The sequence below is a fragment of the Glaciimonas sp. PCH181 genome (assembly GCF_003056055.1).
Classification (GTDB): Bacteria; Pseudomonadota; Gammaproteobacteria; order Burkholderiales; family Burkholderiaceae_D; genus Glaciimonas.
Genome location: NZ_PYFP01000006.1, coordinates 1 through 57,671 on the forward strand (window position 1 = coordinate 1; position 57,671 = coordinate 57,671).

General features: G+C 50.2%; 54 protein-coding genes, 3 tRNA genes and 3 rRNA genes (1 of these 60 running past the window's edge). 19 read left to right on the plus strand and 41 right to left on the minus strand.

Going from position 1 to position 57,671, the window contains the following annotated elements; all coding sequences use genetic code 11:
- The 9 genes from C7W93_RS23095 to C7W93_RS23135 all read right to left on the minus strand — a co-directional run.
- A partial coding sequence (locus C7W93_RS23095) for an IS66 family transposase zinc-finger binding domain-containing protein (RefSeq protein WP_146177605.1) occupies positions 1 to 696 on the minus strand: 696 nt, incomplete at its 3' end.
- A gap of 29 nt (positions 697 to 725) precedes the next feature.
- Positions 726 to 1,073 (minus strand): IS66 family insertion sequence element accessory protein TnpB, encoded by a 348-nt coding sequence (gene tnpB / locus C7W93_RS23100; protein WP_108438191.1) that lies wholly within the window; start codon positions 1,071 to 1,073, stop codon positions 726 to 728.
- Positions 1,070 to 1,465: a transposase gene (locus C7W93_RS23105; protein ID WP_161539841.1), complete on the minus strand. Its 396-nt coding sequence runs from the start codon at positions 1,463 to 1,465 to the stop codon at positions 1,070 to 1,072. Before C7W93_RS23105 ends, tnpB begins: the two co-directional genes overlap by 4 nt.
- A gap of 320 nt (positions 1,466 to 1,785) precedes the next feature.
- Positions 1,786 to 1,898: ribosomal RNA gene (gene rrf, locus C7W93_RS23110) — 5S ribosomal RNA — on the minus strand.
- Between the two features lie 177 nt (positions 1,899 to 2,075).
- Positions 2,076 to 4,951, minus strand: a 23S ribosomal RNA gene (locus tag C7W93_RS23115).
- A 355-nt stretch (positions 4,952 to 5,306) separates the two neighbouring features.
- Positions 5,307 to 5,382 (minus strand) — tRNA-Ala (locus C7W93_RS23120).
- A gap of 9 nt (positions 5,383 to 5,391) precedes the next feature.
- Positions 5,392 to 5,468, minus strand: a tRNA-Ile gene (locus C7W93_RS23125).
- Between the two features lie 131 nt (positions 5,469 to 5,599).
- Positions 5,600 to 7,132 (minus strand): 16S ribosomal RNA (locus C7W93_RS23130).
- Together the 16S, 23S and 5S rRNA genes with 2 tRNA genes alongside form the textbook arrangement of a ribosomal RNA operon.
- Positions 7,133 to 7,655: 523 nt before the next feature.
- On the minus strand, positions 7,656 to 8,432 hold the full coding sequence (locus C7W93_RS23135) for an enoyl-CoA hydratase (protein ID WP_108442702.1): 777 nt from the start codon (positions 8,430 to 8,432) through the stop codon (positions 7,656 to 7,658).
- 208 nt (positions 8,433 to 8,640) lie between these two features.
- Between C7W93_RS23135 and C7W93_RS23140 the strand changes: the two genes are divergently transcribed.
- Entirely contained in the window at positions 8,641 to 9,078 is a 438-nt protein-coding gene (locus C7W93_RS23140; RefSeq protein WP_108442703.1) for a universal stress protein, read from the plus strand.
- A gap of 110 nt (positions 9,079 to 9,188) precedes the next feature.
- Here C7W93_RS23140 and C7W93_RS23145 read toward each other — a convergent pair whose 3' ends face one another.
- Entirely contained in the window at positions 9,189 to 10,412 is a 1,224-nt protein-coding gene (locus tag C7W93_RS23145; protein WP_108442704.1) for a murein transglycosylase A, read from the minus strand.
- Positions 10,413 to 10,424: 12 nt separating this feature from the next.
- On the opposite strand from C7W93_RS23145, the gene C7W93_RS24860 reads away from it, so the two are divergent.
- Positions 10,425 to 10,568: a hypothetical protein gene (locus tag C7W93_RS24860; RefSeq protein ID WP_201747347.1), complete on the plus strand. Its 144-nt coding sequence runs from the start codon at positions 10,425 to 10,427 to the stop codon at positions 10,566 to 10,568.
- A gap of 38 nt (positions 10,569 to 10,606) precedes the next feature.
- On the opposite strand, the gene apaG is transcribed toward C7W93_RS24860, so the two are convergent.
- A complete protein-coding gene (gene apaG, locus C7W93_RS23150; RefSeq protein ID WP_108442705.1) occupies positions 10,607 to 10,981 on the minus strand; it encodes a Co2+/Mg2+ efflux protein ApaG in 375 nt (124 codons plus the stop codon).
- A gap of 207 nt (positions 10,982 to 11,188) precedes the next feature.
- Here apaG and rpe point away from each other — a divergent pair, with 207 nt between their 5' ends.
- The 6 genes from rpe to trpC all read left to right on the plus strand — a co-directional run bounded on the left by rpe (position 11,189) and on the right by trpC (position 16,936).
- Positions 11,189 to 11,860, plus strand: a complete 672-nt coding sequence (gene rpe / locus C7W93_RS23155) for a ribulose-phosphate 3-epimerase (protein ID WP_108442912.1) — start codon at positions 11,189 to 11,191, stop codon at positions 11,858 to 11,860.
- On the plus strand, positions 11,851 to 12,570 hold the full coding sequence (locus C7W93_RS23160; protein ID WP_370446525.1) for a phosphoglycolate phosphatase: 720 nt from the start codon (positions 11,851 to 11,853) through the stop codon (positions 12,568 to 12,570). The genes rpe and C7W93_RS23160 overlap by 10 nt, the downstream gene beginning before the upstream one ends.
- 221 nt (positions 12,571 to 12,791) lie before the next feature.
- Complete coding sequence (trpE, locus tag C7W93_RS23165) at positions 12,792 to 14,306, plus strand: anthranilate synthase component I (RefSeq protein ID WP_108442706.1); 1,515 nt, start codon at positions 12,792 to 12,794, stop codon at positions 14,304 to 14,306.
- The gene (locus tag C7W93_RS23170) at positions 14,306 to 14,869 is read left to right on the plus strand and encodes an aminodeoxychorismate/anthranilate synthase component II (protein ID WP_108442707.1); all 564 of its coding nucleotides are present in this window, start codon (positions 14,306 to 14,308) and stop codon (positions 14,867 to 14,869) included. The genes trpE and C7W93_RS23170 overlap by 1 nt, the downstream gene beginning before the upstream one ends.
- A 157-nt stretch (positions 14,870 to 15,026) precedes the next feature.
- Positions 15,027 to 16,064, plus strand: coding sequence for an anthranilate phosphoribosyltransferase (gene trpD / locus C7W93_RS23175; RefSeq protein ID WP_108442708.1), 1,038 nt, complete (start codon positions 15,027 to 15,029; stop codon positions 16,062 to 16,064).
- A gap of 68 nt (positions 16,065 to 16,132) precedes the next feature.
- Entirely contained in the window at positions 16,133 to 16,936 is an 804-nt protein-coding gene (gene trpC, locus C7W93_RS23180; RefSeq protein ID WP_108442709.1) for an indole-3-glycerol phosphate synthase TrpC, read from the plus strand.
- An 85-nt stretch (positions 16,937 to 17,021) separates the two neighbouring features.
- Here trpC and C7W93_RS23185 read toward each other — a convergent pair whose 3' ends face one another.
- From C7W93_RS23185 to petA, 8 genes are all read right to left on the minus strand, one after another.
- Positions 17,022 to 18,035 (minus strand): aldo/keto reductase, encoded by a 1,014-nt coding sequence (locus C7W93_RS23185; RefSeq protein WP_201747348.1) that lies wholly within the window; start codon positions 18,033 to 18,035, stop codon positions 17,022 to 17,024.
- Positions 17,986 to 18,453 (minus strand): MerR family transcriptional regulator, encoded by a 468-nt coding sequence (locus C7W93_RS23190; protein ID WP_108442711.1) that lies wholly within the window; start codon positions 18,451 to 18,453, stop codon positions 17,986 to 17,988. Before C7W93_RS23190 ends, C7W93_RS23185 begins: the two co-directional genes overlap by 50 nt.
- A gap of 415 nt (positions 18,454 to 18,868) precedes the next feature.
- Positions 18,869 to 18,944 (minus strand) — tRNA-Thr (locus C7W93_RS23195).
- A 25-nt stretch (positions 18,945 to 18,969) separates the two neighbouring features.
- On the minus strand, positions 18,970 to 19,476 hold the full coding sequence (locus tag C7W93_RS23200) for a ClpXP protease specificity-enhancing factor (RefSeq protein WP_108442712.1): 507 nt from the start codon (positions 19,474 to 19,476) through the stop codon (positions 18,970 to 18,972).
- Between the two features lie 212 nt (positions 19,477 to 19,688).
- Positions 19,689 to 20,300 carry a glutathione S-transferase N-terminal domain-containing protein gene (locus C7W93_RS23205; RefSeq protein ID WP_108442713.1) on the minus strand — a complete coding sequence of 204 codons (612 nt, stop codon included), beginning with the start codon at positions 20,298 to 20,300 and terminating at the stop codon, positions 19,689 to 19,691.
- Between the two features lie 85 nt (positions 20,301 to 20,385).
- Positions 20,386 to 21,150, minus strand: a complete 765-nt coding sequence (locus C7W93_RS23210) for a cytochrome c1 (RefSeq protein WP_108442714.1) — start codon at positions 21,148 to 21,150, stop codon at positions 20,386 to 20,388.
- Between the two features lie 19 nt (positions 21,151 to 21,169).
- A complete protein-coding gene (locus C7W93_RS23215) occupies positions 21,170 to 22,576 on the minus strand; it encodes a cytochrome bc complex cytochrome b subunit (RefSeq protein ID WP_201747355.1) in 1,407 nt (468 codons plus the stop codon).
- Positions 22,576 to 23,196: a ubiquinol-cytochrome c reductase iron-sulfur subunit gene (petA, locus tag C7W93_RS23220; protein ID WP_108442716.1), complete on the minus strand. Its 621-nt coding sequence runs from the start codon at positions 23,194 to 23,196 to the stop codon at positions 22,576 to 22,578. The genes C7W93_RS23215 and petA overlap by 1 nt, the downstream gene beginning before the upstream one ends.
- 299 nt (positions 23,197 to 23,495) lie before the next feature.
- Between petA and mscL the strand changes: the two genes are divergently transcribed.
- The 3 genes from mscL to C7W93_RS23235 all read left to right on the plus strand — a co-directional run bounded on the left by mscL (position 23,496) and on the right by C7W93_RS23235 (position 25,484).
- Positions 23,496 to 23,903, plus strand: coding sequence for a large conductance mechanosensitive channel protein MscL (mscL, locus tag C7W93_RS23225; RefSeq protein ID WP_108442717.1), 408 nt, complete (start codon positions 23,496 to 23,498; stop codon positions 23,901 to 23,903).
- A gap of 265 nt (positions 23,904 to 24,168) precedes the next feature.
- Positions 24,169 to 24,759, plus strand: a complete 591-nt coding sequence (locus C7W93_RS23230; protein WP_108442718.1) for an RNA polymerase sigma factor — start codon at positions 24,169 to 24,171, stop codon at positions 24,757 to 24,759.
- Positions 24,759 to 25,484, plus strand: coding sequence for an anti-sigma factor domain-containing protein (locus C7W93_RS23235; RefSeq protein WP_108442719.1), 726 nt, complete (start codon positions 24,759 to 24,761; stop codon positions 25,482 to 25,484). Before C7W93_RS23230 ends, C7W93_RS23235 begins: the two co-directional genes overlap by 1 nt.
- 184 nt (positions 25,485 to 25,668) lie before the next feature.
- Here the strand turns inward: C7W93_RS23235 and C7W93_RS23240 are convergent, their stop codons facing one another.
- From C7W93_RS23240 to ubiE, 15 genes are all read right to left on the minus strand, one after another.
- The gene (locus C7W93_RS23240; RefSeq protein ID WP_108442720.1) at positions 25,669 to 26,832 is read right to left on the minus strand and encodes a phosphatidylserine/phosphatidylglycerophosphate/cardiolipin synthase family protein; all 1,164 of its coding nucleotides are present in this window, start codon (positions 26,830 to 26,832) and stop codon (positions 25,669 to 25,671) included.
- A gap of 115 nt (positions 26,833 to 26,947) precedes the next feature.
- Positions 26,948 to 27,766 carry an endonuclease/exonuclease/phosphatase family protein gene (locus tag C7W93_RS23245; RefSeq protein WP_108442721.1) on the minus strand — a complete coding sequence of 273 codons (819 nt, stop codon included), beginning with the start codon at positions 27,764 to 27,766 and terminating at the stop codon, positions 26,948 to 26,950.
- A 52-nt stretch (positions 27,767 to 27,818) separates the two neighbouring features.
- Positions 27,819 to 28,286 carry a dihydroneopterin triphosphate diphosphatase gene (gene nudB / locus C7W93_RS23250; protein ID WP_108442722.1) on the minus strand — a complete coding sequence of 156 codons (468 nt, stop codon included), beginning with the start codon at positions 28,284 to 28,286 and terminating at the stop codon, positions 27,819 to 27,821.
- Between the two features lie 254 nt (positions 28,287 to 28,540).
- Positions 28,541 to 30,346 carry an aspartate--tRNA ligase gene (gene aspS / locus C7W93_RS23255; RefSeq protein WP_108442723.1) on the minus strand — a complete coding sequence of 602 codons (1,806 nt, stop codon included), beginning with the start codon at positions 30,344 to 30,346 and terminating at the stop codon, positions 28,541 to 28,543.
- Between the two features lie 142 nt (positions 30,347 to 30,488).
- Positions 30,489 to 31,124, minus strand: coding sequence for a DUF502 domain-containing protein (locus C7W93_RS23260; RefSeq protein ID WP_108442724.1), 636 nt, complete (start codon positions 31,122 to 31,124; stop codon positions 30,489 to 30,491).
- 75 nt (positions 31,125 to 31,199) lie between these two features.
- Entirely contained in the window at positions 31,200 to 31,592 is a 393-nt protein-coding gene (locus tag C7W93_RS23265; protein WP_108442725.1) for an FmdB family zinc ribbon protein, read from the minus strand.
- A 138-nt stretch (positions 31,593 to 31,730) separates the two neighbouring features.
- A complete protein-coding gene (locus C7W93_RS23270; protein ID WP_108442726.1) occupies positions 31,731 to 32,813 on the minus strand; it encodes a PotD/PotF family extracellular solute-binding protein in 1,083 nt (360 codons plus the stop codon).
- 75 nt (positions 32,814 to 32,888) lie between these two features.
- Entirely contained in the window at positions 32,889 to 33,689 is an 801-nt protein-coding gene (locus C7W93_RS23275; protein WP_201747349.1) for an ABC transporter permease, read from the minus strand.
- A gap of 29 nt (positions 33,690 to 33,718) precedes the next feature.
- Positions 33,719 to 34,639, minus strand: coding sequence for an ABC transporter permease (locus C7W93_RS23280; protein WP_108442727.1), 921 nt, complete (start codon positions 34,637 to 34,639; stop codon positions 33,719 to 33,721).
- Positions 34,632 to 35,717: an ABC transporter ATP-binding protein gene (locus C7W93_RS23285; protein ID WP_108442728.1), complete on the minus strand. Its 1,086-nt coding sequence runs from the start codon at positions 35,715 to 35,717 to the stop codon at positions 34,632 to 34,634. The genes C7W93_RS23280 and C7W93_RS23285 overlap by 8 nt, the downstream gene beginning before the upstream one ends.
- 132 nt (positions 35,718 to 35,849) lie before the next feature.
- Complete coding sequence (locus C7W93_RS23290) at positions 35,850 to 36,482, minus strand: methyltransferase domain-containing protein (RefSeq protein WP_108442729.1); 633 nt, start codon at positions 36,480 to 36,482, stop codon at positions 35,850 to 35,852.
- A 35-nt stretch (positions 36,483 to 36,517) separates the two neighbouring features.
- The gene (gene ubiB, locus C7W93_RS23295; protein ID WP_108442730.1) at positions 36,518 to 38,098 is read right to left on the minus strand and encodes a ubiquinone biosynthesis regulatory protein kinase UbiB; all 1,581 of its coding nucleotides are present in this window, start codon (positions 38,096 to 38,098) and stop codon (positions 36,518 to 36,520) included.
- Positions 38,099 to 38,251: 153 nt separating this feature from the next.
- On the minus strand, positions 38,252 to 38,857 hold the full coding sequence (locus tag C7W93_RS23300; protein WP_108442731.1) for an SCP2 domain-containing protein: 606 nt from the start codon (positions 38,855 to 38,857) through the stop codon (positions 38,252 to 38,254).
- Between the two features lie 263 nt (positions 38,858 to 39,120).
- Positions 39,121 to 40,059, minus strand: coding sequence for a Tim44 domain-containing protein (locus tag C7W93_RS23305; protein ID WP_108442732.1), 939 nt, complete (start codon positions 40,057 to 40,059; stop codon positions 39,121 to 39,123).
- Between the two features lie 18 nt (positions 40,060 to 40,077).
- A complete protein-coding gene (gene ubiE / locus C7W93_RS23310) occupies positions 40,078 to 40,812 on the minus strand; it encodes a bifunctional demethylmenaquinone methyltransferase/2-methoxy-6-polyprenyl-1,4-benzoquinol methylase UbiE (RefSeq protein ID WP_108442915.1) in 735 nt (244 codons plus the stop codon).
- 375 nt (positions 40,813 to 41,187) lie between these two features.
- Between ubiE and C7W93_RS23315 the strand changes: the two genes are divergently transcribed.
- Positions 41,188 to 42,366 carry an MFS transporter gene (locus tag C7W93_RS23315; protein WP_225870027.1) on the plus strand — a complete coding sequence of 393 codons (1,179 nt, stop codon included), beginning with the start codon at positions 41,188 to 41,190 and terminating at the stop codon, positions 42,364 to 42,366.
- Between the two features lie 130 nt (positions 42,367 to 42,496).
- Here C7W93_RS23315 and C7W93_RS23320 read toward each other — a convergent pair whose 3' ends face one another.
- The 4 genes from C7W93_RS23320 to C7W93_RS23335 all read right to left on the minus strand — a co-directional run bounded on the left by C7W93_RS23320 (position 42,497) and on the right by C7W93_RS23335 (position 48,129).
- A complete protein-coding gene (locus C7W93_RS23320; protein WP_108442734.1) occupies positions 42,497 to 43,048 on the minus strand; it encodes a phosphonate degradation HD-domain oxygenase in 552 nt (183 codons plus the stop codon).
- A gap of 121 nt (positions 43,049 to 43,169) precedes the next feature.
- Complete coding sequence (locus C7W93_RS23325) at positions 43,170 to 43,601, minus strand: gamma-butyrobetaine hydroxylase-like domain-containing protein (RefSeq protein WP_108442735.1); 432 nt, start codon at positions 43,599 to 43,601, stop codon at positions 43,170 to 43,172.
- A 65-nt stretch (positions 43,602 to 43,666) separates the two neighbouring features.
- Positions 43,667 to 44,110, minus strand: coding sequence for an HIT family protein (locus C7W93_RS23330; RefSeq protein ID WP_108442736.1), 444 nt, complete (start codon positions 44,108 to 44,110; stop codon positions 43,667 to 43,669).
- A 2-nt stretch (positions 44,111 to 44,112) separates the two neighbouring features.
- Entirely contained in the window at positions 44,113 to 48,129 is a 4,017-nt protein-coding gene (locus C7W93_RS23335) for a DUF3683 domain-containing protein (protein WP_108442737.1), read from the minus strand.
- 323 nt (positions 48,130 to 48,452) lie between these two features.
- On the opposite strand from C7W93_RS23335, the gene C7W93_RS24720 reads away from it, so the two are divergent.
- Entirely contained in the window at positions 48,453 to 48,608 is a 156-nt protein-coding gene (locus C7W93_RS24720; protein ID WP_161539983.1) for a hypothetical protein, read from the plus strand.
- Between the two features lie 144 nt (positions 48,609 to 48,752).
- On the opposite strand, the gene C7W93_RS23340 is transcribed toward C7W93_RS24720, so the two are convergent.
- On the minus strand, positions 48,753 to 49,244 hold the full coding sequence (locus C7W93_RS23340) for a YqaA family protein (RefSeq protein WP_108442738.1): 492 nt from the start codon (positions 49,242 to 49,244) through the stop codon (positions 48,753 to 48,755).
- Positions 49,245 to 49,441: 197 nt separating this feature from the next.
- On the opposite strand from C7W93_RS23340, the gene ilvA reads away from it, so the two are divergent.
- The 6 genes from ilvA (at position 49,442) to rapZ (ending at position 55,778) form a co-directional block, all read left to right on the plus strand.
- Positions 49,442 to 50,968, plus strand: coding sequence for a threonine ammonia-lyase, biosynthetic (gene ilvA, locus C7W93_RS23345; protein WP_108442739.1), 1,527 nt, complete (start codon positions 49,442 to 49,444; stop codon positions 50,966 to 50,968).
- A gap of 367 nt (positions 50,969 to 51,335) precedes the next feature.
- Complete coding sequence (gene queF, locus C7W93_RS23350) at positions 51,336 to 52,172, plus strand: NADPH-dependent 7-cyano-7-deazaguanine reductase QueF (RefSeq protein WP_108442740.1); 837 nt, start codon at positions 51,336 to 51,338, stop codon at positions 52,170 to 52,172.
- 153 nt (positions 52,173 to 52,325) lie between these two features.
- Positions 52,326 to 52,934, plus strand: coding sequence for a hypothetical protein (locus C7W93_RS23355; RefSeq protein WP_108442916.1), 609 nt, complete (start codon positions 52,326 to 52,328; stop codon positions 52,932 to 52,934).
- A gap of 208 nt (positions 52,935 to 53,142) precedes the next feature.
- Positions 53,143 to 53,619, plus strand: coding sequence for a PTS sugar transporter subunit IIA (locus tag C7W93_RS23360; RefSeq protein WP_108442741.1), 477 nt, complete (start codon positions 53,143 to 53,145; stop codon positions 53,617 to 53,619).
- Positions 53,620 to 53,722: 103 nt separating this feature from the next.
- Positions 53,723 to 54,673: an HPr(Ser) kinase/phosphatase gene (hprK, locus tag C7W93_RS23365; protein ID WP_108442742.1), complete on the plus strand. Its 951-nt coding sequence runs from the start codon at positions 53,723 to 53,725 to the stop codon at positions 54,671 to 54,673.
- Between the two features lie 241 nt (positions 54,674 to 54,914).
- Positions 54,915 to 55,778 carry an RNase adapter RapZ gene (gene rapZ / locus C7W93_RS23370; RefSeq protein WP_108442744.1) on the plus strand — a complete coding sequence of 288 codons (864 nt, stop codon included), beginning with the start codon at positions 54,915 to 54,917 and terminating at the stop codon, positions 55,776 to 55,778.
- Positions 55,779 to 55,832: 54 nt separating this feature from the next.
- Here rapZ and mutY read toward each other — a convergent pair whose 3' ends face one another.
- Entirely contained in the window at positions 55,833 to 57,008 is a 1,176-nt protein-coding gene (gene mutY / locus C7W93_RS23375; protein WP_108442745.1) for an A/G-specific adenine glycosylase, read from the minus strand.
- Positions 57,009 to 57,671: the final stretch of a dynamin family protein gene (locus C7W93_RS23380; RefSeq protein ID WP_201747350.1), read on the minus strand. It continues 1,278 nt past the right edge of the window; the window shows 663 of its 1,941 coding nt (coding positions 1,279-1,941); its start codon lies off the right edge, out of view; its stop codon occupies positions 57,009 to 57,011.

Below are 57,671 nucleotides of genomic sequence, written 5' to 3' on the forward strand. Positions count from 1 at the left end.
CAGGCTGCTGGCAGCACCGACCCAGTCTGCCAATAATCCCCGATCCAGTTCCACACCTTCCCGGGCATAGATGACCGATTGCCGGTAGAGCGGAAGATGATCAGCGAACTTGCTCACCAGAATATGGGCGAGTAATCCGGGCCCCGCCAGACCGCGTGCAATCGGACGGCTGGGTGCCGGCGCCTGGACGATGCAGTCGCAGCAGGTGCAAGCGAGTTTGGGACGCACATGCCGGATGACCCGAAAGCTGGCCGGGACGAATTCAAGTTGCTCGGCAACGTCACTGCCGAGATGACGCAAATCGCCACCGCAATCGGGGCAGGCGGCATGCTCTGGCGTATAGATCTTCTCGTCCCGGGGCAAATGGGGCGGTAGCGGTTTGCGTGGTATCTTCGGACGCACTGGCTTCGTTGCCGGGGCAGCGCTGGCAACGTCACTTTCTTCTGTCTGCAAATCTTCTAACCGTAATTCGAGTTGTTCAATTTGCCGGTCCAGCTTCTCGGATTTGCGGCCGAACTGCAGCCGTTTGAGTTTGGCGATGAAGAGCTTGAGGTGTTCGATTTCGATGCGATGTGAGGACAGTGCGTCCTGTAGCTGCGCCACCGTTTCCCCGTGCAACGCAATGACCGCATCACGATCGGTAATCATCGCTTTTAAAGCGCTGATATCGTCGGGAAGGTGGGGCGGCGTTGACATGCCCGTAGTTTACCGAATGACGTCGATGTTTACAAGCCTGACAGGGGCCGTTGCGTGCGCTCGGGACGTCGCCAATCGATCCCTTCCAGCAACATTGACAGTTGCGCTTGCGACAGACAAACCGCGCCTTCGCTTGCCTGCGGCCAGATGAAGCGGCCGCGTTCCAGCCGTTTGGCCAGCAGACACAGCCCGTCGCCGGTCCACCACAAGATCTTCAAAATATCGCCACGTCGGCCACGAAACACGAAGACGTGACCGCTAAACGGGTCATCGGCCAATGCCGTTTGCACCTTGGCTGCCAACCCATTAAAACCGCAACGCATATCGGTCACGCCTGCTGCGATCCAGATCCGCGTTCCTGCTGGCAAACCGATCATGCCAGCAACCGGGCCAGCACCATGGAAAGCATAGACGGATCCACCACGCCCTCGACTCGAAGTCGCGCCTTACCTATTTCCAGGACCATCACGCCGGTCGGTGTAACGGCCGTGGTGAAGACTGGCTTGGCAGGGGATGGTTGCCGAGGGTCGCCAAGAACTACTGGCAGCAATTTGACGGACTTGCCTGAGGCAATCTCATAGGCTCCTGCACGAAACAATTTACGCCAGGTAAATACCTGGTTCGCATTCACATCGTGGGCCCGCGCCACCCGCGACACCGAGGCCCCAGCCATCAAGGATTGTTCGACCACCATGCGTTTGAAATCAATCGAATGTTGCCGATAACCACTGCGCTTAGAGGGAGTAACCGACTCAATATTTGTGTCCATAATTTGAAGTTGTGGGCACAATCGATTTGTACCCTCCAACGCAATCATGCGGACATTTGAGGATTAGGTATAGACGGTTTTGAGCGCACGCTTACTTTGGGATAGTCATTTTGATGCTTGATATTTTGTTGGATGCTGATTGGCTGATGTGTGACGGCGGATTATATGAGGAATGGTTGTACCGGAAATATCGATTGGCTAAATAAATGGCTCAATACATGCAGTAGGTGTGTGTTTTTCTCCGATCCGATTTCGATTCGATTTCGATTGCCCAAAGCAAAAACCCTCCCAGATTTCTCTGGGAGGGTTTTCTAATAAAAGCCTGACGATGACCTACTTTCACACTGGTTGCAGCACTATCATCGGCGCAAAGTCGTTTCACGGTCCTGTTCGGGATGGGAAGGGGTGGTACCAACTCGCTATGGTCATCAGGCATAAACTGTAGTGTCATATGTTCCCAATCGGGCAACACACAACGCAATCTAGAAGAAGTAAAGTTTTGTTTCATGTGTTGGGGTAACGAGGGTTTCGTTACCCCAACACTGGGTATGATTGCACTTTTCAGGCAAACACATATCTCATTAGCTTATATATAACCTGCTAAGGTTATAGGGACAAGCCGCACGGGCAATTAGTACTGGTTAGCTTAACGTATTACTACGCTTCCACACCCAGCCTATCAACGTCCTGGTCTCGAACGACCCTTTAGGGGAATCTAGTTCCCGGGAAATATCATCTCAAGGCAAGTTTCCCGCTTAGATGCTTTCAGCGGTTATCTCTTCCGAACTTAGCTACCCGGCAATGCCACTGGCGTGACAACCGGTACACCAGAGGTTCGTCCACTCCGGTCCTCTCGTACTAGGAGCAGCCCCCTTCAAATTTCCAACGCCCACGGCAGATAGGGACCAAACTGTCTCACGACGTTTTAAACCCAGCTCACGTACCACTTTAAATGGCGAACAGCCATACCCTTGGGACCGGCTACAGCCCCAGGATGTGATGAGCCGACATCGAGGTGCCAAACTCCCCCGTCGATATGAACTCTTGGGAGGAATCAGCCTGTTATCCCCAGAGTACCTTTTATCCGTTGAGCGATGGCCCTTCCATACAGAACCACCGGATCACTATGTCCTACTTTCGTACCTGCTCGACTTGTCAGTCTCGCAGTTAAGCACGCTTATGCCATTGCACTACCAGCACGATGTCCGACCGTACCTAGCGTACCTTCGAACTCCTCCGTTACACTTTGGGAGGAGACCGCCCCAGTCAAACTGCCTACCATGCACTGTCCCCGATCCGGATAACGGACCAAGGTTAGAATCTCAAACAAACCAGGGTGGTATTTCAAGGTTGGCTCCACGCAAACTAGCGTTCACGCTTCAAAGCCTCCCACCTATCCTACACAGATTGGTTCAAAATTCAATGCAAAGCTACAGTAAAGGTTCATGGGGTCTTTCCGTCTAGCCGCGGGTAGATTGCATCATCACAAACATTTCAACTTCGCTGAGTCTCGGGAGGAGACAGTGTGGCCATCGTTACTCCATTCGTGCAGGTCGGAACTTACCCGACAAGGAATTTCGCTACCTTAGGACCGTTATAGTTACGGCCGCCGTTTACTGGGACTTCAATCAAGAGCTTGCACCCCATCATTTAATCTTCCAGCACCGGGCAGGAGTCACACCATATACGTCCACTTTCGTGTTTGCATAGTGCTGTGTTTTTATTAAACAGTCGCAGCCACCTTTTTATTGCAGCCCTTTCACCCTTCTGGCGCAAGCCAGTCAAGCTACCGGGGCGTACCTTATCCCGAAGTTACGGTACAAATTTGCCGAGTTCCTTCTCCCGAGTTCTCTCAAGCGCCTTAGAATACTCATCTCGCCCACCTGTGTCGGTTTGCGGTACGGTCTCGTGTGACTGAAGCTTAGAGGCTTTTCTTGGAACCACTTCCGATTGCTTCGTGAATAAATTCACTCGTCTCAACCCCTTGAATTACGCTGCCGGATTTGCCTAACAGCCTTCTCTGAGCCAAAAACCGACTATTCCAACAGTCGGACAACCTTCCGCGATCCGTCCCCCCATCGCATCACACGACGGTGCAGGAATATTAACCTGCTTCCCATCAGCTACGCATCTCTGCCTCGCCTTAGGGGCCGACTCACCCTGCTCCGATGAACGTTGAACAGGAAACCTTGGGCTTACGGCGTGGAGGCTTTTCACCCCCATTATCGCTACTCATGTCAGCATTCGCACTTCTGATACCTCCAGCATCCTTTACAAGACACCTTCGCAGGCTTACAGAACGCTCTCCTACCATATCAATAAATTGATATCCGCAGCTTCGGTGACTGGCTTAGCCCCGTTACATCTTCCGCGCAGGACGACTCGATCAGTGAGCTATTACGCTTTCTTTAAAGGATGGCTGCTTCTAAGCCAACCTCCTGACTGTTTTAGCCTTCCCACTTCGTTTGCCACTTAGCCAATCTTTGGGACCTTAGCTGGCGGTCTGGGTTGTTTCCCTCTTGACGTCGGACGTTAGCACCCGGCGTCTGTCTCCCAAGCTCGCACTCATCGGTATTCGGAGTTTGCAATGGGTTGGTAAGTCGCAATGACCCCCTAGCCATAACAGTGCTCTACCCCCGATGGTGATACTTGAGGCACTACCTAAATAGTTTTCGGAGAGAACCAGCTATTTCCAAGTTTGTTTAGCCTTTCACCCCTACCCACAGCTCATCCCCTAATTTTTCAACATTAGTGGGTTCGGACCTCCAGTGCGTGTTACCGCACCTTCATCCTGGCCATGAGTAGATCACTTGGTTTCGGGTCTACACCCAGCGACTGAACGCCCTATTCGGACTCGATTTCTCTACGCCTTCCCTATACGGTTAAGCTTGCCACTGAATGTAAGTCGCTGACCCATTATACAAAAGGTACGCAGTCACGGAACAAGTCCGCTCCTACTGTTTGTATGCACACGGTTTCAGGATCTATTTCACTCCCCTTCCGGGGTTCTTTTCGCCTTTCCCTCACGGTACTGGTTCACTATCGGTCGATTACGAGTATTTAGCCTTGGAGGATGGTCCCCCCATGTTCAGACAGGATTACACGTGTCCCGCCCTACTTGTCGCACACTTAGTTCCACACCACCGATTTCATGTAAGGGGCTATCACCCTCTATGGCCACTATTTCCAGAGTGTTCCATTATCGCTGATGCTAAATCGTGCAGGCTGTTCCCATTTCGCTCGCCACTACTTTGGGAATCTCGGTTGATTTCTTTTCCTGTAGCTACTTAGATGTTTCAGTTCGCCACGTTCGCCTTGCATACCTATGTATTCAGTATGCAATACCCTAAAAGGGTGGGTTTCCCCATTCGGAAATCTGCGGATCAAAGCGTGTTTGCTCGCTCCCCGCAGCTTATCGCAAGCTACTACGTCCTTCATCGCCTGTAATCGCCAAGGCATCCACCATGTGCACTTATTCACTTGTCCCTATAACGTTAGCCTCTAGACGCGTTCACGTCTAAAAACCGGTTATAGGATATTACTTATGAGTATTACTTTAGCGTTTGCCGTATCCAAAGTGTTTTCGCAGTTGCATACTCTCGTATGCTCTTTTGAGAACTCTTTTAATACTTTTTGATTTGATACAATCATACCCATCCACAATGCTGTCGCACTGCGGACGAATCTTTACTTCTTCTAAATTGTTAAAGAACAAACAGCCAATGATCTTAAAAAGATCAAACCTAAATCGCGCCGCATCACGCTGTCTTACCCTGCGTAATACCTGACTTAGGTTTGATATTTCACCACGCTCAACCCCCGCTCTGGGAATCAAACAATATGGTGGAGGCTAACGGGATCGAACCGATGACCCCCTGCTTGCAAAGCAGGTGCTCTCCCAGCTGAGCTAAGCCCCCATAAACTTGTGGTGGGTCTGGTTGGGCTCGAACCAACGACCCCCGCGTTATCAACACGGTGCTCTAACCAACTGAGCTACAGACCCGCTTTGGATCAGTACTTCAGTAGTCAACGATAAACCCTCTATCGCACGCGCACCGCGCTCTACCTATAACTGTTCTTCTTTTAACTAACACACCGATAAGTGTGGACGCTTAATGTCCGTACAAACTCTAGAAAGGAGGTGATCCAGCCGCACCTTCCGATACGGCTACCTTGTTACGACTTCACCCCAGTCACGAATCCCACCGTGGTAAGCGCCCTCCTTACGGTTAGGCTACCTACTTCTGGTGAAACCCGCTCCCATGGTGTGACGGGCGGTGTGTACAAGACCCGGGAACGTATTCACCGCGACATGCTGATCCGCGATTACTAGCGATTCCAACTTCATGTAGTCGAGTTGCAGACTACAATCCGGACTACGATACACTTTCTGGGATTAGCTCCCCCTCGCGGGTTGGCGGCCCTCTGTATGTACCATTGTATGACGTGTGAAGCCCTACCCATAAGGGCCATGAGGACTTGACGTCATCCCCACCTTCCTCCGGTTTGTCACCGGCAGTCTCATTAGAGTGCCCTTTCGTAGCAACTAATGACAAGGGTTGCGCTCGTTGCGGGACTTAACCCAACATCTCACGACACGAGCTGACGACAGCCATGCAGCACCTGTGTTACGGTTCTCTTTCGAGCACCACCTAATCTCTCAGGCGTTCCGTACATGTCAAGGGTAGGTAAGGTTTTTCGCGTTGCATCGAATTAATCCACATCATCCACCGCTTGTGCGGGTCCCCGTCAATTCCTTTGAGTTTTAATCTTGCGACCGTACTCCCCAGGCGGTCTACTTCACGCGTTAGCTGCGTTACCAAGTCAATTAAGACCCGACAACTAGTAGACATCGTTTAGGGCGTGGACTACCAGGGTATCTAATCCTGTTTGCTCCCCACGCTTTCGTGCATGAGCGTCAGTGTTATCCCAGGGGGCTGCCTTCGCCATCGGTATTCCTCCACATCTCTACGCATTTCACTGCTACACGTGGAATTCTACCCCCCTCTGACACACTCTAGCCGTGCAGTCACAAATGCCATTCCCAGGTTAAGCCCGGGGATTTCACACCTGTCTTACACAACCGCCTGCGCACGCTTTACGCCCAGTAATTCCGATTAACGCTTGCACCCTACGTATTACCGCGGCTGCTGGCACGTAGTTAGCCGGTGCTTATTCTTCAGGTACCGTCATTAGCCCCAGGTATTAGCCAAGACCGTTTCTTCCCTGACAAAAGAGCTTTACAACCCGAAGGCCTTCTTCACTCACGCGGCATTGCTGGATCAGGCTTGCGCCCATTGTCCAAAATTCCCCACTGCTGCCTCCCGTAGGAGTCTGGGCCGTGTCTCAGTCCCAGTGTGGCTGGTCGTCCTCTCAGACCAGCTACTGATCGAAGCCTTGGTGAGCCTTTACCTCACCAACTAGCTAATCAGATATCGGCCGCTCTTTGAGCATGAGGTTCTTACGAATCCCCCACTTTCATCCGTAGATCGTATGCGGTATTAGCTAATCTTTCGACTAGTTATCCCCCACTCAAAGGCACGTTCCGATATATTACTCACCCGTTCGCCACTCGTCAGCGGAGCAAGCTCCCTGTTACCGTTCGACTTGCATGTGTAAGGCATGCCGCCAGCGTTCAATCTGAGCCAGGATCAAACTCTTCAGTTTAATCTCTGTTTTGTGGCATTGCTGCCTAGCATCGCTGCTATCGCTCACTCAAAATACTGACAGGCTACTTCCCAAGTTTGACCTTGCGAAATATCCTATTTTCTTCTTTTGTGAACATTTAATGTTTTAAGTTATACGCAAACTACCGAAGTAATTTACGCTGCACTTTCATTAAACGCCCACACTTATCGGCTGTTAATTGTTAAAGAACTGTCCTCTGTTTTGCGTCACACCGCAGTGTTCGCAGCACCAACAAATCGTTTTGTTTGTCAGCAGCAGAGAGATGAGATTATGGGGCGCTTCAAGCTTTTCGTCAACTCTTTTTTAAACCGTTTTAACAACAATTTAAATCCGATCCAACTACTTTATGACTACTTAAAATCACCCACATTTACAACCCCGTTCCATCCCCAACTTCGCCCCCAACACCGCTTGCACCGTGTCGTTTATTGCGCGTCGTTTTCAACAGAGGCCGAACTATAGCAACACATCTACACACTGGCAAGCAGTTTTGTCATAATTTTTAAACATTTTTAAAGACAGGTGCACGCTTCTCTAAAAACGCCTGCATTCCTTCTTTTTGATCTTCGGTCGCGAAGGTACTGTGGAACATCCGGCGCTCAAATTGAATGCCTTCAGCCAAGGTAGTTTCGTAAGCGCGATTCACCGACTCTTTAATCATCATCACTGCGGGCAACGACATATTAGCGATAACGGTAGCGGCTGCCAGCGACTCGGCCATTAACTGATCCAATGGCACTATTCGCGATACCAATCCTGCACGCTCCGCCTCAACCGCATCCATCATGCGTGCAGTCAGACACATATCCATCGCCTTGGCTTTCGATATCGCGCGCGGCAGACGCTGCGTGCCGCCAGCGCCGGGAATCACGCCCAGCTTAATTTCAGGCTGACCAAATTTCGCGTTGTCTGCCGCAATGATGAAATCACACATCATTGCCAACTCACAGCCACCACCTAAAGCGAAGCCCGCGACTGCAGCGATGACGGGCTTACGGATGCGACGGATTTCTTCCCAGTTGCGGGTAATGTAATCGCCCTTAAACGCGTCCATATAAGAGTAGCCTGCCATCGCACCGATATCCGCGCCCGCGGCAAAAGCTTTTTCACTGCCGGTAATGATGATGCAACCAATCTGCTCATCAGCATCGAACGTGGTTAGCGCCTCGCCTAACTCAGTCATCAACTGATCATTTAAAGCATTCAGCGCCTTAGGACGATTCAAACGGATAAGACCGACTTTTCCTTGCGTTTCAATCAGAATAGCTTCGTATGACATAACGTTTCCTATTTAGCATTAGGTGGAATGGACAGGCTTCAATTGTAGCGCTTCAAGATAACAGATACGATGATCAGAACGACCACGATGGGTTGATGTATTTAACAGAGGGAATTAAAAAAGCAATCTTTAGTCTATATAAGGACGAGACTAAAGCATCATCTCAATTGCAAAAATAGCACCATTCCTCATACATGAAGGGCACACCATGTTCAAAACAATATTGGTACCAACCGACGGTTCAACGTTGTCAGATAAGGCAATTACGGCCGCGATTGAATTTGCTAAGTTTTGCAACGGCAAGGTGATCGGTTTGTCAGTGGCAGAACCATATCCATTCTCACCGATGGCAGAAAGCACTATGGCCGCGGACCCGGGCACTTATGAAGAGAATATGTTGGCGTTGGCGCAATTACACGTGCAAAAAGTTGCAGATGCGGCAAAGGCAGCTGGCGTGGAGTGCGAAATCCTTACCGCTCAGGCGTTTAATCCAGACGAAGAGATCATTAACGTCGCCGAAAAACACGGCTGTGACGTCATTTTTATGGCATCACACGGTCGAAGTGGGCTAAGCAGACTGTTTTTGGGGAGTAAAACGCAGAGAGTGCTGGCCCATTCCACTATTCCGGTATTGGTCTTACGATAATTAAGCCATCTCTATATCCGAATATACATAATGCGTTATTAGACGTTGGCAAAACGTCAATAACGCATTAAGAAAACTGCTCTAACTGCTCTATATAGTGTAGTGAGAAATTAACGCCCAGCGACGTTAGACAATTTTGGTAATAATACCCACATTGCACCGCGTTGCTTCATCCTTCCGGCCTTCTCGCCCGCCTCATTACCAAATCCCCAAAACAAATCGGCACGCACCGCTCCCTTAATCGCCCCACCGGTATCCTGCGCCACCATTAACTGTTGTAGATTTTTTGCACTGTTCGGATAGGTCGTCGCCAAGAATACTGGCACCCCTAACGGAATAAAATGCGGATCTACTGCAATTGAACGCTGCGGGGTCAACGGTACGCCCTGCGCACCTTTCGGTCCTTGGTTCGGGTCCAGCACTTTTTCTTCTTTAAAGAAGACGTAACTTGGATTCGAATTTAACAATTCCTGCTGACGCGATGGATTCGCTGCCAGCCATGCTTTGATCCCTTGCGCGGAAGCCTGCGCCAACGTCAACTCGCCCTTATCAATCAGATAACGTCCAATCGACTTATAAGGATAGCCATTTTGGTCGGCATACGCCACGCGTAAAATCTCGCCATTCGTCATCTGGACCCTGCCAGAACCTTGCACTTGCAGAAAAAAAGCATCGACCGGATCATCGACCCAAACAATTTCTTTACCCGTCAAACTACCCGTTTTATCCAGCTCAGCCCGATTCGGATACGGCACCACCCGGTTTCCAACTAGCCGCCCCCGCAAACGCAAGCCTTTAAGCTCCGGGTAAATGGTCGCCAAATCTATCGTCAGCAAATCATCCGGTGCCCTATATAAAGGTGTTTGATAAGCGCCACCGCGTTTGCGCGCCCCGCGTAATAGTGGTTCGTAATAGCCCGTCACCAAGCCATTGTCAGTGCCGTCTGCATTCACTACCTGATAAGGCGTAAAAAATGCTTCGAAGAAAGCTCTCACTGCGCTTTCATTGCCTGCATCAACATTCCGCGCCAGATTACATGGCTCAGTCCAGTCAGCGCGTCTGACCATCGTTGTACAAGAGGTTAAAAAAGCGGGCATCGCCTGACGCACGTCGTCGTTTTTCCAACCAGGCAGTGCCGCAAAAGAACTCGCCCGCAGCGTACCAGGCGGCGCTTGAATATTTGGCAACGGAACAGATGAACTAATCGGAGGAGGTTTTTTCTCGGGCGCCGTCGGCGTTGTCAACGACGGAGAAGTAGAGCAACCTGCAATACTGAGGACGATGAGGGCGATAGGTAAGGCTGAAACAGGTAGACTTATGCGCTTGAATGACATTGAGGATTCTTTATGTGGTTATTAATACTTGAGGCGACTGTCGCCTTCTTCTTATTTGTGTTTATTGTCTGGTGGACCATGTCGGGCCGAAAACCTGATCAGCCACCAGCACGTAAAGCATCGCCGAAAAAACAAGATGGCGACAAGAACGCGTAATAACGCATTCAATGCACTAACGAAATAAAGTGCGAAGATTAATGCAACGTCCGCGGCAACGACAAAACGAATTCAGGGATGCGCGACTCAAACTGTTCGCCATCTTCTGCAACGCAGAAAAACTCACCAAACATCGAGCCTTGCGGCGTGGCCAACGAAGTGCCGCTGGTATATTCGAAATTTTCGCCCGGTTGCAGCAATGGCTGATGGCCAATGACGCCTAATCCACGCACTTCCTGCACAGTATTGTCCGCGTCGGTGATTACCCAATGCCGCGAAATTAATTGCGCTGCCACCTGACCAGTGTTTTTTATGGTGATTGCGTAAGCAAAAACATAATGATTCCGCTCTGGCTCAGATTGCTCTTCCAGATATTGCGTTTTTACCGTAACCGTAAATTCATAAGCAGCCATGCAGATTTCCTTAGTTTCCAAAGAGTAATTGGGCGGCCTCGCTGAATAAGTCGATCGACAACTTTCAGCGCCAGCACGTTGCATCAATCGGACCATTGCACACGAATTTACCGGCAGAAGCAAGTACAACGCTGCTCATAACGCACCTGCGGGGTAAAATACCGCATCTTCTATGCAGCACCTTAATCAATGATCGCCATGCCAAACATACCAACCTATCGTATTGCCCCAAGCATTTTATCTGCCGATTTCGCCCGTCTCGGCGAAGAAGTCCGCAACGTGGTCAGTGCCGGGGCCGATATGATCCACTTTGACGTCATGGATAACCATTACGTTCCCAACCTGACCATCGGCCCGCTAGTATGCGAAGCAATTCGTCCCCACGTCCAAGTGCCTATTGACGTGCATCTGATGGTCAAACCGGTAGATCGCATCATTCCCGACTTTGCCAAGGCTGGCGCCAATATCATCACATTTCATCCTGAAGCATCAGAACATATAGATCGTTCGTTGCAATTGATCCGCGACCATGGTTGTAAAGCAGGCTTGGTATTTAATCCGGGCACGCCGCTGGATTTTCTGGATCACGTCATGGATAAACTCGACATTATCCTGATCATGTCCGTCAACCCCGGCTTCGGAGGCCAGTCCTTTATCCCTGAAGCGCTGAGAAAAATCGCTATCGTCCGTCGCCTGATTGATGACTCTGGTCGCGATATCCTGCTAGAAGTCGATGGCGGCATCAAAATTGACAACATCGCTGCTGCTGCTGCTGCTGGGGCAGATACATTCGTTGCCGGTTCGGCTATTTTTGGTAAACCTGATTACAAAGCAGTCATCGATGCAATGCGTGACGAGTTGGTAAAAGTATGTCGTTAAGCAGCGCGGTGGCAGCGACTAATGCACATACTGCAATGGCGTTAACTGGCATTGCAGCGGCGATTATTGATTTAGACGGCACCATGATTGATACGGCGCCGGATTTTCAGGTTGCGATTAATCTCATGCGGGTGGATTTCGATCTGCCGCCGCTGACTTTGCAGACCGTGATCAATTTTGTCGGAAAAGGATCAGAAAACCTGATTCGTCGCGTCTTGGCCGTCGATTATCCGGCGGCAGAGGTTGAGGTGCATTTTGATGCCGCGCTAGCATCGTATCAACGCCACTACCTTGCCATTAACGGTAATTGCGCAACGCTATATCCCGGTGTAATCGAGGGATTACAGCAAATGCAAGAGATGGGCCTGCGGCTGGCCTGCGTCACGAACAAGCCAATTGCGTTTGCGCTACCGTTGTTAGAAAAGACCGGATTGCGCGATTTCTTTGAGCTGGTTTATGGCGGCGACTCCTTTGCCAGAAAAAAACCAGACCCGATGCCTTTCCTTGAGGTTTGCCGTCAATTCGATCTGGCACCGGCGCAAATAGTCGCGATTGGCGACTCTTCAAACGATGCCCAAGCCGCCCGTGCAGCGGGTTGTCGCGTATTAACGGTGCCGTATGGTTACAACCATGGCGCGTCTATACAAGACGTCGATTCCGATGGTATAGTAGCCACGCTGCTTTCTGCAGCACAGCTTATTTCGCTATAAATTCGCGTATTCAACACAACTATTTCTGAATAATGTTTCTTGAAAAAAAAACGTAATGTCCCACTAGCCGCCCCTGAGGCCTGGCTCTGGCGACGCTGGCAATCCTGGGCTAAGTAACCCGCTGATCGCCGCTGTCTGTTTTTTGTCTTTTTAAAGCACATCGCAGACAACGTTTTTGCATTAAACCACCGCTGTTCTACAATAGCGGCCTGGAGAGAAACATGACCGAACTCGAATTCAAATCGCTGGCCGCACAAGGCTATAATCGCATTCCTCTGATCGCCGAAGCTTTAGCCGATCTTGAAACGCCGTTGACGCTCTATTTAAAATTAGCGCAGACTCAGCAGGCCGGAAAAAATACGTTCTTGCTTGAGTCCGTCGTCGGCGGCGAACGCTTTGGGCGCTATTCTTTTATCGGCCTGCCCGCGTCAACCCTGCTGCGTAGTTATGGCACGCGTATTGAAGTTGTCAAGAATGACAAGATCATTGAGACTAAAGAAGGTAATCCGCTCGACTTCATCAGCGAATTTCAGTCACGCTATAAAGTAGCAATTCGTGCCGGTATGCCACGCTTCTGCGGCGGTCTGGCTGGCTATTTTGGTTATGACACTGTCCGCCACATAGAAAAACGGCTGGCGCACAGCACCCCAAAAGATGATCTGGGCCTACCCGATATCCAATTACTGCTAACCGAAGAATTGGCGGTAATTGATAATCTCTCCGGCAAACTATATCTGATCGTCTACACCGATCCGACCCAGCCAGAAGCATTCTCCAAGGGTCGTCAGCGTCTGAAAGATTTACGCACGATGTTGCGCCGCCCAGCCGATGCGCCGGTCACATCGGCATCGGTCCGCACCGAAACCATCCGCGAATTCAAAAAAGAAGACTATCTCAAAGCCGTTGCCAAGGCTAAAGAATACGTAATGGCGGGCGATTTGATGCAGGTACAAATCGGCCAACGGATTAAAAAACCTTACGTCGATTCGCCACTGATGCTGTATCGCGCATTGCGGTCATTGAATCCGTCGCCATATATGTATTTCTATAATTTCGGCGACATGCAAATTGTTGGCTCGTCGCCAGAGATTTTGGTCCGCAACGAACAAACAGCTGCACCGACAGCTACCGCTGAGGGCAAACGCAAAGTCACCATACGTCCGCTAGCAGGAACCCGTCCGCGTGGAGCTACTCCTGAGCGCGACGAACAACTGGCGATCGAATTACTCGCCGATCCAAAAGAAATCGCTGAACACGTGATGCTGATTGATCTGGCCCGCAACGATATCGGCCGCATTGCTGAAACCGGCACCGTCAAAGTTACTGACCAGATGGTCATCGAAAAATATTCCCACGTGCAGCACATTGTTTCCAACGTCGAAGGTGTACTCAAATCCGGCTTGTCGAATCTGGATGTGCTCAAAGCTACTTTCCCCGCAGGCACGCTTTCAGGTGCGCCAAAAGTACGGGCAATGGAAGTCATCGACGAACTGGAACTGACTAAACGAGGCATTTACGGCGGCGCTTGCGGTTACCTGTCATTTGGCGGCGAAATGGATGTCGCCATCGCCATCCGCACCGGCGTCATCAAAGACGGCATGCTATACGTGCAAGCCGCAGCCGGAATCGTCGCTGATTCTGTGCCAGAAACCGAGTGGGAAGAAACCGAAAATAAGGCCCGCGCAGTATTACGCGCAGCGGAACAAGTGCAAGATGGTCTGGATGGAGAAATCTGATGCTGCTAATGATCGATAACTATGATTCCTTCACCTATAACCTGGTGCAATATTTTGGTGAACTCGGTGAAGATGTACGGACTTTCCGTAACGATGAAATCACGCTTGATGAGATCGCTGCGCTCAAACCAGAGCGCATTTGTATCTCGCCCGGTCCTTGCAGTCCTAAAGAAGCTGGGATTTGCGTTGAATTGCTGAGGAAATTGGGCGGCACGCTGCCTATTCTGGGCGTTTGTCTCGGCCATCAGGCAATTGGTGAAGCTTTCGGTGGAAAAGTCGTGCGCGCACAACAAGTCATGCATGGCAAAACCTCGCCGGTGCATCATACCGGCGTAGGTGTATTCAAAGATTTGCCTAGCCCATTCACGGTCATTCGCTACCATTCGCTAGCCATTGAGCGCGCGTCATTACCGGATTGTCTGGAAATTACAGCGTGGACCGATGACGGTGAAATCATGGGTGTGCGCCATAAGACGTTGGATATCGAGGGTGTGCAATTTCATCCTGAATCCATCCTGTCCGAACATGGTCATGCCTTGCTTAAAAACTTTTTGCAACGTTAGTCTGTTTTTGCAGCGTTGCACTATTAGCCCACGCCTTTACAGTAGTTAGTCGGACGTCCAATAAGTCCGGCTAACCTTACTGGTCTCCGTTGATTTCAGGATGCGATGGCATTGGGCTTGCCAAGCGCAATCCAACGTAAAGCTTCAAGAGGAACCCATGCCGATCACCGAACAAGAAGCGCTCTTGCGCTGTATTGAGCATCGCGAAATATTCCACGATGAGATGTTGCATTTGTTCCGCAAAATTATGCGGGGCGATATGTCGCCGGTCATGATCGCGGCGCTGACAATGGGTCTGCGCGTTAAAAAAGAAACCATTGGCGAAATTGCTGCCGCCGCGCAAGTTATGCGTGAGTTCGCCACCCCCGTCCCCACTACGAACACCGATAACCTGCTCGATATCGTCGGTACTGGAGGTGATGGTGCGCAAACTTTCAATATTTCTACTGCAACTATGTTCGTTGCCGCTGCTGGCGGCGCCCGCATCGCCAAACATGGCGGCCGCAGCGTTTCATCCTCATCGGGAAGTGCCGATGTGCTCGAGTCGTTGGGTGCTAATATCAATCTGACGCCACAGCAAGTTTCGCAATCAATCGATCAGACCGGCATCGGTTTCATGTTTGCGCCCAATCACCATGCAGCAATGAAACATGCAGCGCCGGTACGAAAAGAACTAGGCGTGCGAACCATCTTTAATATTCTGGGACCGCTGACCAATCCAGCTGGCGCACCGAATATTCTGATGGGGGTATTTCATCCGGATTTGGTGGGGATTCAGGTTCGCGTATTACAACGACTTGGCGCGCAGCGGGCGCTGGTGGTCTGGGGACGCGATAACATGGACGAAGTATCACTCGGTGCAGCAACACTAGTCGGCGAGCTGATCAACGGTGAAATTCGCGAATATGAAATACATCCGGAAGATTTCGGCATGCAAATGATCGCCAGCCGCAATTTAAAAGTCGCCAATTCGCAAGAATCAAAAGAGAAGATTTTCGAAGCGCTTGATGACGTCCCCGGCCCCGCGCGTGACATCGTCGCGCTCAACGCTGCGACCGCGCTTTACGCAGCTGGTATTACCAGCTCAATTGCCGATGGTCTGATCAAAGCTCGCGCAGTGATGGCATCCGGTGCCGCACGCCTGAAGCTGGAGCAGTTCATTAAAACCACACAAACACTCGGCGCCAGCAACTGAATAACAGGCTGCCATAAAGTATAGATATGTGGCCATACGCGCATTAGGAACACGAAAGGAACACCACTATGTCCGATATTCTGAATAAAATTCTCGACGTTAAAGCCGATGAAATCGCTGTCGCGAAAAAACAGCGAGACCTGGCCAGCTTGCGCCGCGAAGTCGAAACCGATATCGATGCCAGAAATAATTTACGTGACTTCGAAGCTGCATTGCGTGCCAAGGTTAATGCGGGGCATGCTGGAATTATTGCCGAAATCAAAAAGGCATCCCCGTCCAAAGGCGTGATTCGCGCTGACTTTCATCCTGCTGATATCGCCATCAACTACGCTACCCACGGCGCTGCATGCCTATCCGTCCTGACTGACGAAAAATTCTTTCAAGGTTCACCGGCATACATGCAGCAAGCGCGCGCCGCCTGCGCCCTTCCCGTGCTGCGCAAAGATTTCATGATCGATCCGTATCAAATTTATCAGGCACGCCACTGGGGCGCGGATGCCATTTTACTGATCGTTGCAGCGCTTGATCACGGTTTAATGGCCGAGATGGAGGCGCTTGCATTAGAGCTTGGCATGAGCGTGCTGGTCGAGGTCCATAACGCTGAAGAACTGGCCGCTGCGCTCAAGCTGAAAACAGCATTGTTAGGTGTCAATAACCGCAATCTACGTACATTTGAAACATCGTTGGATAACACACTGGCGCTGCTGCCCGGTATTTCTCCAGATAAATTAGTTGTCACTGAATCTGGCATCCAGACAATCGATGACGTGAAGCGCATGCGCGATGCCAATGTCCATGCATTTTTGGTCGGTGAAACATTTATGCGTGCGCCAGAGCCCGGCGTGGAACTGGCGCGTTTGTTTAACGCGTAAAAATACACTAAAAAAAGACCACAGATTTCTCTGTGGTCTTTTTTTTGACTAATTAAACTGACAACCGACAGTCTAATCATCTGATTTAGCCATTCAGCAATTTCATGCTGCTCTCGACATACCGCGTACCGCTTGCAGCGCCAAATGGAAAAATTGCATCAAGTTCTGCGAGATCATTTTTCGCTAGCGGCAAACTCACCGCCTTGACGTTCTCTTCCAAATAGCTACGACGTTTAGTGCCTGGAATCGGAACGATGTCGTCGCCTTGCGCTAGCACCCAGGCCAGAGCCAATTGACCCGGCGTACAACCATGGCGTGTCGCAAGTTCTTTTACCTTATCGACTAATGCCAAATTCTTGGCAAAGTTCTCTCCCTGAAAACGTGGACTATGACGACGGTAATCATCTTCTGGGAATTGTTCCGGTGTGGTGATCGCGCCGGTCAAAAATCCTCGGCCCAAAGGACTGTAAGGGACGAACCCGATACCAAGCTTGCGGCAAGTCGCCAGAACGCCCTGCTCTGGGTCACGCGTCCAAAGAGAATACTCACTTTGCAGCGCAGTGATCGGATGGATTTTATGGGCACGTTCCAGCGTTTCAGGAGACGCCTCAGATAAGCCGATGTAACGTATCTTTCCCGCCGTAACCAAATCTGCGAGAGTCCCGACCGTGTCTTCGATTGGCGTTTGTGGATCAATCCGATGTTGGTAATAAAGATCGATCGTCTCTATCCCCAGACGCTTCAGACTACCTTCAACGGCGCGCCGGATATATACCGGACTGCCATCAACGCCACGTGCATTGACATCGGTGCTGTCACGGACAAAGCCAAATTTAGTCGCGATAAAAATCTGATCGCGCTTACCTTTGATAGCTTTAGCAATTAATTCCTCGTTGAGGTACGGACCGTACATATCCGCAGTGTCGAGAAAGTTAATGCCCAATTCCAGCGCCCGATGAATGGTGGCGACGGATTCGACATCATCTCGATTTGCATAAAAATCACTCATCCCCATGCAGCCTAGGCCGATGGCGGAAACTGTCGGGCCGTTAGCGCCGAGTTTGCGTGTGCTTATGGGTTGGTTTGTGTGCGTGCTCATGACCGTATTCCTTATCAAAAGTTTTAATGGCAGGGTGCGCATTCAATGTCGTTTCAATATTGGCGTACAGCGCAATTTTCTTGTGCATGACCGCCAGATTGCTTTGCAAATCTGCGAGCGTCGTCTCCAGCGACAACGTATGCTCTTCCAGCATCGCCTTCCGTTCTGACACACTTTCCCGTTGATCTCCCAACCGTCGCAACTCCGCATAACGCAACATTTTGCGAATAGGCAAACCAGTTGATCGTAACTTCAGCAAAAAACCGATCCAAAGAATATCTTCGTCACGATACAACCTGTGTTGATTGTCTTGCCGAGGTATCGGATCAATCAAACCAATGCGTTCGTAATAGCGCAGTGTATGCACTGTCAGCCCCGTGGCGGCCGCAGCTTGTTGAATCGTCAGGGAAGTGGTCATGAGATTGAGTGTATTTGTTAGAGTGCGCTCTAAGTCAAGCGCGAATCACGATTAATGAATGCTGCGCAAGAGGCGCATTTCTTGCCAATGTAAAATCGGAAAAATATCCCTTAGAGGGTAATGACAATCGTAACTAGGTCTCTAACTCTGCATTGGACCAGCCAATATTAAACCAACGGAGACTTCAGCGAAAATAACAGCCGGACCTTTTAGTAGATTTGATTCAGGGCCGATTCGCAGATATGCAACGCGCCTTTGAGTGGGGCTGATTTAGCATTGAGATAAATTCGTCGGTAAAGCATCGCATCTTTTTTAGTTTTAGCGATACTACACCTGCACAACACGAATTGCGAAGCAAGGAGATATTTGAGGAGTAAACGAAAAAGGCCCACATGACTGTGGGCCTTTTAAATATTGGTGCTGGCTGCAGGACTTGAACCCGCCACCCCCTGATTACAAGTCAGGTGCTCTACCAGATGAGCTAAGCCAGCAAAAGTGCGAGAACAGAATTATACATTACTTAATTCTAGTTAGGGTAGGTCTTCCACCTTTTTTTGGCGGTTCTGGATCTTTTTCTGGATCAGTGTGATTAACTTTATCTTCCGAAGCCGAACCTGACGATGGTACTGACGTCAGAGTGGGTACGATCGCCATCGGAGAAACTTTAGGCGGCGCACTTTTCTCGTCGGCGGCAATGCCCTTCGTATCGGTTTTAGTCACTTCAAATGCCATGCCTTGTCCATTTTCACGCGCGTAAATTGCGATAACATTATCGACCGGCACTGAAATTTCGCGCGCAACACCACCGAACCGAGCACTAAAATTAACGGACTCATTGTCCATTTTTAAACTGCTGGTTGCTTCGAAACTGATGTTGAGAACGATCTCACCATTCTTAACGAACTGTTGCGGGACGCGCGTGTTCGCATCGACCTGGGCTGCCAGATAAGGTGTGAAGCCGTTATCGGTACACCATTCGTAAATGGCACGTAACAAGTAAGGTTTGGTAGAGGTTTCTGACATTATCGATACAAATGAAATACAAATGTGGACTTGAGATTTTGTATATGCAGAGTCTGCGACAGGTGACCTGCAATACTAAGATACTGCACATTACGGCAAGGCTAAATAAACCACCTAAACCAAATCGTGCAGCCACTAACTAGCAACTGCACGAGACAGATTCAACAGACGACTAAAGCCGTCTATTAGTTCCAACTATCGACATCTGAAAATCAACGACGCATCACTTTTTCTGACGGCGTCAGTGCTTCGATATAGGCTGGACGCGAGAAAATACGCTCGGCATATTTCATCAACGGCGCGGCAGTCTTCGATAGCTCGATGCCGTAATGATCCAAACGCCACAGCAACGGTGCAATCGCAACGTCCAGCATCGAGAATTCATCACCCAGCATATATTTGTTCTTCAAGAACAAAGGTGCCAGCGTCGTCAGGCGGTCACGAATTTCTGCGCGCGCAACTTGATGACTTTTTTCTGCGCCTTTGGTTTTTTCATTTTCCAGAACGTGGACGTGAACAAACAATTCTTTTTCAAAATTGAATAGCATCAGACGTGCACGTGCGCGCATCAGCGGATCTGCCGGCATCAATTGCGGATGTGGAAAACGCTCGTCAATGTATTCGTTGATGATATTGGATTCATACAAAATCAGATCACGCTCAACCAGAATCGGCACTTGGCCGTAAGGGTTCATGGTCGAGATATCTTCCGGCTTGTTGAATAAATCAACATCGCGAATTTCAAAATCCATACCTTTCTCAAACAAAACGAGACGGCAGCGTTGCGAAAATGGGCAGGTTGTACCTGAATAGAGAACCATCATTTTTATAGTTCCTTAAAAACAAAAGGGTGAGGCACGATACGGCTCACCCTAAAACGCATGCCCGCAAAAACGCGGGCATGAAAAATTACTTCACGTCTTTCCAGTACGACGCGTTCAAGCGCCATGCCAAAACGAAGAATAACCCAAGAAATAGCAGAACCCACACACCCAAACGCTTACGGGTATTTTGTGATGGTTCGCCCATCCACTCCAGGTAACCGACAAGATTCGCGACTGCGGTGTCATATTCCAAAGGCGTCATTGTTCCAGGAGTTACTTGTTCGAACTTAGAAAACTTATGTTCGACCTTGCCTTCTTCTTCTGGATCTTTAACGTCTTCAAACTTGGCAGTACGAACGCCTTGCAGCTCCCAAAAAACATGCGGCATGGCAACGCTTGGGAATACCATATTGTTCCAACCAGTCGGACGGGTGTCATCCTTGTAGAAGGTACGTAAATAAGTATAGAGCCAATCCGGGCCAGATCCAGCTTCAGATGCTTTAGCCCGTGCAATCACCGACAAATCCGGTGGCGCGACGCCAAACCATTCTTTAGCATCCTTCGCCGTCATCGCGACGTGCATCAAATCACCGACTTTATCACTGGTGAACAGCAAGTTGGCCTTGATCTGATCTTCGCTCAAACCGATGTCACGAAGACGGTTATAACGCATTGATGCTGCCGAATGGCAATTCAAGCAATAATTCACAAATAGCCTGGCGCCACTTTGCAAAGCAGACATGTCTTTGGTGCGATCCGGCGCTTTATCCAACGGATAACCACCTTCACTCGCAAAAGCAAGCGCTGGCAGCAGCACAAGAGTCGCAATCAAACTTTTTAGCAATTTCATGTAATGTCCTCTTTGCGGCTTAGTGCGGATGATAAGTAACGCGATCAGGCACTTTCTTGAATGTACCCATTGCGCTCCACCATGGCATCAACAAAAAGAAGCCAAAGTAAATGAAAGTACACACCTTCGAGACAACTGAACCGATAGCCGATGGTGGTTGTACACCCAAATAGCCAAGGATCACGAAAGTAATCCCAAACAGGATGTAGATGTATTTATGCCAGCTCGGACGATAGCGAATCGACTTGACCTTGGAGTGATCCAGCCAAGGCAAGCCTGCCAGAATCACCACAGAAACACCCATCATCACGACACCAAAGAACTTCGCATCAAAGACAAACATCGCGCCAATAATTACCAGACCAACCACTGTTGCAATTATTTTAACGATAGAAGCCAGGTTCGATTTCAACCATAGCAACACGACAAAAGCAGCAACACCGGCTTGCAGATAGACGATAAAGTCAGAGGTCACAGCCCGTAGAATCGAATAGTAAGGCGTGAAATACCAGACTGGTGCGATGTGCGGAGGCGTCTTGAGCGAATCAGCTGGAACAAAGTTGTTGTACTCAAGGAAATAACCACCCATTTCCGGACCAAAAAATACGACTGTACTGAAGACAATCAGGAACACGGCAACTGCCATGACATCATGCACTGAGTAGTAAGGATGGAAAGGAATACCATCCAGCGGAACGCCTTTAGCGTCCACGGTGTCTTTAATTTCAACGCCGTCAGGATTGTTCGAGCCAACTTCATGCAATGCAATGATATGCGCGACAACAAGGCCGATCAATACCAGAGGAATAGCGATGACATGGAACGAGAAGAAGCGGTTCAGTGTTGCGTCAGACACAACATAGTCACCACGAATCCACAGCGACAAATCAGGACCGATAAAAGGAATCGCGCCAAAAAGGTTGACGATAACTTGTGCGCCCCAATACGACATTTGACCCCATGGCAACAAATAACCCATGAACGCTTCGCCCATCAGGCATAAGAAAATGCCGACGCCGAATAGCCATACCAGTTCACGCGGTTTGCGGTATGAGCCGTATAACAGGCCGCGTACCATATGCAGATAAACCACAATGAAAAACGCCGATGCGCCAGTTGAGTGCATATAACGCACCAACCAACCCCAAGGCACATCACGCATGATGTATTCAACCGAAGCAAACGCCAGCGTTGCATCTGGTTTGTAATGCATCACCAGGAAAATACCGGTAACGATCTGAATCACCAGCACCAATAGTGCGAGCGAGCCGAACGCATACCAGAAGTTAAAATTCTTTGGTGCGTAGTATTCGGAAAGGTGTGCCTTCCAGGTGGAAGTCAGCGGAAAACGGGCGTCAACCCAATTTAGCGCTTTATCAGCCATCGGCGCATTGGCCGGTAGCTTCTTTTCGTGGAATGCCATGATTAAGCCTCACCTTTCTCGTCTTTACCAATCAAAATCTTGGTATCCGACAAATACATATGACGCGGAACATCGAGATTGTTTGGAGCAGGCTTGTTCTTAAATACGCGACCGGCCAGATCGAAAGTCGAGCCATGACATGGGCAGAGGAAGCCTCCCTCCCAATCATCCGGCAACGAAGCTTGCGCACCAGGTGTGAATTTTGATGATGGAGAACAACCCAGATGCGGGCAAATACCGACCAGCACCAATGTTGATTCGTGACCGACGTGACCGCGATTATTCGACTTATTTTTGCAGTAGTCGGGAAGATCCATGGTGTATGGCTTGAGCGATTCAGGATCAGCGACTTCAGAAGCGGTATGCTCCAGTCCCTTCATCTGTTCCGGTGTGCGTTTCATAATCCACACTGGCTTGCCGCGCCATTCAAAGACTTTCATTTCTCCAGGATTAATCCCGGAGATATCTACTTCCACTGGCGCCCCCGCAGCTTTTGCACGCTCCGACGGCTGGAAGGTAGACACAAAGGCCCCCGCTGTGGCCAATCCAGCCACGCCACCCGCCGCACACGTAGCGACGAGCAAACCACGTCGACCTGAATCGACCTGCTTTTCGTTACTCATACCAACCCCAATCAGTCAAAATACGAAACCTGCGTGAAACTTCTAGCAACCCTAGATTATATCGAAGCTGAACGCTGTTTTAAAGAAAATAGATACTCTGCAACTTAATTTCGCGGCAATTGTCGTTCATTTCCGCCGGGAATGGGCACAATCCGTCTTTTTTTTCGGCGTCAAACTAATGGTTCTCCCTCTACTGCCCCTCTTAGATGCCTAAAAAACTCCCCCTTAATGCGCATGTCAATCTAAGCCCGATATAAAATAGGGTTTTATTACAACAATTGACTCTGGAGAAACCCATTATGAGTATGTTGGAAGAATTCAAGGCGTTTGCGGTCAAGGGCAATGTCATTGATCTGGCCGTCGGGGTCATCATTGGCGGCGCATTCGGCAAAATTGTCGACTCTCTCGTACAGGACGTCATCATGCCGATTATTGGCAGAATTTTTGGCGGTCTGGATTTTTCGAATTACTACTTTCCGCTCAATGGACAAGCGACGACCATGACACTGGTCGAAGCGAAAAAAGCTGGCGCGGTATTGGCGTATGGTAATTTTATTACTATATTGCTCAACTTCCTGATTCTGGCCTTCATCATTTTTCAAATGGTGCGCCTGGTTAATAAGGTCAGAACAGCAACACCGCCTGCTGCCGATCCTGAGAGCACAGTCTTATTGCGTGAAATTCGCGACGCATTAAAAAATAAGTAAATTACAATTAATCAAGAAAAGTACTGCGGAAACGTCAAAGCCCGTTAAATCAACGGGCTTTTTATTGGACGCGTTCAGAGTGAAATATATAAAAATAACAATAAAAAGTTGCTCCCTCAACATGCATGCGCTAATCTAATCCCCTGCACGCATTACAACACCTACGTTAGCACCTGAGTGCTCCGTTATGGGCAGTCCGACACTGTGGGCGGCCCTCCTCCGGATATTAAGCACATGCTGAATCACCCAATATCTTGCGAAGGAAATCGAATTGTCTTCCCCAGAACTACAACCGGCACAACTAAAAATCTGGCTTGCCGCCGTTGCCAATAAAGACGCCAGCGCCTTTCGATCCTTGTACGATGCAACATCGTCGAAACTGTTTGGCTTCGCGCTGCGTATATTAGTTAAGCGAGAAGCAGCCGAAGAGGTCTTACAAGAGAGTTTTATCAACATCTGGAACAACGCAGGGAGTTATCAAGCCAGCCTCGCTGCGCCGATGACCTGGATGACGACGATCGTGCGTAACAAAGCATTCGATGTCCTGCGTCGCACCGATCATGACGTGGAGATCGATGCAGATACGTTTGACAAAGATGTTATTACGGCGATGGAGAGTACTGATCCTACGCCATTAGAAGCGCTGCAATTAGGCGCTGACTCAAAGGCACTCGCGACCTGTCTGGCAAAGCTAGAAGGCTTGCATAGGCAAGCCATAGCATTGTCTTTTTATCATGATCTGTCGCACAGCGAAGTTGCAGATCAAATGAAGCTCCCCATCGGGACCATAAAAACGTGGATCCGACGCGGATTAGAACGTTTACGGACTTGTCTCGGGAAGCTGGAGCACATTTAATGAATATTCTTCACAACCAAGCATTAGTTGATAAATTAGCAGCAGAGTATGTGCTTGGCACGTTACGCGGCGGAGCACGTCGCCGCTTTGAAAGCTACCTGCCCGACAGCGCAGCCTTGCGCCTCACCGTGGCCGAATGGCAGGATCGCTTGCATCCAATGGCGCAACTCGCCCCAGAGGCAAAGCCATCGCCTAAGGTTTGGACCACCATTGAAAAACGTCTCGATCTGCAAATTATTGCCGCTCGCAAACGCAAGGCGGCATTCTGGCTATCGCTGCGCGAAGACTTGAATTTCTGGCGTGGGCTGGGGCTGGTGTCTACTACGGCGGCATTGATTTTAGTATCGCTGCTGCTGACGCGGCAATTGGCACCGGTTCCTGTCGGTCCGACAACTTCTTACATCGCGATGTTAAGTGATGACAAAGCAGCGCCGATTGCCGTGGTGACGGCCGGACTGAATGGCCAAATGGTGGTTAAAGTTGTCGCACCGCAATTGGTCGCGGCTGACAAGAGTTTAGAGTTGTGGGCCGTACCAAAAGAAGGACCACCGCGCTCGCTGGGTCTGGTTGCTGCGAATGGCAGTGTGACCTTGCCTTTGCCAGCTAACGCCACGCCGCAGTCAATACCTTTGCTGGCGGTCACCTTAGAACCAAAGGGCGGCTCGCCAAATCCGAATGGACCGACCGGACCTGTAGTATTCAAAGGTGCCTGGGTTCAGATTTAGGATAAATATTGCACCATAGCAATAATGAAATATTGAAATGTTGAAATAAAAAAAGCGGCGCATCGAAAGGTGCGCCGCTTTTTTTAGGCCAGTCGAATCACCCTTCATAGTAAAAATGAGCGCGCCAAAATATTTGCCTTCGCTAATACAAGACCAATGACGCGCTATGGATGATTGTTGATGATCATTGACGATTGCCCATGGTAATAATGCGCATCGCAAAACGATAGACGAAAAAAGCCGAGCCATACCAAAACCGGCGCGGCCAAGTCATATTGCCAAAATCCGACAACTTCACCTCTACGCCCTCTGCAATCGCCGCCTCAATTTTTTGTCGCAACGTCGATGCAAAGACCGCATCGTGGATCACGACATTAGCTTCCTGATTCACCAACAAACTCAAACCATCGTAATTGCTAGAACCCACTGTCGCCCAGGCGCCATCCACCACAGCTACTTTGGCGTGCAGCGCGGTCTTGCGATATTCGACAATTCTGATCCCCGCTTTTAACAGCTTCGGATAATAAGAATGAGTCACGGCGTCTTGCAAACGATAATGCCCGACACCTAACAGCAATGTCACCTGCACGCCGCGCTGCGCTGCTGCCACTAATGCATAACGCAATTTGCGGCCCGGCGCAAAATAGGGATTAGCCAATAACGCACTTTCATGCGCCTTCCCCAATGCCTGCATATAGGCACGCTGAATAGTGCGCCGATTGCGCAGATTATCGCGGATCACCAAACCCGCCAATGCCGGGCCATGAGAGGGGCTGCTGACGCCCGTCCGGGTGCGCTTGAACTCATGCCAGCGCGCGCGCAATTTTAGTCCGCCCATGCGCATCCATTGGGCCTCTAACTCGGTATGCACCGCCAATACCAGCGGGCCGGTGATGCGCACCGCAAAATCCCAGCGCGGGGCGGGTAATGGCACATGCTGAGAATCATCGGAAAACATGTCGTCAATAATATTAATGCCACCGACAAACGCGATCTGGCGATCTACGACGCATAACTTGCGATGCATGCGCACCATGCCACGGCGAAACCAGGGATTAAAGACGCGATGTTTGATCGGAGTATGAAGAAATTCCTCCTCCAGCAAATTGCAGCGCGCGCGTCCGGTGCCGAGCCAATCGGTGACAACTCTGACGGCCACGCCTCTGTTCGCGGCACTTTTAAGCGCCGCCTTCACTTCCAGGGCGGTCTCATCGGCGGCAAAAATATAGGTTTCAAGATAAACCTCATCCCGCGCCGCATTGATGGCGGCAATCAGCGCAGGGAAAAACTCTGCGCCACTTTCCAAAAGATGGATGTGATTATCAGCGGTAAAACTTACCGAGCGCATGGGCGAAACAAAAGGCGGATCGTCATGAGGGGAATTTGTTAGGGACTAAGGGAGGCGCATTGTGCACGCTTTTCTCGCTTGTCAGTGTTCACTAAACGAGAATAACGGCGCGATACTATTTCAACTGCAACGTCGCCACAATCGGCGCATGATCCGACAACTTCGCCCACGCCGGACCATGCAATACCTGCGCTGATTCTACCGCAAAGCCACGCAGATAAATCCTATCGAGCCTTAACCATGGCAACGCTGCTGGAAAAGTACGCGCCGGCTTGATGCTGGCCGTCGGATGCGTTTTGGAAGTCTGCTCGCGCCCAACCCATTTGCGCAAATAATAGCCCAGACTATGCACCGCAATGCGTTCGTCGAAAATTTCGGTAACGCCTAAACGCTCACGTAATAACTCACTCAGCCGATTTCCCCAATCATTGAAATCCCCCGCAATAATCAACGGCGCGTCCGGTGGCGAAGAACTGCGTACCGCCTCAATCAGCGCTGCCGTTTGTCGGCGACGACCACCGCCAAACAAACCCAGATGTACCACGTAGCAATGCACATCGGCTTCCGGAGTATGTAGGACGCAGTGCAAAATACCGCGCGCCTCATAAGCGTGGTCAGACACATCCTGATTACTTTGAGAGGCAATAGCAAAGCGGCTTAATAGCGCATTTCCATGATGGCCATGGTCGTACACGGCATTCATGCCATACGCAGCATGATGAGAATCACCAGCAAGAAAATCCTGCTGCGACTGCTCTGGCCAATGTGCTGAATGCCGCGCCGCCATCAAATCATGGCGTCCTTGCACCTCTTGCAGAAAAAAAACATCCGCCTCCATCAGTGCCAGCGCTTGCTTTAACGCATGCACACGCGGACGGCTGCCGAAAGATGAAACGCCTTTATGAATATTGTAGGTCGCAATGCGTATTTTCATGGTTTCGGTCTGAGTGAAATAACAGCGTACCTGGGAGATGAAGCAAGAGTAACTATGCCTTCACATCATGCAAATAATGCGGAAGTTGTAATATCGCCTCTGCATTCGAAGGCGAAAAACATAGATCGGCCGCCTCTCTGTGCGGCAACCAACGATAATCTACATGCTCACGCGGCGCCAATACGATGTTGATGTCCGCGGGGACCTGCAAACTAAAAACGTATTCGGTATTTTTAGTCACCCCCGGTGCATAACGATGACGCCACATCGGATAGATGTCATAAACGTTGGAAAGTTGCCAGTCTCGCAGATGCGACAGCGGGACTTGATCATCGGCAACGATAATCCCGGTTTCTTCCGCCACTTCGCGCATCGCCGTTTGTATCAAAGGTTCGTCAGCGTAGTCTTTCGACCCCGTCACGGACTGCCAAAAATCAGGGTTATCCGCGCGCGCGATCATTAACACCTGCAAATCAACTGTATGGATAACAACGAGAACGGATTCGGGAATTTTATGCATGCAAAGGGTAGCCAATAACGATTATTTATTGATCAACAAACCTAGATACAGCGCTGAAAAACGCGGTTTTTGCGCGATGCGTCTCAGAATAGGTTCTCACGGCAGGTCTGCGTAAAAAATGCAAAAATACTGCAATCAATGACACAACGGTCAACTATAAACCGATTTTTCAGCCCCATAAAAAAAGCGCGGTTTTCCGCGCTTTTTTGCCCCCGCACGATAAACATAAGGCGTTTATCGCGCAGAAATCACTTTTACGAGACGACTTTAACTTCTGGTGCACGCAGACGAATATGCAATTCTTTCAACTGCTTTTCTTCGACTACCGATGGCGCTTGTGTCAGCAAACATTGCGCGCGCTGGGTCTTAGGGAAAGCGATCACGTCACGAATCGATTCGGCACCGGTCATCATGGTGACGATACGATCCAGACCGAACGCCAGACCACCGTGCGGCGGCGCGCCATATTGCAATGCATCCAGCAAGAAACCGAATTTCAATTGCGCTTCTTCGGCATCAATTTTCAATGCACGGAATACTTTGCTTTGTACTTCAGCGCGGTGAATACGGATCGATCCGCCACCCAATTCCCAACCATTCAAGACCATATCATAGGCTTTTGCAATGCACTTGCCCGGATCTGTTTCCAGATAGTCTTCATGCCCGTCTTTCGGTGCGGTGAACGGATGATGACAAGCACTCCAGCGTGCGCCTTCTTCATCGTATTCAAACATCGGGAAATCAACCACCCACAGCGGACGCCATGCATCGTCGAACAAACCGACTTTTTTGCCGAACTCGCTATGACCGATCTTGACGCGTAACGCACCGATCGCATCATTGACGACTTTAGCCTTGTCAGCACCGAAGAAAATCAGATCGCCATCTTCTGCGCCAGTTTGTTCAAGGATTTGCGCCAATGCTGCATCGTGCAGATTTTTAACAATCGGCGATTGCAAACCATCACGGCCCTTGGCTTTTTCGTTGACCTTGATATATGCCAGACCGCGTGCGCCGTAAATGGCGACGAACTGCGTGTAAGCATCAATTTCTGAACGCGGCATCGCACCGCCGCCTGGCACGCGCAAGCCAACTACACGGCCGTTTTCCATGTTCGCGGCACCTGCGAAAACCTTGAAATCGACATCCTTCATGACTTCGGTCAAATCGGTGAAAGCAAGCTTGACACGCATGTCCGGCTTATCCGAGCCGTACAGCGCCATCGCAGTAGCGAAATCCATTACCGGGAACGGATTCGGCAAATCGATATCGAGTGCGTTCTTGAATACCAGGCGAATCATTCCCTCGAACATGTCACGGATTTCTTGCTCGGACATAAACGATGTTTCGCAATCGATCTGGGTGAATTCGGGCTGACGATCAGCGCGCAAATCTTCATCCCGGAAACATTTGGTAATTTGATAATAGCGATCAAAGTTAGCCACCATCAACAGCTGCTTAAACAACTGCGGCGACTGCGGCAGCGCAAAGAAATGTCCGGCGTTAACGCGTGAAGGCACCAAATAATCCCGCGCACCTTCTGGAGTCGACTTAGTCAGCATCGGTGTTTCGATATCGATAAAGCCATTCGCATCCAAAAATTTACGCACTTCCATCGTTACTTTGTAGCGCAGACGCAGATTGTTTTGCATTTGCGGACGACGCAAATCCAGTACACGATGGGTCAAACGGGTGGTTTCCGACAGATTGTCGTCATCCAACTGAAACGGCGGCGTCACGGAAGGATTCAACACTTCCAACGTTTCTGCCAGCACTTCAATCTTGCCTGATTTCAGATTAGTGTTGACAGTACCGTCTGGGCGGTGACGCACCACGCCAGTGATGCGCAGGCAGAACTCATTACGCACGACTTCAGCATTTTTAAAGACATCAGCCTGCTCTGGATTACAGACCACCTGTACCAAACCTTCGCGGTCACGCAGATCGATAAAAATAACGCCGCCATGGTCGCGGCGGCGATGTACCCAACCGCACAGGCTGACGGTCTGATCAAGAAGTGCCTCAGTGGTGAGGCCGCAATAATGGGTTCGCATGGACATATTCAATTCTTCCGAAGTTCAGGTGTTAAGTTCAATATTACTCAGTCAATGCTACTGAGAGACTATAAGTGGGGCTGATCTTGCCAGCAGCAACACGTGGATATGCAGGGATGCGGGCACAAAGGCGCGATTAAAGCATCAATTAACGCGTCATTTGGCCGGCGTCGGTAACGCGCTTTCTCTCCAGATGCACCGGTGGCGACACGACGCCCATCGATATGATGTATTTCAATGCTTCATCCACGCTCATATTCAGCTCCACGGTATCCGCACGCGGCACCATCAGAAAAAATCCTGAGGTCGGATTCGGCGTTGTCGGAATGTACACACTGACGTAATCACCTTGCAAATGATTTTTTACATCGCCGCCGGGCACGCCTGTCAAAAAAGCAATCGTCCAGGAGCCTTGCCGTGGATACTCCACCAGCAGCGCCTTACGGAAAGCATTTCCCGATGACGAAAATAATGTATCCGAGACTTGTTTAACACTGGAATAGATGGAATTGACGACCGGTATCCGCGTCAACACCGCTTCCCATACCGCCACAACCTGGCGGCCGATAAAGTTATGGGTTGCCAATCCTGTAAAAAATATAATCAACAACGTCAGGATAGTGCCGAGGCCTGGAATATTAAAGCCAACCAGCGCCTTTGGCCGCCATTGCATCGGTAAGAACAATAACGACTGATCCATTGTCCCTATGATCAGATTAAGAACCCAAAGCGTAATCGCCAGAGGGACCAAAACCAATAGACCGGTAATGAAATATTTGCGCATGATTTTCTTTATCAGGTCAGGCTGAGAATGTCAGCCTGACCCAAGACAGTTGTTAGGGTGTTTGCCGCAGTGCTGTCAGGTTGCTGCGGGGGAAGATGCTTTACTCGTCGTGGTGCTGGCGGGCGTTGTTGTGGTGGTCGCGGCGCTGCCCGATGAACTGGATGCGCTCGACTCGCTATTTGACGACGCAGCGCCAGCTGCAGGTGCTGCTGCAACTGCGCCCTCAGTGCTGGTCGATGATGCACCATCCGTCGCGCCTTTTGCTGCAGGCCCACCGGTAGCTGCACCACCACGAAAATCGGTGACATACCAGCCAGTGCCTTTTAGCTGAAATCCGGCAGCGGTGACTTGCTTTTTAAAGGTCTCTTTTTGGCATGTTGGGCATACGGTCAACTGCGCGTCCGACATCTTTTGCAATACATCTTTCGCAAAACCGCAAGCGTCGCAACGGTAGGCATAAATTGGCATGGTAAAACTCCGCAAAAAGCGTATAAAACCCTGAATTATAAAGGTTTTTACGGAACTTTCACCGCAGCGATTCGGCTGCCCGAGCTGCGGGCAGCGTTTCTCAGATGAATACCCCTGCTCGGCAATCAGATACAGCGCTCAACGCGCCCGAATTTCAGTCCATAAACGGTTCAGGGCGCGACGTTGTTTGCCGTTCAGATCTTTCAGCATTTCCAGTTTGGCAACGGTCTCTTTGGCCGGGAAAATCGCCGTATTTTTAGCAATCTCAGGCTTGGTGTACTGCGCGGCTGCGGCATTAGGACTGCCAGTGCCGGTCAGATTTGTCAGTTCAGCCGCATTTTTGCCATCCAACATAAAATTCATAAACTTCAGCGCCAAATCCGGGCGAGGCGCATCCTTGTGAATCACCATGCTATCGAGCGCCAACACAGCGCCTTCTTTTGGCAACGCAGCGCGAATATGGAATTTACGCGCTGCTTTTTGCGCATCCACATCGGCCTGGAAAATATCGCTGGAATAGCCATGCACCACCCAAATATTGCCAACCGTCAATTCCTTGATATAGCTTGTGCCATTGAACGCTGCCCAATAAGGCTTGGCGCGCAAAATCACATTCTGGGCCTCTTCCCAATGCTTCTCGTCAGTATCATTAGCAGAATAACCACGATATTTCATCGCGGCGGCAAACAACTCATTCGCCGAATCCAATACTGTAACGCGCCCTTTGATCTTCGCCAGAATTGCCGGATCAAAAATAGTCGCCCAGCTATCCACCGGAATACCCAGTTCTTTCACTTTTTGATCGTTATAACCCAGCAACGTGATGGTGTAAGCATACGGCACCGAATATTGATTTCCCTTATCGAAATCGGTATTCATATACGCTGGATTCACGTTCTTCAAATTCGGCAATTGAGCCTTATCCAGCGGCTTCAATGCCTTTTGCTTAATCAGTGCATCCAACGCATTACCGGTCGGCACGATGATGTCATAACCTTTTGCGCCAGCCGCCAGTTTCGCCAGCATTTCTTCATTGTCGCCGTAGTACGTCTGGACCACTTTGCATTTGCAAAATGTCTCAAAACGCTGCACCGTTTCGGGTGCAATATAGTTATTCCAGTTGTACAAATGCAATTCATCGGCAGCCTGCGCCGAAATTGCAGCAGTCGCACAAACAATCCCGGCAACTAGCAATGCAGCGGTGGAAAACATTTTTTTCATGGCAATCCTTAAGGATAAAGGGTGGCAAACAATAAGAGCGAACGATGCAAATGCTTCACGCGCTAATCCAGAAAATTAAGAGGAGCGCAGCGCATTAGGCGCTAATTTGGAAGCGACAATAATCAGAAATAATGTCAGCGCCATCAACAACGTCGACACCGCATTCACCTCTGGTGTGACCGCGATTTTGATCATTGAGTAAATTTGCAGCGGCAAGGTCGAAGCATTCGCCCCGGCGGTAAAAAAGGTGATCACAAAATCATCGATAGATAGCGTAAATGCCATCAGCGCCCCGGCTAGCACGCCCGGCATAATCAACGGCAGCGTCACCAGACGAAAAGCCTGCATCGGCGTCGCACCACAATCGCGGGCGGCCTCGGTCAGGCTTTCATCCATCCCAGATAAGCGCGAACGCACCACAATCGCCACAAAACCGATGCAAAACGCGATATGTGCCAGCGTAATCGATACTAATCCCAACGTAATATTCAGCATCACAAAGAAAATCAGCAGCGACACGCCAATCAAAATCTCGGGAATCGCAATCGGCGTCAACACCAGCAACGGCAGCAGTTTTAGTTTGTAGCGATGCATCGCAAACCCCGCCATTGTGCCAAGGACCGTGGACACCGCGCTCGCGATCAAGGCAATCATCAAAGAATTGCCCGCGGCGCCTAACATCTCATCGTTATGAAACAGTTTGCGATACCAGTCGAACGTAAAACCGACCCACTCCGCATTCAATTGCGAATCGTTGAAGGAATACACCATCACAATAATCAGCGGCACGTACAAAAAGGCGTAGACCGCCACGGCGACTACCCATAGCGCGTAGGTACGTTTATTGACCGCCTTTAGTCGTTCTAGATTGATCATTTTGCGTTTGCTCTATTTACCGATACTGATCACTGTTGCCGCCTTGGCCTGGACACCAGCACGGCCAGGCCCGCCACGCCCAATGCCGCGACTGTCAACACAATTGACAACACGCTACCAAATGGCCAGTCGCGGGTTTCCAAAAATTGCTGCTTGATGACGTTACCGATCATTACGCCGCCGGTCCCGCCAAGAATGTCGGACACCGCAAATATCCCCAGCGCCGGAATGAACACCAGCGCCGCGCCAGCATAAACGCCGGGTAAGGACAGCGGAAAAGTGATGCGCCAGAAACGCTGCCATGCCGATGCGCCCAAATCTTGCGCCGCATCCAGCAACGCTGCATCATGCTTTTCAAGGTTTGCATAAAGCGGCAACACCATAAACGGCAAATGAACATAAACCAGGCCAACAATCACGGAAAATGCCGTAAATAACAACGTCACCGGCTGTACGCCGAACACACCCAGCACCGCATTTAGCGCACGCGTCAGGCCGGATTGCGGCCCCAGAATAATCATCCAGGCATATACGCGAATCAGAAAATTGCTCCAGAACGGCAAAATCACCAGCAATATCAGCAAATCACGATGTTTTTTTGGACTCCGTGCGATGAGCACTGCCAACGGGTACGCCATGATCAAACAGAAAAAAGTCGTGATCGACGCGTACATCAGCGACTTCAAAAAAATCGCGGTGTATATAAAATCGGACGCAAAACGGGTGTAGTTCTCAAAGGTCAGGTTAAGCTTGCCGACCTCATCGAAAATAGGCGCAAGACCACCGTAATCGCCAGCATAGCGAAACGATGCAAACACCATAATCAAACTTGGAATCGCGAAAAAAACCAGCAAGTAGACCAGCGGCGGCCCACTAATCAACCAGCGCGCCAACCTGCTGCGCGAAGATGCCGAGGAAGCCGAAGCTGCCGAATGTGCCGCCTTATTCATACAGAAAGTGTCCTGCGTCAAAGCCCCACGCCACATCAACTGTGTCGCCGACTTCAAAAAACTTGGCGCGACCAGCAGCTGAATTTGCCAGTAATGCCTCTATTTTGGCGCCGCCTTCGGTTTGAACGATATAAACGGTGACGTCGCCTGAATAGAGGAATTCTTTGACGTAACCTTTGAAATGATTCTGTGCGCTGTTCGGTGTTAACGCGGCGCTAATCTGAATTCTTTCCGGCCGTAACGCCAGCGTACCCTTACGTCCAACTTGCGCATCTGACGGCAGCGCTGCCGTCACCGGCCCCAAACCCGCCACAGTAAGTTGCATCGTTGCGCCATCGACGCTTTCAATAGCGCCGTCAAGCAAATTACACGTACCAATAAAATCAGCGACAAAACGTGTTTTGGGATAACTGTAGATGCGCGATGGCTCATCCAATTGCTCGACTTGCCCACGATTCAAGACCGCAATCCGATGCGACAATGCCAGCGCTTCATTTTGATCGTGGGTAACGTAGACAAACGTAATTCCCACTTCTTTTTGCAGATTGATCAGCTCAATTTGCATTTGCTCGCGCAATTTGGCATCCATCGCCGATAGCGGCTCGTCCAGCAACAATAGTTTGGGTCGTGACACTAACGCACGCGCCACCGCCACCCGTTGACGCTGCCCGCCTGATAACTCATGCGGGTAACGTCCGCCAAAACCGGCTAAACGCACGTCTTCCAGCGCCTCTACAACTTTTACTTTAATTTCTTCAGGGGATATTTTCGCCATCTTGAGCGGGAAAGCGATATTCGCACTCACCGTCATATGCGGGAACAACGCGTAATTCTGAAATACGGTGCAAACAGGACGACGCTCGGGAGGAATGCCGACCAAATCCACGCCATCCAGCATTATTTGCCCGGCGTTCGGCAAATCAAAGCCCGCAATCATGCGTAACAACGTCGTTTTGCCACAGCCGGATGGGCCTAGCAAAGTAAAGAACTCGCCCGCCTCAATTGACAAACTAATATTATCAACAGCAGTAAAATCACCGAAACGGCGACTAACGTTACGAATTTCGAGCAAAGCCATGTCTTTTTGACCCGGAAAGCAAAGCGCCGATTGTAGCAAAAATGGACTTATTTACAGTACGGTTTTAATGGTCTGCGATGACTTTTTTGTTGCAATCTTGCATCTCACCATCTTAGTGCGCGCTCGGCACCATCAAAGGCGTCGACGCCAGACTTGCCAGCTTTCCCGATCTAAAAAGGCGGGGATAGAATCAGTCACGGGATGATCTTCAAGCAATTCAAAATACGGCAGCAATAACTGTTCCTGCGCGGTCCGATCAATGCCGAAAGGCGGCCCTTTGGGGTTCGCATCAAAAAAGAAAAATCCGGCCAATATCGCACCGGGCGGCAACAATTCGGCCCAGCGCTGAACCACAGCAGGACGCATTGCTGGCGGTAACGCGCACAAAAACGCTCTTTCGTAGATCATCCCGAGCGGTCTGGCAGGAACAAAGGTGAAAAAATCCGCCTGCACAACATGCGACCCCAAAGGTCCTAAGACAGCCTGCGCCGCGCTAACAGCCTCCGGCGAGAAATCAATCGCAGTCACATCCCAACCCGCATTGTCCAAATAAGCAACTTCATATCCCACCCCGCAGCCGGGAATCAACGTCACGGTTGGCGCGGTGCGTTGGACGTAATCCTGCAAAGCCAGCGGCACGCCACCTTTATCCCACGGAGTGAAGTCTTGTGCAAAGCGTTCGCTCCAAAACTCTGGCAAGGATGGGTCACGCGTCGTAAACGACGGGATCGCTGCTGGCGGAGATGCCGGGATTGGGTTAGTCATGGTGAGTTAATGTCCTAAACAGGAATTAATGATGTTTAACCGGGGAATAACAAATAACCCCAACGCTGAAAAATTAACGTGAGCAATATACCGCCCGTCAATCCGCCACCAAAATACACAACTACGCCAAGCAGATGATTCGTCCTTTTTTGCTCGGCAATCACCTGCAACATGAGATCGCTTTGTTGATTCTGCGGTGCATCGACAACTTGCGACAGCACTTGGTGTATTAGCCGCGGCAGTTGCGGCAGCAATTTACTGTAGCGCGGAGCCTCAATTTTCAGATGCTGAATCAGGCCGCGCCAGCCGATCTGTTCGCTCATCCAGCGTTCCAGATAAGGCTTGGCGGTTTTCCATAAATCCAGTTCGGGATCCAGCTGACGACCCAGACCTTCAACATTCAGCAAGGTCTTTTGCAATAGAACCAATTGCGGCTGCACTTCTATATTGAAACGGCGCGAAGTCTGAAACAGTCTCAGCAATACCTGTCCAAAAGAAATATCCTTTAAAGGACGATCAAAAATCGGCTCACAACAAGCGCGCACCGCAGACTCAAGTTCATCTACACGCGTTTCTTTCGGTGCCCAGCCAGACTCAATATGCGCTTCTGCAACGCGTTTGTAATCGCGTTGAAAAAACGCCAGGAAATTTTGCGACAGATAGTCTTTGTCAAAGTCATTCAGTGTGCCAACGATTCCGAAATCTAATGCGATATAGCGACCAAACGTCGCTGGGGCAACCGATACAAGAATGTTACCCGGATGCATATCCGCGTGAAAAAAACCATCCCTGAATACTTGTGTAAAGAAAATTTCAACGCCATCGCTAGACAACTTTTTCATATCGACGCCAGCGGCACGCAAGCGCTCAATCTGAGAAATTGGAATGCCATGCATCCGCTCCATCACAATCACCGATGACGAGCAATAGTCCCAAATCATTTCCGGTACCATCAGCAATTCAGAATCGGCAAAATTACGTCGTAATTGACTGCCGTTTGCTGCCTCGCGCATCAAATCAAGTTCGTCGTGCAGGTATTTATCAAACTCGCCAACGACTTCCCGCGCCTTCAACCGCTTGCCATCAGCCCATAATTTCTCGATCAATTCAGCCGCTAAATGCATCAACGCGACATCTTCGTCGATAGATTTTTTCATGCCGGGACGAAGTACCTTTACCGCAACTTCCCGACCATCCTTCAGCGTTGCAAAATGGACTTGCGCTATCGACGCCGACGCTACAGGCTCGCGCTCAAAGCTCGCAAAGAGTTCATCCGGATGCGCTTTCAGCGATCTTTGAATTTGCGCAATCGCCAGATCGGAGCTAAACGGCGGAACGCGATCCTGCAAGCTCGCCAACTCATCGACCATATCGCCCGGCAGCAGATCGCGTCGGGTCGATAACACCTGACCAAATTTCACAAAAATCGGGCCTAGCTCTTCTAATGCTTTACGTAAACGTTCACCGCGTGGTGCCGACAAATCGCGCCAAAACAACAGCGTATTGATCACCTTTGAGATACGCGGCGTATCGAAGCCGGAGATCGCAATATCATCTAAACCGTAACGCACCGCAACGCGCACGATTTTTAGAATCCGTAAGAATTTCAAAAGCATTGGTAATCAACTTTCAACTTAGGGTGTTGCATTAAACCTCTTTCGACACCTGCTGCGCAGTACGCGCAATGATTATTCGCGTAGATTCATGTTGCGGCAATTTGTACTCCCGCGCCATGTACCCGACCAGAAACGGGTAACTTAGCGCTACGACTACGGCTTCAAAAGAGATTTTTGAGTGCGCTCGATTCGTTCGATACGCTTGATCAGACGCTCCAGATCATCGCGCAAGGTCGTCACCGCCTGCGTAAAATCGGAAACGGCATGCGGGCGTACTAACAATGGTTTTTCTTCTAGAAAATATTCGGCCAGATTTTCAGCCAATTTTTTGTGCGTATTCTGAAACGCCGACGCAGTCGTCTTGACGCCGTCAACCAGCCGAACTGCGGCAATATCACCGACTAATTTGCTTAGATCATGTTCCGCATCCCAGCGCAAACCGCGGCCAACTTGCGAAATCGCGTTCGCCAGATCAGCGTCGCCCTCAATATTCACGTAAGAAAATGCACGGTCCGGGTTTTGCGCCATCAACGGCAGATCGGATAACTTCAATCGAATTGTGACATTTGGCGCACTATCGGCTGGCGGTGCCTGCAACAAGCCGTCAATAGTGATTTGCCATTTGAAGACCAACACACCGCCATCGATACAAGCAGTTTTGCCAGCGTGTGCGGCCAGTTTGCGCAGCGCCCACGGCTCTTGGGCCAGTAGATGATTGACGGCTGCAGTGATAGGCGTGAAATGTAATGGAAGAATCATAGGTCCATGGGTCACAAAACAAAACCGCCCGTAACAATTACGGGCGGTCCAAGTTTATCAGAAGCAGTTTAAAAGGCACGGCGCATCTCTCGGCAGATAGCAGCCAGCGCTCAGTACTTAATCAAAAGATAATTAATACAACTACCTGCCTTTAACGAATACCGCATCGTTCGTTCGCATCAGAATTTTTCCCGACTTGCCATGACAGTACAACGATATGACGGTCTTGCGGTGTTTTGCGGAAAACTCTAGGAAAATTCTAGTTAATTTACCTGCTGAATCCCGGCCAAAATCCAACCGCCAGGTCCAGAAACCGGCTTTGACAGATTCCATACCTCAGTAAATGGCTCAGCCGAGGCTTCCGGTACTTCCTTGATCAGACCGCTGAATTTCACGCTGGCAAGATGATCGCTGCCAATCGTCTCGATACCCATCAATTCGCCTTCAAGTTGGACCACGTCGGTATTGCTGCCAGACGCGCCCCGCTCTTGCAATTGCATTCTTAATTCGGCGTACATTTCAGGAGTAGTGAACTCTCTGATGTCGTTGATATCCGCTTTATCCCACGCCGCTTGCAGTCGAATGAAATAGGTTTTGGCATTACGCACAAACCCCGGTACATCGAAATCCGCAGGAATTCCCCACGGCGCAACATTTTGAGCGGTAGCAGGCTGAAACTCACTCTGAAACGCGGCTGGGCGCGCTGAGTCGAGACGAGAACCGATCTCGGGCGTAAATCCCGCGTTGTTGCTAGCGCTGACATCGTTGACCGCGCTGCCCGAATAAGCGCTCGGGTAAGCGGCGGCGGGTGCTGCCCCGCTACTCCTGCGCATAATCATGCGCACCACGAAAATCACAACGAAGGCCAATAACGCAATCATCAAAAAGGAACCAGCAGCCCCGCCGAGACCGAAATGCGACATCAATGCGCCCAGACCTAAACCTAATAAAGCGCCGCCGAGGATGCCTTTCCAGGGACTCGCCGGTTTAGGTGGAATTCCTGGTGTCGCTGCGGGTGTAGCCGGACGCGCCTGATTAGCGTTCGGGCTTTGCTGGATCGGACGGCTAGGCATCGAACGTGAAATACCGGACGACTGTTTACCGAAAGAACCGCCACCGCCCAAACGTCGCGCTTCCGCGCTGGACAGCGTCAGCGACAAAGCGCTTACGATCAACATCAGTACGACAAATATTTTTTTCATACCGCCTCCAGGCAGGCCTTACAGTTTGATACCGGTGTGCAACGCGGCCACACCAGCGGTTAAATTAAAGTACTGCACGCGAGCAAGCCCGGCGTCCTGCATCATCTGTTTCAGCGTTTCCTGATCAGGATGCATCCGAATCGATTCCGCCAGATAACGGTAGCTTTCAGCATCGTTGGCAATTTTTTTGCCCAACCAAGGCAATACCGAAAACGAATACACGTCATATGGCTTTTTTAGTTGCTCGCAAACCTTGGAAAATTCCAGCACCAGCAGTTTTCCGCCCGGCTTCAATACACGACGCATTTCTGACAGCGCCACGTCCTTGTGGGTCATATTGCGCAAACCGAAAGCCACCGATACCCGATCAAAATAATTATCGGGAAACGGTAATTTTTCTGCGTCGCATAGCAACGTGGGGGTGGATAAGCCAGTATTCAAGACACGATCGCGCCCGACCCGCAACATAGACTCATTGATATCAGTCAACCAGACTTCACCAGTCGGCCCGGCGCGCTTGGCAAAGGCCTTCGCCAAATCACCAGTGCCCCCGGCAATATCGAGCACTTTAAAACCCGGCCGTATCGCAGCCTGTGCAATCGTGAAAGCTTTCCAGAGGCGGTGCATGCCAGCCGACATCAGATCATTCATCACGTCGTATTTAGCCGCGACCGAATGAAAAACCTCAGCGACTTTATGGACTTTGTCTTCTTCTGAGACCGTTTTGTAACCGAAATGGGTAGTGTTGGTCATGTTGGCAACCTTGTTAGAGCAGATAGGCATTATACAAGCCTGACCATCGATCCGGTTTTGAAGATGGTTGCCATTTTGCATTTATGGAGCGTTATTAAATAAACCGTCAAGCGCCATAAGCGCCCTTGAATATTGCAACGCATGATTAACGACGGCCAATCCTCCATGCAGAAGCGTCCGATTTGCCTATTTCATACGGAGTAACCACATGTTTCCGCAAGTTCGTCTAAAACGAATTCAAAGTACGCTAAGCTTGTCTGCTCTTGTTAAGACAACCATGCCGATGTCACTCCGAAATTTATTGGAAGCTGAAGTAATACTTGTTTGGGATCGATGATGGCTATAGACGGCGCCAGGAAAATTTCAGTGTTATTAATGGTGTTGCTTTTGTTCTTGACCCAAGCGTGTACAGATATATTCTTACCGGGCTTGCCGATGATGGCAAAAGAATTCGGCACCACCATGGAAAGAATGAACCTAATAATATCGATATATAACTACAGCCAAGCTGTCGTCGTGCTCTTCATCGGAGTTATTAGCGATTTACGCGGGCGCCGCTCGACCATCCTTACGTGCCTGGCGCTGCATATAATCGCGACAATCTGGATCGCCCTTTCCTCGTCGTTATTTTGCATAATCATATTGAGGGCGGTCCAAGCCATGGGAAGCGCAGCAGTTTACATAATATTGCGTTTGATCATCAAAGATACAATGGACAAGAAAACCCAGATTCACACTACCGGATTGCTGGTAGCAGGGTTAGTGCTCTCTCCAATATTGGCACCGGTGTTAGGTGCATGGATAATTAAACTATCAGATTGGAGAAACTGTTTCTGGGCGATCGCAAGTTTTGAAGTTCCATTATTCTGCTGGGCGCTGATGGCCATTAGGGAAACAAATAATAAACAGCTCGAATTCAGGTCCTCTTTCAGTCTCAAAAAACATTTTCTGAGTTATTACTCGGTGCTCAAAGATGGCTACTTTCTCGGCTTGGCCCTGATCCTTGGTTCCGTTTTTGCGGCTTTTTATGCATTCATCAGTATTTCCAGCTACTTGTACATTAATCAATACGGTATAAAAGAAACGAACTATCCTTACGTTTTCATCGGCATCGCCATTTCCTATCTTATAGGTAACCGTCTGATGAGTAAGCTAAATGCAAACAACTTTCCGCCGCAACGCATCATCAGTTTCGGAATCTGTGTTTCGCTTATAGGAACCGCTTTTATACTAGCTGAATTAGTTATAAAAAATACACTCGTAACCATAGCGCTGACGACACTCGGAACTTGTCTATTGCGATTAGCGACCGCGCTCATCAATCCTCCAATACAAGTTGTTGTGACCAATCACTTCAATGAAAAGGGTTCTCATGCGCTGGGCTTGCTGACCTGCATACAATATTCATTCGCCGCGATCGGCACTATGGTTGTATCGGGGCTGTCGTTTAACCCCAGCGGCAATTTTATGATCACCACTTTTGCATTCGTAGCATTGTCACTTGTCGGTTTTTTGCTCGCCTTCAAAAAAACTCTTCTCACACACTTAAACTGAGCAAAGCCGTCAATCGAAGTAAATGAGAGCGTGCAAACGGTGGGGATGGCAATATGGAAAACTTGGCGGCGCTCTTTTTCGCGGCGTTTGGTTGCCGCAATCTTGCTGGCATTTCAATAATATGAGATGGTCATGCGGGTCGACTAGCGCACTCTGTCATCAGAGCCGCGAAATAGGGTAAACCCGGCGTGACCATAGTGGCATCTTTCGCTAAGTCGTCCCAAAGCCGCAACTGGACTGCATCTGCTGCATAAGGTCTGGCAATGAATGCTGTCGCGGCTTCAGCCGAAAATATACCACCTTGTAGCGCCAGACTGCGCTTGGAGTCATCCGATAACTTGTCAAAATAATGGGTGTTGGTGGCGCATAAATAGCGCTTGGCGTCCACGTGCATACGAATCGGCTCTAGCACTGCAGGACTAAATAGACCTCGCAAATACGGTATCGCAAAATATTGATGGGTATCGTCTATGCCGCGCGCTGAAGGGGTTTCACCCTGTGGGTTCAGCAAATGTCCAAGATCATGCAGCAAGGCGGCACAGATTAATTCTGGCGCGGCACCGGCCTGCTCTGCCAGCGTTGCGGTTTGCAAAGCGTGTTCACGCTGAGTGACTGGTTCGCCGGAGTACATAGCGTCTCCTCCGGCATCAAATAAAGCGCATATTTCTGCTATAGACAACATTGGACTCAACCTCAGAAAAGGTTAGCTACAATTTACCTACTGAATACTTGCTGAGAGCGATTTAATCGCGCCGGTGTATCAGCGCGCAAAGGCAAATTTAAGGAAGCGCAAAAACTATGCATTAACCGCAACCGTGACCACCAGCGGTCTTAGCTGTCATTGACAAATCGCGCCCGGCATCACGTCCAATGCCTGCGTCATCCAGACGACGTAAATAGTCTTCCCACAGAGCGTCCTGCTCGCGACCTAATTTGTAAAGATAACTCCAGGTAAAAATGCCGCTGCCATGTCCATCGGAGAAGGTTGGCTTGACGGCGTAATTACCGACTGGATCCAGTGCAGCCAAGGTGACGTTACGCTTGCCTGTTTGCAACGTTTCCTGTCCTTCGCCATGCCCCTGCACTTCGGCTGACGGCGAATACACGCGTAATAGTTCGAACGGTAACGAGAAAGCGGCACCGTCATCAAATACGACTTCTAGCAACGCAGATTTCTGGTGCGCGGTGAACGATACTGGAATCGGAGTAGGAGCTGATTGTTTGGAGCCAAGCATGGTTTATCCGAGAAAAAAATAAGGCGAATAGGGAAAGCGAATAAAAGTGCCCATTGAAAGCAAAATCAAAAGGCAAATTCAATCGTAGAAAAAGCAGCGCGCAATGCTGGCAGCAAGGCTTGACGCTGCGCAAGCGTCACCGACGCGCCCGACTTCGCTGGCTGAATCGCGCCCCACACCGGCTGAGGAAAATGATCATCATCCAGATAGCGCGGAATAACATGCCAATGTACATGCGGCGTCATATTGCCGAAACACGCCAGATTAATTTTTTCCGGCTGCATCACTACGCGTAGCGTTTGCTCGACCTGCCACACAGCGCGCATGAGGACGTCTCGATCTTCGGCCGATAAATCGGTCACTTCTTTGACATGCGCGTGCCAGATGACCCGACAAAAACCAGGGTATTTGGCATCATCTACCAAGACTACCCTGTATTTTTCAGTGCGGCGCAGAACTTCTCCGCCCTCACTGACGCACAATTCACACAGCGCGGCGTTGGCTGCCATAGTTACACCAGAACCCGTTCGATACCGCCGTTGTTGGCGCGGCCTACGTAATCCGGTAACCAGTTTTCACCTAACAAATGCTTAGCCATTTCAACCACGATATAGTCCGCAGTGGTGCCGGAATCATCGTTGTAACGCGATAAGCCTTGCAAGCAAGATGGGCATGAAGTCAGAATTTTGACCTCACCATCGAAGCCATCAGCACGTACTTTATCAGCGCCTTTGAGCATTTCTTCTTCCTTGCGGAAGCGGACTTGCGTCGAGACATCCGGGCGGCTCACACCAAAAGTACCGGATTCGCCACAGCAACGCTCATTTTTTTCGATCTTCTGATTATCGATAGTCGTAATCAGTGCATTCACCGTTTTCAATGGATCCTGTAACTTCATCGGTGAATGGCAAGGGTCGTGGTACATGTAACGCGTGCCGTTGACGCCTTCCAATTTAAGATTTTTTTCCAGCAGATATTCGTGAATATCGATGATGCGGCAGCCCGGGAAAATCTTCTCAAACTCATAGCCTTGCAGCTGATCGTAACAAGTACCGCAAGACACCACGACAGTCTTGATATCGAGGTAATTCAGCGTATTTGCCATGCGATGGAACAGCACGCGATTGTCGGTAATAATCTTCTCGGCTTTGTCAAAATCGCCAGAACCACGTTGCGGATAACCGCAGCACAGATAACCCGGCGGTAGCACAGTTTGTACGCCGACGTGCCACAACATCGCTTGCGTCGCCAAGCCAACTTGAGAGAACAAACGCTCCGAACCGCAACCGGGGAAATAGAATACAGCTTCGGTTTCGGCGGTTGTGGTGTGTGGATCGCGGATAATCGGGATGACTTTATCATCTTCAATATCCAGCAATGCACGCGCCGTCTTTTTCGGCAAATTACCGGGCATTTTCTTGTTGATGAAGTGAATCACCTGCTCTTTAATCGGTGCTTTTCCGATTGTCGATGGCGGTGCTTTAGTCTGCTTTTTGGCAAATTTTTTCAGTACATCATTTCCCAGACGTTGCGCCTTGAAGCCCCAATCTGTCATTACCTTGCGCGTCATGTTGATCGTCGCAGGGTCTTTGGCATTCAAGAAAAACATCGCTGCCGTCGTACCAGGATTAAACGATTTTTTGTTCATTTTGCGCAGTAGATTGCGCATGTTCATCGACACTTCACCGAAGTCGATATCGACCGGGCATGGCGTCAAACATTTATGACAGACAGTGCAATGATCGGCGACGTCTTCGAACTCTTCCCAATGCTTGATCGAAATGCCGCGCCGGGTCTGCTCTTCATACAAAAACGCTTCCACTAGCAACGATGTCGCCAGAATTTTATTCCGCGGCGAATACAGCAAATTAGCGCGTGGAACGTGCGTTGCGCAAACTGGCTTACATTTACCGCAACGCAAACAATCCTTGATGCTAGTGGCAATCGCGCCGATATCGCTTTGCTGCATGATCAGCGATTCGTGCCCCATCAGGCCAAACGATGGCGTATAGGCATTGCTCAGATCTGCTTCGAGGCCCGGCAAATTCAACAACTTGCCTTTGTTGAAGCGCCCTTCCGGATCGACGCGGATTTTGTAATCGCGAAAATCTTTTATTTCATCTTCGGTCAAGAATTCCAGCTTAGTAATGCCGATACCATGCTCGCCCGAGATCACACCGTCCAGCGAGCGCGCTAGCTTCATGATGCGTGCAACCGCAACGTGTGCATCTTGCAGCATTTCGTAATGGTCGGAATTTACCGGCAAATTGGTGTGGACATTGCCATCACCGGCATGCATATGGAGCGCCACGAACACGCGACCGCGCAGTATTTTTTTGTGGATCGCCGTGCATTCATCCAACACCAATTTGAACGCGCCTCCACTAAAAATCTGCCGCAATTGCGCGCGTACTTCATGCTTCCACGACACGCTGACAGTGCGATCCTGCACCACGTCAAACAGGCTAGCGTCCGGTTGCGCGAGCAAACGTTTTTCAAACACCGCACTCAGACGATCCAGACCCAATACTGCCAATTCGGCCTTAGCCTCTATCAATGGCTTATCAAGCTGCGTCAGCAAATAGGTCCAGCGTGCCTTGGTTTTTAGCAGTAATTCTTCGGCCTGATGGACCCGATCTTCCAGTAGTTCCGCTGCCGGGATGTCGTCGCCATCCGCATCTTCGCTTTTGCCCAAAGGCAGATTGCCATTGCCGATAAAGAGCTGTAATTGCTCCAACAACTGAAGTTTATTTTTAATCGACAGCTCGATATTGATCCGCTCGATACCATCGGTGTACTCACCCATGCGGTTGAGCGGAATCACGACGTCTTCGTTGATTTTAAACGCGTTGGTATGTTTGGAAATCGCGGCAGTGCGTGAACGATCGAGCCAGAATTTTTTGCGTGCCTCCGGGCTAACAGCAACAAAACCTTCGCCGACACGATTGTTTGCCAGACGGACGACTTCCGAAGCGGCATGCGCTACAGCGTTTTCATCATCGCCGACAATGTCGCCAAACAATGCCATCTTCGGTAACACGCCGCGCTTCGATTTGGTCGAGTAACCGACTGCGCGCAAATAACGCTCATCCAGATGCTCTAGACCGGCCAGGCGGATGGACGTAAACCCTTCGCCTCTGGCTGGCAAGCTATCGAGATAGTTTTTGATTTCAACAATCGACGGAATCGCATCCCGCGCCTGACCAAAAAACTCCAGACAAACGGTACGGGTGAATTTTGGCATTTTATGCAAAATCCACACGCCCGACGTAATCAGGCCGTCGCAACCTTCTTTCTGAATGCCGGGCAAACCCGCCAGAAATTTATCGGTGACATCTTTACCCAAACCTTCTTTGCGGAAAGTACGGCCGGGGATTTCCAGAATTTCGGTCTTGAATACAGCCTCTGCAGGATGTCCTTTTGCTGCCGGATGACGCCATTCCAGCTTGAAACGCGCCAATGGCGTGTCGTGAATTTTGCCGAGGTTATGATCGAGACGGGTTACATCCAGCCAGTCGCCGTTTGGATCGACCATTCTCCAGCTAGCCAGATTATCAAGCGCAGTGCCCCACAATAAGGCCTTCTTGCCGCCCGCATTCATCGCGATATTGCCGCCGATGCAGGATGCCGAAGCCGAGGTTGGGTCCACCGCAAAGACGAAGCCAGCCTTCTCAGCCGCATCTGCGACGCGCTTGGTGACAACACCCGCGCCGGAGAAAATGGTCGCATATTCGGTTTGGAGGCCGGGCAATATAGCCATTTCAACTTCGCCCAACTGCTCCAATTTTTCGGTATTAATCACCGCTGAAAACGGCGTCAGCGGAATCGCGCCGCCGGTATAACCAGTGCCACCGCCCCGAGGAATAATGGTCAGCCCAAGTTCGATACAGCCCTTGACCAAGCCGGCCATCTCATCTTCGCCGTCTGGTGTCAGCACCACAAATGGATACTCTACGCGCCAGTCGGTGGCGTCAGTCACATGCGAGACACGCGATAAACCGTCGAATTTAATATTATCTTTGGCGGTGTAGCGGCCCAAAACTTTATTCGTACGTTTGCGCAAATCGTATGTTTTACGGAATTCGTCTGAAAATTTAGTAATCGCCAGACGCGCAGCTTGCACCAGCGCCTCGACGTTGGCGTTGCGGCGAACCGCGTCTGCGTCGCTCTCTTCGGTTTGCGCGATATCCAAACGCCGCTTGTCAACTTCCGCCAAGCGATGGTTCAGTGCATCGATCAATGCCTGACGACGTTTAGGATTGTCGAGCATGTCATCTTGCAAATACGGATTGCGCCTGACGACCCAGATATCACCTAATACTTCGTACAACATCCGTGCCGAACGACCGGTCTGCCGCTTGGAACGTAATTCGTCGAGCAAGGCCCACGAAGCCTCGCCGAGTAGACGAATCACGATTTCGCGATCCGAAAACGACGTGTAGTTATAGGGGATTTCGCGCAAGCGCGTAGGGGTTGCGCCATTCGGCACATCTGATAATAAGGCTTGGATTTGTACTGGGGCGTTCATTTATTTGGGAAGTAGGCTGCCGCTGAATAAGCATTTTAGCCTATAGATAAGACTCGCGACGGCAAGCTAGTGTTTGTGCGGCGTCAGCTGTGTTGCCAACGACACAACCAGGCATAGAAATAAGCAATTTAATTGATATAAACAATCAACTTATAAATATCAATAGTATTAATCTATAATTATTCCATCAATCAATTTCAGAAAGCCTGCTATGTGGTATTCACTTTTAACCAATGTAGTTGATGAAATCGTCATCACCCTTGCTGAATACGCTGCATCTAAGGGCTAAATTATTCCCGTTGTCATCAAAATGGAGCGCAATCATGAATACCGGCAAACAAGTTCTCAATAATCGTTACTCTGGTCTTTCCCACCTTCTCAGCGCCCAGCCTTGGCAAGTGCGTATTCTGCCCGCGCTGGTCGTGCTACTCATAACACCGGCATTGGCGAGCGTATTTTTGAGTGGTCTGGCGGTCTGACTTACTTAGAGCTTCCTCGCGCCTACGCAAGTTTGTTCCCGCAACGAACATGCCAAATCTGCGAACGAAGACAGTACGCTAGTACGGAGTCGCCAAAAACGGCCAAGGCACAATGCCGCAGAGGTGATTTTGCGTAAGTCCTTTTTAGAACAACCAATGCGCCACCTGCCGCCAGAAGCCATCCGGTACCGATAGCAGCAACCAAGTCATCGCGATGTAGCGTAAAAATTTTCCAATGGCCATGTACAGCACGCTCGGCCAAAACGGCAAATGCAACCAGCCAGCCAAGGTGCAGAGCGGATCGCCAATGATCGGCAACCAGCTTAACAGCATGGTTTTAGGGCCGTACCGCTCTAACCAATGAAACCAGCGTGTCTTACGTTCACGCGCAAAAGCTTTCTTGGCACTGTAGCCCATCCAATAATCCAATGCGCCGCCGAGCGTATTGCCCGCGGTCGCCACAAAAATTACCGGCCAATATAGCGCCGCATTGGCTTTGATGACGGCAAACACTGCCGGCTCAGAGCCCATCGGCAATAAGGTCGCCGACACAAAACTGACGATGAATACGGACCATAAACCAATGGTCGGCACCGCCAGCACGCCTAACACCCAAACAACTGCGGATTCGATCATAAAAACTCAATAGTATTGCAGTGAAAAAATCGCCTGTTCTCTTAAAACAAACGCCAGAAACGCGTTCTTCTAACCATTCGCGCCAATGCGCAAAGCCGTCCATTATAATGATCGGCTCTCTTGATATCAGATATTCCTGAAACCTGACCTGACGTTTGCGGCCTGGGAGCCTGTCGCAACGCTAATTTGACCTGACTATGACTACAGATTATTTGCAAAAAATCTTGACCGCCCGCGTCTATGACGTTGCGCAGGAATCGCCGCTTGAGCTAGCGCCTACTCTGTCAGGGAAGTTTGAGAATCAGATTTATTTTAAACGCGAAGATATGCAAAGCGTGTTTAGTTTTAAGTTGCGCGGCGCCTATAACAAGATGGCGAGCCTGACGCCGCAGCAATTGAAACGCGGCGTGATTTGCGCCTCAGCCGGTAACCACGCCCAAGGGCTAGCACTCTCAGCGGCCAAGTTGGGCTGCCGTGCCATGATCGTGATGCCGACGACTACCCCATTGGTCAAGGTGGACGCCGTGCGCGCGCGCGGCGGCGAAGTTGTGCTGTTCGGCGATTCTTACACCGATGCCTATAACCACGCGCTAACGCTGGAAAAGAAACACAAACTAACCTTTGTGCATCCGTTTGACGATCCGCACGTGATCGCTGGTCAGGGCACTGTCGGCATGGAAATCTTGCGTCAGCATGCCGGGCCGATTCATGCTATTTTCGTCCCTATCGGCGGCGGCGGCCTGATCGCCGGGATTGCGGCCTACGTCAAAGCAGTTCGTCCTGAAATCAAGATCATTGGCGTTCAAACCATCGATTCGGACGCTATGGCGCGCAGTTTGCAAGCCGGTCGTCGCCTCACCTTGGGCGATGTCGGGCTATTTGCCGATGGTACTGCGGTCAAACTGGTAGGCGAAGAAACCTTCCGCTTGGCTAAACTGTATATCGATGAAGTTATTTTGGTGGATACCGCCGCCGTCTGCACGGCAATCAAAGATGTATTTCAAGACACGCGCAGCATTCTGGAGCCGTCCGGCGCCTTATCGGTGGCCGGAGCAAAAGCTTACATCGAACGCGCCAAAGGCACGCGCAAGCCGATCAAGAATCAGACGTTGATCACCATCGCCTCGGGTGCCAACATGAATTTTGACCGGCTGCGTTTCGTCTCCGAGATGGCCGATGTCGGTCAGTCACGCGAAGCCGTATTTGCCGTCACAATACCGGAAGAGCGCGGCAGCTTCCGACGCTTTTGCGAGATTGTCGGCGACCGTAACGTCACCGAATTCAACTATCGGATCAGCGACGAACAGGCGGCTCACATATTTGTCGGCGTACAAATCTCCACCCGCGACGAATCCGGGCAGATCGCAAAAAACTTCGAAAAACATGGTTTTAGTACGCTCGATCTGACCCATGACGAACTGGCCAAGGTGCATATCCGCCATCTGGTCGGCGGCAAAAGTCAGTTGGCGCACGACGAACTGCTATACCGCTTTGAATTTCCTGAGCGTCCCGGCGCGTTGATGCGTTTTCTGAATTGCATGGCCCCTAACTGGAATATAAGTCTGTTCCATTATCGTAGTCAGGGTGGCGATGTCGGCCGTATTTTGACCGGCCTGCAAGTGCCGAAAAAAGAAATGAAAGCATTCCGTGAATTTTTGGCCAGCATGGGTTACCGCTACTGGGACGAAAGCGAAAATCCGGTTTATAAGCTATTTTTAGGATAAATAGTAGTAAGAGGGACATCGCAGTGTAGATAAGCCAAGCCCTTTTTTATGGGCGCACTGATTAGCCTACGATTTTTCAGTGCGCCCTGTTTCGATTCTCTGTATTTATAAATACGAAGCGGGTTGGCAAAAAGGTTTAGTGACTCTCCGTTGTTACGACATGTCCTTGCTGTTTTATCGCGTTGAACGCGCTTTGCCAGATACAATCACGGATTGTTTCTTATTATCCTAGGCTGCAACGTTGGGTTTTGCAGACAAAAACCTCCCTTCCCACGTAAATCCTATCCATGGCACCATCATTGCACCATCCCAATCCGGTCTAGCCGGTAATCTGGCAAAATGCTGTCTTTAAGTACTGCTATACGCCATGACCGCTCCCAATACGCCAGAATTCTCGCCATTAGGCAAACCCGCCGCTTATAAAGCGGAATACGATCCGACACTGTTGTTTCCTATCGCGCGGCAAGGTAAACGGGAAGAAATCGGCATTCACGGCACATTGCCGTTTTTTGGCGTCGATATCTGGAATGCTTACGAAGTCTCCTGGCTCAATCTCCGTGGCAAACCACAAGTCGCCATCGCTACGATCACAGCCCCGGCCGACTCCCCGAATATTATCGAATCGAAGTCGTTCAAGTTGTATCTAAACTCGTTCAATCAAACTAAATTGGCCGATACCGAGGCACTTTTGGCGTTATTACGCACGGATCTGTCGCTTGGCTTTGGTGCGACGGTGCAGGTTATATTGACTACCGCTGACATGTTTTCGCGTCAGGTCATCAAGGAGCCGCAAGGTTTGCTGTTGGATCGTCTGGATATCGAAGTCACTGACTATCAGCCGATGCCAACCCTATTGAAAACCGACCGGCATGCTGTGCCGGTGGATGAAACGCTAGTATCACACTTGCTTAAATCAAATTGCCTGGTAACCGGCCAACCGGATTGGGGCAGCGTACAGATTCACTATATCGGCACGCCTATTGATCAAGAAGGTTTACTTAAGTATTTGATCAGTTTTCGTGACCATAACGAATTCCATGAGCAATGCGTTGAACGCATTTTCATGGATATCATGCAACACTGCGCCCCGCAAAAGCTTTCGGTCTATGCGCGTTATACCCGTCGAGGCGGATTAGACATCAATCCGTGGCGCTGCAACTTTTCTGGACCACCGCCGTCCAATCTGCGTCAAGCGCGTCAATAACACCTATTGGCGCGCAGTTTTTTTGCCAAAATAGTTATAAAAAAACATTTTCCGCACCGGTTCGGTTTGCGCGAGCGCGCACGCCTGCCAGCTGGCATTTGCCGCGCGAAAACATTATTTTTTAACATTCCCTATACGTCTTACGAGTCCGATATGCCCCGAAAATTTCTTTCATCCTGCCTGGCAGCCCTTACCACTTTTCTGTTGCTGTCGACAGCGTATGCGCAAGAAACTACTACTGAACCAGCCAGCACGAACAGCACTACCGGCAGCGTCGGCTGGTGGCAACAAACAAAAGACCGGCTCGGCAATATCGCCGACAATGGCGCTGAAGAAGTCTATCTTTCCGGTTATGCCTATCATGGCCGCAATACTTACACACCAGAGCGCATTAGAGAACTAAACGAGAAGGCTTGGGGTATCGGCGGCGGGCGTACCTTCCGAAACGCTGATGGAAACGACGAATCACTCTATTTTTTCGGCATCCGCGATTCCCATTTCAAACCGCAATTGATGGCTGGCTACGCTTACGAATGGGTCTTTAATGTCCCTAAAACGCCGCTTGAAGTCAGCGCTGGTTACACCGCCATGCTGGTGAGCCGTCAGGATTACTTCGGCGGATTTCCATTTCCACTACCTTTGCCTCTGGCTGGCATCGGAACAAAAAAAGCTAAATTGATGGTGTCTTACGTGCCGCGCCTTTCAGGAAACAAAGGTAACGGTGACGTTTTGCTGATATTTGCACGCTTCCAAGTTCAATAGAGCGCAGGCCTATCGTTACTTAGCCATTTTGCAATAACTAATCCGTCGAAGTTTGGCTCGGTCCATCAGGGAATCGCATAAAATAAACGAAATAATCCCCTATTTCGCTGCGATTCTGCGCAGCAGGCAGACTCTTGAGTGCTAGGCACCAAATTCAGGCCTATAATTCTGCTCAAGATCCCTATGATGCAAAAAACCACTTCGTAAAATGACTAATCTTGCAAAAATCCTGCCAGCACAAAATATCGTGCTGGATTTGGAAGTTTCCAGTAAAAAACGTGCCTTCGAGCAAGCTGGACTAATTTTCGAAAACAACTGCGGCATTGCCCGTTCCACCGTTTCCGATAACCTGTTTGCACGTGAGCGCCTGGGGTCTACCGGCCTTGGTCACGGCGTCGCCGTACCGCACGGGCGGGTTAAAGGTTTAAAGGCGCCGCTAGCAGCTTTTGTTCGACTGGCACAGCCGATTCCGTTTGAATCGCCGGATGGCGAACCGGTTAGTTTGCTGGTATTTTTGCTAGTCCCGGACAACGTGACGCAGCATCATTTGGAAATCCTTTCCGAAGTCGCTGAAATGTTCTCTAGCGATGCTTTCCGCGATATTCTCAATACCGATCCTGAGCCACTTTCAGTACATGCAAGGCTGGTGACATGGCAGCCGATGAATACCGAAAATGCATCCTAAAATACGGCAAAATACGCCATAATCGATTAGCCCAAAAAGTCTGGGATGACATTTCGACTCACTTAGCGATTAGCGACTAGCAGAACGCACCTCGACCTTTCTTATGCCCTCAAGCACTCCGCTCTCCATTCAACAACTCTACGAAGACAATCGCGAATCGTTGCAGCTAGGCTGGTTTGCCGGCTTCCCCGGTGGCGAGCGATTGATTTCGGGTGATGCGGCATCCGCTGCTGATCAGGTCGGCCATCTGAATTTGATCCATCCCGGACGAATTCAAGTGTTTGGACATCAAGAAACCCAATACTACAAACGCCTGTCCGAAACCTCGCGGGCCTATCAAACCTCAGAATTAGTGGCTGGCGTGCCGCCCGCATTTATCATCGCGCAAGGATTGGCAACGCCGCCCGATATTCTGGAAGTCTGCGACGAAAAAAATATTCCTTTATTTTCGACGCCGTTGCCCGCAGCGCAAGTGATCGATTATCTGCGTGTATATCTGTCCAAGAAACTGGCGCAGCGTATTACGATGCACGGCGTTTTCATGGACGTGCTTGGCGTCGGCGTCCTGATCACTGGCGAATCCGGTCTGGGTAAAAGCGAACTAGGATTGGAACTGATCTCGCGTAGTCATGGTTTAGTCGCCGATGATGCCGTCGAATTTGCAAGAATTGCGCCCAACATGATCGAGGGACGCTGCCCGCCGCTGCTGCAGAATTTGTTAGAAGTACGCGGCCTTGGCTTGCTTGATATCAAAACCATCTTCGGCGAAACTGCGGTCCGTCGCAAAATGCGCCTGAAACTGATCGTGCATTTGGTACGCCGCGCAACACTCGAAGAAAACTACGAACGTCTGCCGCTCGATGCCCACTACGATGATGTGCTGGGCTTACCTGTTCGCAAAGTGATCATTCCTGTCGCAGCCGGTCGCAATATCGCGGTATTGCTCGAAGCAGCGGTGCGCAACACTATTCTGCAATTACGCGGGATTGATACCCTCAAAGACTTCATTGCGCGTCAGCGCGCAGTGATGGATAGCGAGAGCGATATCTACTAACCGTAGTGCAACAATTGTGCATCTGACAGTCATAATAAAATGGCCCATCGATAATTTTCGATGGGCCATTTTTTTGCAATCCAGATAATAATGGCCTTGTCATTGCTCTGAAATTAATAGACTTTATAAGAGAACAATTTTGGGTAATTTAAGCGCGTATTTCGCTAGCAAATAACGGCAATGTTCAGCCAATTTTTTCATAAACCGTACTTCAAAACAACTGTTACGGTATGATAAGTCCATGCGCATAATTCTCATCACCGGTATTTCCGGCTCTGGCAAATCAGTCGCCCTGCGCGTTCTTGAGGACGCTGGCTATTTCTGTGTCGACAATCTGCCGCCGACATTACTCCGCGAACTAGTTGCAACCCGCATCAATGAAGGCGTGCAAATGCTCGCTGTGGCGACCGATGCACGCAGTGCCGATTCGTTAGCTGGCTTGCCTTCCGATATTCAAAAGCTCAAAGCAGAAGGTCACGACGTTAAGGTTTTCTTCCTGACGGCGCAGACCGAAGCGCTGATTGCACGTTTTTCAGAAACGCGCCGCAGTCATCCGCTGTCGCATCGTCTCCGTCCAGGTCAAAATCCTTCCGACCGTCTGACACTGACTGAATGCATCGTCAATGAACGTGAGTTGCTGGTGGAGATTGAGGGCCTCGGTCATATCATCGACACCTCCGATTTAAGCACCAACAAACTCCGCAGCTGGATCAAAGGTCTGGTCGATACCGAACATGCACCGCTGACGTTGTTGTTCGAATCATTCGCTTTCAAACATGGCGTGCCGCTGGATGCCGATCTGGTATTCGATGTTCGCGTGCTACCTAACCCGCATTACGATCCGGTGCTACGGCCACTGAATGGTCGCGATCAACCGGTCATCGCATTTCTCGACGAACTGCCGATGGTCGCGGAATTGCTCAACGATATCACCGACTTTATTACCAAATGGTTGCCTTCATTTAAAAAGGACAATCGTAGTTATTTAACCGTTGCCATCGGTTGTACAGGCGGTCAGCACCGTTCGGTCTACATGGTCGAACATTTAGCAAAGCATTTTGAAACTAGCGAGCGTGTCGTGCGCCGCCATCGCCAACTAAGTTAGACGGCAGTCTGCTTTCCAAAGGTGGCAGACTGAATGTCAAAACTTCAAACAAACTCAAGCAAAAAGATCAGATTGGCGAAACACCGCCAACAATAACTTTTTAACCGGCGCGGGTAATGGTGCATCAGCCAATTTGTCCGCCGCATACCAGACGTGCGACGACTGCGCCGCCATATGCAAGCGACGCTCAAGCTTGATTTCAAACGGCGAAATATGTAGTTTGAAATGCGTGAAGACGTGCATGAACGACTGCAACGGTTCGCACGACGCGACGGCCCCAAACGGTGCCGTTACCCGCATCACGGATGACGTAATATCCTCCGTCATATCGAACTCCGGCAACGACAATAATCCACCCCAAATACCGCTATCAGGACGCTGCTCCAACAGTACTTGCTGACCATCTACGATCACCACCATTCCGGTTTGTTTTTCTGGAATCGCTTTCTTAGGCTTACGCACTGGCAACTCTGCTACACGATCAGTCGCTAATGCGACGCAACGCTGTGCCAGCGGACAGGTTGTGCAAGACGGCTTGCTGCGCGTACAAAGCGTCGCCCCTAAATCCATCAATCCTTGCGTATACGATTCAACGCCCTGCTCTGGTAACAACGCCACTGCACGCCGCCACATCGGCTCTTCAATTTGTTTGGCACCGGGATAGCCGTCGATACCAAATACGCGCGCGAACACGCGCTTGACATTGCCATCCAAAATCGCCGCACGCACGCCATACGAAAATGCCGCAACGGCGGCAGCGGTCGAGCGTCCGATGCCGGGCAAATCTTCGAGTAACAGCGGATCATGCGGAAATACGCCGCCATACTCCGCCACCACGCGCTGAGCACAACGATGCAGATTGCGGGCGCGGGTGTAATAACCCAGCCCGGCCCAATGCGCCATCACGTCTTCGCTGGGTGCGGCGGCCAGGCTTTGCACGTCTGGAAACCGCGACATAAATTTTTGATAGTAAGGAATAACCGCTGCCACCTGCGTCTGCTGCAGCATAATTTCAGAGAGCCAGACACGATAGGGATCGCGCGTATTTTGCCAAGGCAAAGCGTGTCTGCCATGCTGCTTCTGCCAGCGGATCACCGCATCTGAAAATGTCGGATCGACAAACAATTGCGCGGCATTATTTTGCGCTGATGCGGCAGCCACACCAGCAGGATTAATCTTATCGCCAATCGCGGCGATACCAGCAACTTCTGTATTGAATACACGTTTCATTTATGCAGCTACTCTCAACAATGCCAACTTGGGTCCGAGCGCCGCTATCAGCGCTTCTTCATGGATATTCAGCATATCTTTTTGGGCTTCCAGCGCAGCGTATAAGTGTTCCATAGAGGCAATTTTCTCTTCCAGACTGCCGACCGCTTCGTGCACACGTTCAATCGCTTCCAGCCGCTGCTTAAGTTGCAATTTGTGCACGCGACATTGCTCTTCCAGCGGTGCCATGACCACTTTCAGCCATGCATCCACATCACGATTGGCTTGCAGAAAACTCATTCTGACGCGGGATGCAATGGCATCGAAAAATCGCTCCATCAATACCGCCTGACCCGTTCTGAGTAATGTAATAGCACCGAACTGACGGCGATAAGCGGCTTCGATAAGACTGATTTCCTCACGATATTTATCTAACGAAAAAGGCATCGGCGTCGTCAATGCCAATCCATGCTCGGTCGAAAATTTACGGTACATCACCGACATCATTTCTGCGATTTCATCGGTTTTTTTACCTGAATCAGTCAAATTAGCCTGCGCCTGATCAAAGAAATTTTTTACAGCGGAACGAAAGCCGACGGTAAATTTACTGGTTTCCATCGCCATCCTTGTCAGGCGAATTTCTTCTTTTAGCATACCCATGCCGAGGGTTTCAAACACACCAAA

Coding starts and splice junctions, on each gene's coding strand:
- C7W93_RS23340 (WP_108442738.1), bottom strand. CDS start 49,244: ATGATCGAATCCGCAGTTGTTTGGGTGTTAGGCGTGCTGGCGGTGCCG.
- queF (WP_108442740.1), top strand. CDS start 51,336: ATGACCGCTCCCAATACGCCAGAATTCTCGCCATTAGGCAAACCCGCC.
- ubiE (WP_108442915.1), bottom strand. CDS start 40,812: ATGACCAACACTACCCATTTCGGTTACAAAACGGTCTCAGAAGAAGAC.
- C7W93_RS23200 (WP_108442712.1), bottom strand. CDS start 19,476: ATGTCAGAAACCTCTACCAAACCTTACTTGTTACGTGCCATTTACGAA.
- C7W93_RS23260 (WP_108442724.1), bottom strand. CDS start 31,124: ATGCGCAAATATTTCATTACCGGTCTATTGGTTTTGGTCCCTCTGGCG.
- C7W93_RS23305 (WP_108442732.1), bottom strand. CDS start 40,059: ATGAAAAAAATATTTGTCGTACTGATGTTGATCGTAAGCGCTTTGTCG.
- C7W93_RS23280 (WP_108442727.1), bottom strand. CDS start 34,639: ATGAATAAGGCGGCACATTCGGCAGCTTCGGCTTCCTCGGCATCTTCG.
- C7W93_RS23235 (WP_108442719.1), top strand. CDS start 24,759: ATGAATATTCTTCACAACCAAGCATTAGTTGATAAATTAGCAGCAGAG.
- C7W93_RS24860 (WP_201747347.1), top strand. CDS start 10,425: ATGTGGTTATTAATACTTGAGGCGACTGTCGCCTTCTTCTTATTTGTG.
- trpD (WP_108442708.1), top strand. CDS start 15,027: ATGCCGATCACCGAACAAGAAGCGCTCTTGCGCTGTATTGAGCATCGC.
- C7W93_RS23190 (WP_108442711.1), bottom strand. CDS start 18,453: ATGACCACTTCCCTGACGATTCAACAAGCTGCGGCCGCCACGGGGCTG.
- C7W93_RS23145 (WP_108442704.1), bottom strand. CDS start 10,412: ATGTCATTCAAGCGCATAAGTCTACCTGTTTCAGCCTTACCTATCGCC.
- mutY (WP_108442745.1), bottom strand. CDS start 57,008: ATGAAACGTGTATTCAATACAGAAGTTGCTGGTATCGCCGCGATTGGC.
- mscL (WP_108442717.1), top strand. CDS start 23,496: ATGAGTATGTTGGAAGAATTCAAGGCGTTTGCGGTCAAGGGCAATGTC.
- nudB (WP_108442722.1), bottom strand. CDS start 28,286: ATGCATAAAATTCCCGAATCCGTTCTCGTTGTTATCCATACAGTTGAT.
- C7W93_RS23285 (WP_108442728.1), bottom strand. CDS start 35,717: ATGGCTTTGCTCGAAATTCGTAACGTTAGTCGCCGTTTCGGTGATTTT.
- C7W93_RS23105 (WP_161539841.1), bottom strand. CDS start 1,465: ATGGACACAAATATTGAGTCGGTTACTCCCTCTAAGCGCAGTGGTTAT.
- petA (WP_108442716.1), bottom strand. CDS start 23,196: ATGAGTAACGAAAAGCAGGTCGATTCAGGTCGACGTGGTTTGCTCGTC.
- C7W93_RS23265 (WP_108442725.1), bottom strand. CDS start 31,592: ATGCCAATTTATGCCTACCGTTGCGACGCTTGCGGTTTTGCGAAAGAT.
- C7W93_RS23275 (WP_201747349.1), bottom strand. CDS start 33,689: ATGATCAATCTAGAACGACTAAAGGCGGTCAATAAACGTACCTACGCG.
- tnpB (WP_108438191.1), bottom strand. CDS start 1,073: ATGATCGGTTTGCCAGCAGGAACGCGGATCTGGATCGCAGCAGGCGTG.
- C7W93_RS23210 (WP_108442714.1), bottom strand. CDS start 21,150: ATGAAATTGCTAAAAAGTTTGATTGCGACTCTTGTGCTGCTGCCAGCG.
- trpE (WP_108442706.1), top strand. CDS start 12,792: ATGACCGAACTCGAATTCAAATCGCTGGCCGCACAAGGCTATAATCGC.
- C7W93_RS23245 (WP_108442721.1), bottom strand. CDS start 27,766: ATGAAAATACGCATTGCGACCTACAATATTCATAAAGGCGTTTCATCT.
- trpC (WP_108442709.1), top strand. CDS start 16,133: ATGTCCGATATTCTGAATAAAATTCTCGACGTTAAAGCCGATGAAATC.
- C7W93_RS23135 (WP_108442702.1), bottom strand. CDS start 8,432: ATGTCATACGAAGCTATTCTGATTGAAACGCAAGGAAAAGTCGGTCTT.
- C7W93_RS23300 (WP_108442731.1), bottom strand. CDS start 38,857: ATGATTCTTCCATTACATTTCACGCCTATCACTGCAGCCGTCAATCAT.
- apaG (WP_108442705.1), bottom strand. CDS start 10,981: ATGGCTGCTTATGAATTTACGGTTACGGTAAAAACGCAATATCTGGAA.
- C7W93_RS23205 (WP_108442713.1), bottom strand. CDS start 20,300: ATGATGGTTCTCTATTCAGGTACAACCTGCCCATTTTCGCAACGCTGC.
- ubiB (WP_108442730.1), bottom strand. CDS start 38,098: ATGCTTTTGAAATTCTTACGGATTCTAAAAATCGTGCGCGTTGCGGTG.
- C7W93_RS23140 (WP_108442703.1), top strand. CDS start 8,641: ATGTTCAAAACAATATTGGTACCAACCGACGGTTCAACGTTGTCAGAT.
- C7W93_RS23160 (WP_370446525.1), top strand. CDS start 11,851: ATGTCGTTAAGCAGCGCGGTGGCAGCGACTAATGCACATACTGCAATG.
- rapZ (WP_108442744.1), top strand. CDS start 54,915: ATGCGCATAATTCTCATCACCGGTATTTCCGGCTCTGGCAAATCAGTC.
- C7W93_RS23335 (WP_108442737.1), bottom strand. CDS start 48,129: ATGAACGCCCCAGTACAAATCCAAGCCTTATTATCAGATGTGCCGAAT.
- C7W93_RS23185 (WP_201747348.1), bottom strand. CDS start 18,035: ATGAGCACGCACACAAACCAACCCATAAGCACACGCAAACTCGGCGCT.
- C7W93_RS24720 (WP_161539983.1), top strand. CDS start 48,453: ATGAATACCGGCAAACAAGTTCTCAATAATCGTTACTCTGGTCTTTCC.
- C7W93_RS23170 (WP_108442707.1), top strand. CDS start 14,306: ATGCTGCTAATGATCGATAACTATGATTCCTTCACCTATAACCTGGTG.
- C7W93_RS23315 (WP_225870027.1), top strand. CDS start 41,188: ATGGTGTTGCTTTTGTTCTTGACCCAAGCGTGTACAGATATATTCTTA.
- hprK (WP_108442742.1), top strand. CDS start 53,723: ATGCCCTCAAGCACTCCGCTCTCCATTCAACAACTCTACGAAGACAAT.
- C7W93_RS23330 (WP_108442736.1), bottom strand. CDS start 44,110: ATGGCAGCCAACGCCGCGCTGTGTGAATTGTGCGTCAGTGAGGGCGGA.
- C7W93_RS23270 (WP_108442726.1), bottom strand. CDS start 32,813: ATGAAAAAAATGTTTTCCACCGCTGCATTGCTAGTTGCCGGGATTGTT.
- C7W93_RS23355 (WP_108442916.1), top strand. CDS start 52,326: ATGCCCCGAAAATTTCTTTCATCCTGCCTGGCAGCCCTTACCACTTTT.
- C7W93_RS23325 (WP_108442735.1), bottom strand. CDS start 43,601: ATGCTTGGCTCCAAACAATCAGCTCCTACTCCGATTCCAGTATCGTTC.
- C7W93_RS23240 (WP_108442720.1), bottom strand. CDS start 26,832: ATGCGCTCGGTAAGTTTTACCGCTGATAATCACATCCATCTTTTGGAA.
- aspS (WP_108442723.1), bottom strand. CDS start 30,346: ATGTCCATGCGAACCCATTATTGCGGCCTCACCACTGAGGCACTTCTT.
- C7W93_RS23360 (WP_108442741.1), top strand. CDS start 53,143: ATGACTAATCTTGCAAAAATCCTGCCAGCACAAAATATCGTGCTGGAT.
- C7W93_RS23290 (WP_108442729.1), bottom strand. CDS start 36,482: ATGACTAACCCAATCCCGGCATCTCCGCCAGCAGCGATCCCGTCGTTT.
- ilvA (WP_108442739.1), top strand. CDS start 49,442: ATGACTACAGATTATTTGCAAAAAATCTTGACCGCCCGCGTCTATGAC.
- C7W93_RS23320 (WP_108442734.1), bottom strand. CDS start 43,048: ATGTTGTCTATAGCAGAAATATGCGCTTTATTTGATGCCGGAGGAGAC.